Annotated in this window: 57 protein-coding genes and 1 pseudogene (1 of these 58 running past the window's edge); 28 read left to right on the top strand and 30 right to left on the bottom strand. The window is 59.8% G+C overall.

Translation table 11 applies throughout. The annotated features are described in order from the left end of the window. Nucleotides 1–460 carry the 5' portion of a two-partner secretion domain-containing protein gene (locus tag LPA34_RS24010; protein WP_228983064.1) on the bottom strand. Its footprint begins 65 nt before the window's first position, so the window shows 460 of its 525 coding nt (coding positions 1–460); the start codon lies at nucleotides 458–460; its stop codon lies off the left edge, out of view. Nucleotides 461–875: 415 nt separating this feature from the next. On the opposite strand from LPA34_RS24010, the gene LPA34_RS24005 reads away from it, so the two are divergent. Together LPA34_RS24005 and LPA34_RS24000 are read left to right on the top strand one after the other, a co-directional pair. Beyond that, nucleotides 876–1130, top strand: a complete 255-nt coding sequence (locus tag LPA34_RS24005) for a type II toxin-antitoxin system HicA family toxin (protein WP_228983057.1) — start codon at nucleotides 876–878, stop codon at nucleotides 1128–1130. Next, nucleotides 1127–1468, top strand: coding sequence for a type II toxin-antitoxin system HicB family antitoxin (locus LPA34_RS24000; RefSeq protein WP_228983053.1), 342 nt, complete (start codon nucleotides 1127–1129; stop codon nucleotides 1466–1468). The genes LPA34_RS24005 and LPA34_RS24000 overlap by 4 nt, the downstream gene beginning before the upstream one ends. Nucleotides 1469–2243: 775 nt before the next feature. On the opposite strand, the gene LPA34_RS23995 is transcribed toward LPA34_RS24000, so the two are convergent. Then, entirely contained in the window at nucleotides 2244–3293 is a 1050-nt protein-coding gene (locus tag LPA34_RS23995) for a Fic family protein (protein WP_228983050.1), read from the bottom strand. Nucleotides 3294–3412: 119 nt separating this feature from the next. On the opposite strand from LPA34_RS23995, the gene LPA34_RS23990 reads away from it, so the two are divergent. Next, nucleotides 3413–4219, top strand: coding sequence for an IS5 family transposase (locus LPA34_RS23990; RefSeq protein ID WP_228983073.1), 807 nt, complete (start codon nucleotides 3413–3415; stop codon nucleotides 4217–4219). 185 nt (nucleotides 4220–4404) lie between these two features. On the opposite strand, the gene LPA34_RS23985 is transcribed toward LPA34_RS23990, so the two are convergent. The 5 genes from LPA34_RS23985 to LPA34_RS23970 form a co-directional block, all read right to left on the bottom strand. Next, nucleotides 4405–4545 (bottom strand): hypothetical protein, encoded by a 141-nt coding sequence (locus LPA34_RS23985; protein WP_228983049.1) that lies wholly within the window; start codon nucleotides 4543–4545, stop codon nucleotides 4405–4407. Then, the gene (locus LPA34_RS27110; RefSeq protein ID WP_411179030.1) at nucleotides 4535–4792 is read right to left on the bottom strand and encodes a helix-turn-helix transcriptional regulator; all 258 of its coding nucleotides are present in this window, start codon (nucleotides 4790–4792) and stop codon (nucleotides 4535–4537) included. Before LPA34_RS27110 ends, LPA34_RS23985 begins: the two co-directional genes overlap by 11 nt. Nucleotides 4793–4883: 91 nt before the next feature. Next, the gene (locus tag LPA34_RS23980; protein WP_228983046.1) at nucleotides 4884–5414 is read right to left on the bottom strand and encodes a hypothetical protein; all 531 of its coding nucleotides are present in this window, start codon (nucleotides 5412–5414) and stop codon (nucleotides 4884–4886) included. A gap of 46 nt (nucleotides 5415–5460) precedes the next feature. After that, on the bottom strand, nucleotides 5461–7275 hold the full coding sequence (gene traI, locus LPA34_RS23975; protein WP_228983042.1) for a TraI/MobA(P) family conjugative relaxase: 1815 nt from the start codon (nucleotides 7273–7275) through the stop codon (nucleotides 5461–5463). Beyond that, the gene (locus LPA34_RS23970) at nucleotides 7265–7612 is read right to left on the bottom strand and encodes a plasmid mobilization protein (RefSeq protein ID WP_228983038.1); all 348 of its coding nucleotides are present in this window, start codon (nucleotides 7610–7612) and stop codon (nucleotides 7265–7267) included. Before LPA34_RS23970 ends, traI begins: the two co-directional genes overlap by 11 nt. A 362-nt stretch (nucleotides 7613–7974) precedes the next feature. On the opposite strand from LPA34_RS23970, the gene LPA34_RS23965 reads away from it, so the two are divergent. The 3 genes from LPA34_RS23965 to LPA34_RS23955 are packed head-to-tail and all read left to right on the top strand — an operon-like array spanning nucleotide 7975 to nucleotide 9892. Beyond that, complete coding sequence (locus LPA34_RS23965) at nucleotides 7975–8469, top strand: helix-turn-helix domain-containing protein (protein ID WP_228983034.1); 495 nt, start codon at nucleotides 7975–7977, stop codon at nucleotides 8467–8469. A gap of 50 nt (nucleotides 8470–8519) precedes the next feature. Next, nucleotides 8520–9224, top strand: a complete 705-nt coding sequence (locus LPA34_RS23960; RefSeq protein WP_228983030.1) for a cobalamin biosynthesis protein CobQ — start codon at nucleotides 8520–8522, stop codon at nucleotides 9222–9224. After that, nucleotides 9221–9892, top strand: a complete 672-nt coding sequence (locus LPA34_RS23955; protein ID WP_228983028.1) for a hypothetical protein — start codon at nucleotides 9221–9223, stop codon at nucleotides 9890–9892. Before LPA34_RS23960 ends, LPA34_RS23955 begins: the two co-directional genes overlap by 4 nt. 191 nt (nucleotides 9893–10083) lie before the next feature. On the opposite strand, the gene LPA34_RS23950 is transcribed toward LPA34_RS23955, so the two are convergent. From LPA34_RS23950 to LPA34_RS23930, 5 genes are all read right to left on the bottom strand, one after another. After that, on the bottom strand, nucleotides 10084–10287 hold the full coding sequence (locus LPA34_RS23950) for a hypothetical protein (protein ID WP_228983024.1): 204 nt from the start codon (nucleotides 10285–10287) through the stop codon (nucleotides 10084–10086). Between the two features lie 85 nt (nucleotides 10288–10372). Beyond that, nucleotides 10373–10780, bottom strand: coding sequence for a relaxase/mobilization nuclease domain-containing protein (locus tag LPA34_RS23945; protein ID WP_228983020.1), 408 nt, complete (start codon nucleotides 10778–10780; stop codon nucleotides 10373–10375). Beyond that, the gene (locus tag LPA34_RS23940; RefSeq protein WP_228983018.1) at nucleotides 10753–10944 is read right to left on the bottom strand and encodes a transposase; all 192 of its coding nucleotides are present in this window, start codon (nucleotides 10942–10944) and stop codon (nucleotides 10753–10755) included. Before LPA34_RS23940 ends, LPA34_RS23945 begins: the two co-directional genes overlap by 28 nt. A 191-nt stretch (nucleotides 10945–11135) precedes the next feature. Further along, entirely contained in the window at nucleotides 11136–11444 is a 309-nt protein-coding gene (locus LPA34_RS23935; RefSeq protein ID WP_228983011.1) for a hypothetical protein, read from the bottom strand. A 267-nt stretch (nucleotides 11445–11711) separates the two neighbouring features. Continuing rightward, nucleotides 11712–12098, bottom strand: a complete 387-nt coding sequence (locus tag LPA34_RS23930; protein WP_411179029.1) for a helix-turn-helix domain-containing protein — start codon at nucleotides 12096–12098, stop codon at nucleotides 11712–11714. A 125-nt stretch (nucleotides 12099–12223) separates the two neighbouring features. Between LPA34_RS23930 and LPA34_RS23925 the strand changes: the two genes are divergently transcribed. The 3 genes from LPA34_RS23925 (at nucleotide 12224) to LPA34_RS23915 (ending at nucleotide 13707) form a co-directional block, all read left to right on the top strand. Beyond that, complete coding sequence (locus LPA34_RS23925; protein WP_228983007.1) at nucleotides 12224–12649, top strand: hypothetical protein; 426 nt, start codon at nucleotides 12224–12226, stop codon at nucleotides 12647–12649. Between the two features lie 30 nt (nucleotides 12650–12679). Further along, nucleotides 12680–13126, top strand: coding sequence for a hypothetical protein (locus LPA34_RS23920; RefSeq protein ID WP_228983004.1), 447 nt, complete (start codon nucleotides 12680–12682; stop codon nucleotides 13124–13126). 224 nt (nucleotides 13127–13350) lie between these two features. Continuing rightward, complete coding sequence (locus LPA34_RS23915) at nucleotides 13351–13707, top strand: hypothetical protein (RefSeq protein ID WP_228983002.1); 357 nt, start codon at nucleotides 13351–13353, stop codon at nucleotides 13705–13707. Between the two features lie 290 nt (nucleotides 13708–13997). Here LPA34_RS23915 and LPA34_RS23910 read toward each other — a convergent pair whose 3' ends face one another. Together LPA34_RS23910 and LPA34_RS23905 are read right to left on the bottom strand one after the other, a co-directional pair. Then, on the bottom strand, nucleotides 13998–14312 hold the full coding sequence (locus LPA34_RS23910; RefSeq protein ID WP_228982999.1) for a hypothetical protein: 315 nt from the start codon (nucleotides 14310–14312) through the stop codon (nucleotides 13998–14000). 273 nt (nucleotides 14313–14585) lie between these two features. Beyond that, a complete protein-coding gene (locus LPA34_RS23905; protein ID WP_228982997.1) occupies nucleotides 14586–15086 on the bottom strand; it encodes a hypothetical protein in 501 nt (166 codons plus the stop codon). Between the two features lie 1147 nt (nucleotides 15087–16233). Between LPA34_RS23905 and LPA34_RS23900 the strand changes: the two genes are divergently transcribed. The 3 genes from LPA34_RS23900 (at nucleotide 16234) to LPA34_RS23890 (ending at nucleotide 21217) form a co-directional block, all read left to right on the top strand. After that, a complete protein-coding gene (locus LPA34_RS23900) occupies nucleotides 16234–18588 on the top strand; it encodes a tetratricopeptide repeat protein (RefSeq protein WP_228982995.1) in 2355 nt (784 codons plus the stop codon). 61 nt (nucleotides 18589–18649) lie between these two features. Next, nucleotides 18650–19744 carry a 3-phosphoserine/phosphohydroxythreonine transaminase gene (gene serC, locus LPA34_RS23895; RefSeq protein ID WP_228982992.1) on the top strand — a complete coding sequence of 365 codons (1095 nt, stop codon included), beginning with the start codon at nucleotides 18650–18652 and terminating at the stop codon, nucleotides 19742–19744. Between the two features lie 45 nt (nucleotides 19745–19789). Then, complete coding sequence (locus LPA34_RS23890; RefSeq protein WP_228982987.1) at nucleotides 19790–21217, top strand: ATP-grasp domain-containing protein; 1428 nt, start codon at nucleotides 19790–19792, stop codon at nucleotides 21215–21217. Between the two features lie 71 nt (nucleotides 21218–21288). On the opposite strand, the gene LPA34_RS23885 is transcribed toward LPA34_RS23890, so the two are convergent. From LPA34_RS23885 to LPA34_RS23865, 5 genes are all read right to left on the bottom strand, one after another. After that, entirely contained in the window at nucleotides 21289–22083 is a 795-nt protein-coding gene (locus LPA34_RS23885) for an ABC transporter substrate-binding protein (RefSeq protein WP_228982985.1), read from the bottom strand. A 26-nt stretch (nucleotides 22084–22109) separates the two neighbouring features. Further along, a complete protein-coding gene (locus tag LPA34_RS23880; RefSeq protein WP_228982982.1) occupies nucleotides 22110–22961 on the bottom strand; it encodes a carbon-nitrogen hydrolase family protein in 852 nt (283 codons plus the stop codon). Between the two features lie 10 nt (nucleotides 22962–22971). After that, entirely contained in the window at nucleotides 22972–24126 is a 1155-nt protein-coding gene (locus tag LPA34_RS23875; protein ID WP_228982977.1) for a pyridoxal phosphate-dependent aminotransferase, read from the bottom strand. Between the two features lie 162 nt (nucleotides 24127–24288). Further along, nucleotides 24289–25686 (bottom strand): ATP-dependent RNA helicase DbpA, encoded by a 1398-nt coding sequence (dbpA, locus tag LPA34_RS23870; protein WP_228982974.1) that lies wholly within the window; start codon nucleotides 25684–25686, stop codon nucleotides 24289–24291. Between the two features lie 33 nt (nucleotides 25687–25719). Beyond that, a complete protein-coding gene (locus LPA34_RS23865) occupies nucleotides 25720–25905 on the bottom strand; it encodes a hypothetical protein (RefSeq protein ID WP_228875573.1) in 186 nt (61 codons plus the stop codon). Nucleotides 25906–26166: 261 nt separating this feature from the next. On the opposite strand from LPA34_RS23865, the gene LPA34_RS27150 reads away from it, so the two are divergent. The 3 genes from LPA34_RS27150 to LPA34_RS23850 all read left to right on the top strand — a co-directional run bounded on the left by LPA34_RS27150 (nucleotide 26167) and on the right by LPA34_RS23850 (nucleotide 29337). Beyond that, entirely contained in the window at nucleotides 26167–26964 is a 798-nt protein-coding gene (locus LPA34_RS27150) for an ArsR/SmtB family transcription factor (RefSeq protein ID WP_228982970.1), read from the top strand. A gap of 395 nt (nucleotides 26965–27359) precedes the next feature. After that, complete coding sequence (gene adh, locus LPA34_RS23855) at nucleotides 27360–28880, top strand: aldehyde dehydrogenase (protein WP_228982967.1); 1521 nt, start codon at nucleotides 27360–27362, stop codon at nucleotides 28878–28880. Nucleotides 28881–28944: 64 nt separating this feature from the next. Beyond that, the gene (locus LPA34_RS23850; RefSeq protein ID WP_228982965.1) at nucleotides 28945–29337 is read left to right on the top strand and encodes a DUF779 domain-containing protein; all 393 of its coding nucleotides are present in this window, start codon (nucleotides 28945–28947) and stop codon (nucleotides 29335–29337) included. Between the two features lie 26 nt (nucleotides 29338–29363). Here the strand turns inward: LPA34_RS23850 and eutC are convergent, their stop codons facing one another. The 5 genes from eutC to LPA34_RS23830 form a co-directional block, all read right to left on the bottom strand. Next, a complete protein-coding gene (gene eutC, locus LPA34_RS23845) occupies nucleotides 29364–30155 on the bottom strand; it encodes an ethanolamine ammonia-lyase subunit EutC (protein WP_228982962.1) in 792 nt (263 codons plus the stop codon). Further along, complete coding sequence (locus tag LPA34_RS23840; RefSeq protein ID WP_228982960.1) at nucleotides 30152–31552, bottom strand: ethanolamine ammonia-lyase subunit EutB; 1401 nt, start codon at nucleotides 31550–31552, stop codon at nucleotides 30152–30154. The genes eutC and LPA34_RS23840 overlap by 4 nt, the downstream gene beginning before the upstream one ends. Before the next feature lie 51 nt (nucleotides 31553–31603). Continuing rightward, nucleotides 31604–31729, bottom strand: a complete 126-nt coding sequence (locus tag LPA34_RS26920; protein WP_267478882.1) for a hypothetical protein — start codon at nucleotides 31727–31729, stop codon at nucleotides 31604–31606. A 163-nt stretch (nucleotides 31730–31892) separates the two neighbouring features. Then, on the bottom strand, nucleotides 31893–32162 hold the full coding sequence (grxC, locus tag LPA34_RS23835; protein WP_228982958.1) for a glutaredoxin 3: 270 nt from the start codon (nucleotides 32160–32162) through the stop codon (nucleotides 31893–31895). Between the two features lie 238 nt (nucleotides 32163–32400). Then, nucleotides 32401–33366 (bottom strand): AraC family transcriptional regulator, encoded by a 966-nt coding sequence (locus tag LPA34_RS23830; RefSeq protein WP_228982955.1) that lies wholly within the window; start codon nucleotides 33364–33366, stop codon nucleotides 32401–32403. Between the two features lie 191 nt (nucleotides 33367–33557). On the opposite strand from LPA34_RS23830, the gene LPA34_RS23825 reads away from it, so the two are divergent. Further along, nucleotides 33558–34976, top strand: coding sequence for a dihydrolipoyl dehydrogenase (locus LPA34_RS23825; protein WP_228982951.1), 1419 nt, complete (start codon nucleotides 33558–33560; stop codon nucleotides 34974–34976). Nucleotides 34977–35215: 239 nt separating this feature from the next. Further along, nucleotides 35216–35458 carry a SymE family type I addiction module toxin gene (locus LPA34_RS26915; RefSeq protein WP_267478881.1) on the top strand — a complete coding sequence of 81 codons (243 nt, stop codon included), beginning with the start codon at nucleotides 35216–35218 and terminating at the stop codon, nucleotides 35456–35458. A 105-nt stretch (nucleotides 35459–35563) separates the two neighbouring features. Here the strand turns inward: LPA34_RS26915 and dinD (LPA34_RS23820) are convergent, their stop codons facing one another. Both dinD (LPA34_RS23820) and LPA34_RS23815 read right to left on the bottom strand, forming a co-directional pair. Next, nucleotides 35564–36406, bottom strand: coding sequence for a DNA damage-inducible protein D (gene dinD, locus LPA34_RS23820; RefSeq protein ID WP_228982947.1), 843 nt, complete (start codon nucleotides 36404–36406; stop codon nucleotides 35564–35566). Between the two features lie 266 nt (nucleotides 36407–36672). Further along, nucleotides 36673–37788: a Fic family protein gene (locus tag LPA34_RS23815; protein WP_228982944.1), complete on the bottom strand. Its 1116-nt coding sequence runs from the start codon at nucleotides 37786–37788 to the stop codon at nucleotides 36673–36675. A gap of 109 nt (nucleotides 37789–37897) precedes the next feature. On the opposite strand from LPA34_RS23815, the pseudogene LPA34_RS23810 reads away from it, so the two are divergent. From LPA34_RS23810 to LPA34_RS23800, 3 genes and pseudogenes are all read left to right on the top strand, one after another. Beyond that, nucleotides 37898–38321: pseudogene (locus LPA34_RS23810) on the top strand (site-specific integrase); the annotation flags it as partial. Between the two features lie 297 nt (nucleotides 38322–38618). Further along, nucleotides 38619–39710: a DUF262 domain-containing protein gene (locus LPA34_RS23805; protein ID WP_228982941.1), complete on the top strand. Its 1092-nt coding sequence runs from the start codon at nucleotides 38619–38621 to the stop codon at nucleotides 39708–39710. Nucleotides 39711–39715: 5 nt separating this feature from the next. Continuing rightward, nucleotides 39716–40348, top strand: coding sequence for an MAE_28990/MAE_18760 family HEPN-like nuclease (locus tag LPA34_RS23800; protein ID WP_228982938.1), 633 nt, complete (start codon nucleotides 39716–39718; stop codon nucleotides 40346–40348). 352 nt (nucleotides 40349–40700) lie between these two features. On the opposite strand, the gene LPA34_RS23790 is transcribed toward LPA34_RS23800, so the two are convergent. From LPA34_RS23790 to dnaA, 4 genes are all read right to left on the bottom strand, one after another. Beyond that, nucleotides 40701–42023 carry an IS5 family transposase gene (locus LPA34_RS23790; protein WP_228982935.1) on the bottom strand — a complete coding sequence of 441 codons (1323 nt, stop codon included), beginning with the start codon at nucleotides 42021–42023 and terminating at the stop codon, nucleotides 40701–40703. A 713-nt stretch (nucleotides 42024–42736) separates the two neighbouring features. Next, a complete protein-coding gene (gene gyrB, locus LPA34_RS23785) occupies nucleotides 42737–45208 on the bottom strand; it encodes a DNA topoisomerase (ATP-hydrolyzing) subunit B (protein ID WP_228982931.1) in 2472 nt (823 codons plus the stop codon). Nucleotides 45209–45332: 124 nt separating this feature from the next. Then, the gene (dnaN, locus tag LPA34_RS23780) at nucleotides 45333–46436 is read right to left on the bottom strand and encodes a DNA polymerase III subunit beta (RefSeq protein ID WP_228982928.1); all 1104 of its coding nucleotides are present in this window, start codon (nucleotides 46434–46436) and stop codon (nucleotides 45333–45335) included. Between the two features lie 234 nt (nucleotides 46437–46670). After that, nucleotides 46671–48209, bottom strand: coding sequence for a chromosomal replication initiator protein DnaA (gene dnaA / locus LPA34_RS23775; protein ID WP_228982921.1), 1539 nt, complete (start codon nucleotides 48207–48209; stop codon nucleotides 46671–46673). A 383-nt stretch (nucleotides 48210–48592) separates the two neighbouring features. Between dnaA and rpmH the strand changes: the two genes are divergently transcribed. The 8 genes from rpmH (at nucleotide 48593) to sap1 (ending at nucleotide 55966) form a co-directional block, all read left to right on the top strand. After that, nucleotides 48593–48727 (top strand): 50S ribosomal protein L34, encoded by a 135-nt coding sequence (gene rpmH / locus LPA34_RS23770; RefSeq protein ID WP_004198824.1) that lies wholly within the window; start codon nucleotides 48593–48595, stop codon nucleotides 48725–48727. Between the two features lie 69 nt (nucleotides 48728–48796). Further along, nucleotides 48797–49267 (top strand): ribonuclease P protein component, encoded by a 471-nt coding sequence (rnpA, locus tag LPA34_RS23765; protein WP_228982916.1) that lies wholly within the window; start codon nucleotides 48797–48799, stop codon nucleotides 49265–49267. Between the two features lie 70 nt (nucleotides 49268–49337). Next, nucleotides 49338–49568, top strand: a complete 231-nt coding sequence (gene yidD / locus LPA34_RS23760; RefSeq protein WP_228982912.1) for a membrane protein insertion efficiency factor YidD — start codon at nucleotides 49338–49340, stop codon at nucleotides 49566–49568. Between the two features lie 30 nt (nucleotides 49569–49598). Further along, entirely contained in the window at nucleotides 49599–51269 is a 1671-nt protein-coding gene (gene yidC, locus LPA34_RS23755; protein WP_228982909.1) for a membrane protein insertase YidC, read from the top strand. 326 nt (nucleotides 51270–51595) lie between these two features. Beyond that, complete coding sequence (gene mnmE, locus LPA34_RS23750) at nucleotides 51596–52996, top strand: tRNA uridine-5-carboxymethylaminomethyl(34) synthesis GTPase MnmE (protein WP_228982904.1); 1401 nt, start codon at nucleotides 51596–51598, stop codon at nucleotides 52994–52996. Nucleotides 52997–53217: 221 nt separating this feature from the next. After that, nucleotides 53218–54060, top strand: coding sequence for a DNA damage-inducible protein D (gene dinD, locus LPA34_RS23745; RefSeq protein WP_228982901.1), 843 nt, complete (start codon nucleotides 53218–53220; stop codon nucleotides 54058–54060). Nucleotides 54061–54233: 173 nt separating this feature from the next. Further along, nucleotides 54234–54638, top strand: coding sequence for a hypothetical protein (locus LPA34_RS23740; protein ID WP_228982897.1), 405 nt, complete (start codon nucleotides 54234–54236; stop codon nucleotides 54636–54638). A 986-nt stretch (nucleotides 54639–55624) separates the two neighbouring features. Continuing rightward, nucleotides 55625–55966 carry a surface attachment protein Sap1 gene (gene sap1, locus LPA34_RS23735; protein WP_228982895.1) on the top strand — a complete coding sequence of 114 codons (342 nt, stop codon included), beginning with the start codon at nucleotides 55625–55627 and terminating at the stop codon, nucleotides 55964–55966. Nucleotides 55967–56306 lie beyond the last annotated feature (340 nt).

Raw genomic sequence — 56306 nt, 5'->3', positions numbered from 1 at the left:
CGTTCTTCGCAATCAGATCGAGCGCAACCAGCGCGCTCGCGAATCCTCGATGACCCGTGATCGTCGTCCCGATAGGGATGTGGGGCGCGAGGTCCCGCCAGGGAATCCCGGTGACTGGCAAGGTGTCTTTGAAACTGGCGCATCCGGCGGTCGGCGCCACGCGACAGGTACCGAGGAATGAACCGTCGTTTATCGCAATGCCGTTCGGATCGGCCACGTTTGCGCGCGGTCCGATTACGTCAACAGGTTCGCTAATAATGCTGGGATTCGCACTCGTGACCTGATTGACAATTTTCCCGATATTAACGTCGACTAAATTGAGTGAAGCACCGGCGGCGCCTACGTTAAAACTGCTATAGGTGTTGTTCGAAACACCAGCAACTGTCGGCGCGATATTGACGGTTTGATGCCCATTCGCGGCGGTTGAAACCAACGTTGCGGTGCCGCCATCAACAGCCATGCCAATTGCATATGTATTGCAAGGAACGACAACCAGTACGGCGGTGATCAGCCTGATTTGAAATCGATGCAGACACGGGCTTCCGTGGCTTGCGCTGCTTCCCCGTGCGCGGCCTGATATTCCTGTTTGCACGCAACTGTTCGTTGCGGTTTCTCCTGGTGGATTCGCTCAATACGCGCGACTTTTTCGGCCGCAGCTTTCGTACGATGATTAACGACCCTCACGAGACGTTTCTTTAGGAATGTCTGGAAAGATTTTAATTACGATTCGCCTTCAAAAAACAAACCTGCTTCTGAAACCCAAGCAGACGTCAGGCGGCCCCGATTGGGGAATCGAAAGCCACCAGGAAAATTCAGAGTCTCTCTCGGTAGAGAGGCCTTGATTGTGGTTCCATTTATTGGTACCATATTTTGCAATGAATGCTGCTCATCGAAAAACCTTGGCCGCCGTATTCACCGACCCCGTTTCCAGGTCGCTGGAGTGGCGACGCATTGAAGCGCTGCTAATGGCAGTGGGGTGCCAGGTAATCGAGGGGAATGGGTCGCGGGTGCGATTCGAGAAGAATGGGATCATCGCCTCGTTTCACCGGCCGCATCCCGCCAAGGAAGCCAAACCCTATCAGGTACGCGATGCGCGGCAGTTTCTGGAAAATCTGGGAGTCCATCCATGAGCAATACCATGATGCACAACGGCTATGCAGCCCGTGTGGAATATAGCGAGGAAGACGGTTGTTTCGTCGGGCATATCGCGGGTATCCGGGATGTCGTCGGTTTTCATGGCGAAAGCGTAGCCGAGTTGCGCGCTGCTTTCGAACAAGCCGTTGACGACTACCTGGAAACCTGCAAAAAACTGGACCGTGAGCCAAACCATCCCTATTCGGGGCAGTTCCGTCTGCGCCTGTCGCCCGAGTTACATGCCCGGGCCGCGATGCTGGCAGAAGCACGAGGCAAGAGCCTGAACGTATGGGTGGCAGAGGCCATCGAGCGCAGCGTGACGGCCCCTGTGTGACGACTTGTCCTGGCTCTCTGTGCCACGAATTACCTTGACCAAAGAAGGCAGAAATCGCCCAAAAGAGGACTGAAAGCTCAGTCGACCAATGGAAGGCTACCACCGCAAGTCTTTGATTTGACTGAATTTCTATTTCTGTCTGTTTATGGCGTATGGGACTCTTAATCCGTAGGTCGACAGTTCGAATCTGTCACACCCCACCAAAGATATCAAGCGCCTAGCCCGGTCATCGCGACTGGGCTTTTTGCTTTCTGAATTCCGTGTAGGCATCTTGGATGCGTATGCATCCATTCCGATCCACATGCTGCCGCGAACACCGAGCTGCAACGCCGGATTGCCTCTGAATACCTGCTGGTCGGCCAAGTGCCCGTGCTGCGCTATAAGGCACAGGGGCCAAGCGGCAACCGATTGTTCTTCCCAGAACGCAACAAGACCATGTCGGCGTTAGCTGAGGCCAGACGTGGGGAGATTTCATGTATCGTGGTTGCGGCGGGCGGGCGCCAGGAGGTCGAGCCGCCCTCGAATCGGCGGCTCTGGTTGATTAAAAACGGGCACACGATGCTTTAACTGCATAGTTAATTTGCGGTCGCACTAACTCTGGCTCGCTTGTAGCCCAGTCTCACTGAATTAGACACCGGTCGACGGGTCTCTGTGGCGCGGGAATTTGCAAGTGATTGATTCTCCGGGAGGTGCAGGTGCGCCTTTTGTGGCGCCCTACGACGGCTACATCGACGCAAATATGTCTGGTTCAACCCGAATCGCTAGCCACTTACCGTTATTTCATCCCGTACCACGCTCCGCGCCCACTGCCGTGGGGCTCCAGGTGCCCTCTGTCGACCAGATCACGGAAGTGCTGCTTCAAGGTATTGCGACTGCTACCGGTGAGCTTGATAGCCTCGGCCATCGTGATTCGTCCATGCTCGCGAGCGAACTCGACGATTTGCAAGGACAGCACAGGCAGAACCGCCAGCACGATTTTCTCGCGCTCAATTTTCTTCTCAAGCCGTCGAACCTGTTCGGCAAGCGAGCGAAGGTAAAACATCAGCCACGGCTGCCAGTTCGGCTCATCGCTGCGGATTGTCCCCTGTGTCTGGCGCAAGGCCAGATAGTAGCCTTCCTTGTTCGCCTCAATCACGCTTTCCAGCGAGCTATATGGCACGTAGGCATATCCGGCCTGAAGCAGCAGCAAAGTCGTCAGCACGCGACTGAGTCGCCCGTTTCCATCCTGGAAGGGATGGATTTCCAGAAACACGACGACAAAAATGGCAACGATCAGCAGCGGGTGCAAGCGCGATTTTTCGCGCTCGTCATTGACCCACGACACCAGTTCGATCATCAGGCGCGGCGTGTCGAAGGGCGTGGCCGTTTCAAAGACGACGCCGATTTGCCTGCCGTTTTCGTCGAAAGCAGAGACGTTGTTAGAGCTCGTCTTGTAGTGGCCTCGGTGCCGCTCGTCTTTCAGGCTGTGCCGGAGAAGGATCTGATGCAGTTGCTTAATGTGATTCTGATTGAATGGGATGTCCTGCCATGAACTGAACATCAAATCCATGAGCTCGGCATACCCCGCCACTTCCTGCTCGTCTCTCGTTTCGAACTTCTGGATGGCCAGATTCGAAAGCAATCGTTCGACTTCCCGGTCAGATAGCTTGCTGCCCTCGATGCGGGTTGACGAGCCGATGCTCTCGATGGTCGCCACCCGTCGCAAGGACGACAACCGATCCGGTGCAAGTGTGCTCAAGGCACGCCATGCGCCTTTGAATTCGTCGATCCGGGCAATCAGCCCCAAGACCTCTGGCGTAATCTGAAGAGTGTTAGCGTTGAGCATAAACCAATCATACACCCATTTACACCCATTTATGGACTATGAAAATGGGGGTAAATGGATGTGGGAATGGATGCTAGAGGGTGTTAGGCACTTTCAGTCGGACCTGGTATCCTGGTGTGATGACACCACGCAAGCCATACCCGACGGACGTGACGGACGAAGAATGGAGCTTCGCCGTTGCGTACCTGACCTTGATGAACGAAGACGCACCGCAACGCCGATATGAACTTCGCGAAATGTTCAACGCGCTGCGCTGGACGGCGCGAGCCGGTGCCTCGTGGCGTATGCTGCCGACCAACTTTCCGCCGTGGGAACTGGTCTATCAGCAAACACAACGGTGGCTGAACGCGGGTTGTTTCGAGGCGATGGTCAACGACTTGCGTTCGGTGCTGCGTGTGGCTCAAGAGCGTCAGGGGCAACCGAGCGCGGTTATCCTGGATGGACGCACGTTGCAGTCCACGTGCGAAAGCGGCCCGCGTGCGGGTTACGACGGTTATAAGCGCAAGCGTGGCAGCAAGGTTCACATGGCCGTCGATACGCTGGGCAATCTGCTGGCTGTGCACATTACGCCGGCCAACGAGCAGGAGCGCGCGCAGGTGGCCGAGCTTGCCCGTCAGGTTCAGCAGGTAACGGGCCAGACAGTGAAGCTGGCATTCGCTGACCAAGGCTATACAGGCGAGGATGCGGCGCAGGCCGCGCGTGACGAAGGCATCGAACTGCAGGTCATCAAGCTGCCCGAGGCGAAAAAGGGCTTCGTGCTGCTGCCGCGTCGCTGGGTAGTCGAGCGCAGTTTCGGTTGGCTCAACCGGTTCCGGCGACTGGCTCGCGACTACGAGCGCCTGCCCGAAACCTTGGCAGGTCTGCACTTCGTCGTCTTCGCTATGTTGATGCTCGTTCATGCTGCGCCGATTATCCAAAGTTCCTAACACCCTCTAGGCACGTCATCTTATGAAACGGCTCGTGCGCACTACTTCCGGCTAGACGCTGTTCTGGATACTCCCGGAAACGAAAAGGGGTAGGCATTTTGGGTCAGTGCCAGTCCATACCGATCCTTGAGAGCGCAGATCTCTTGCTGGCCCGGGAGATGGAGCGATTCGTGAGGAAGCTCTGGTTATGGTTTCCCCTTCACGGACTGATGCGCAGGCAGCACATCGACGATCGCATCGGCTGTTAAAGGACGAACGGACCGGCCAGCCAACTTCTCACGCCAGTACGCAACCTGCCGCAGCGTGAGGACACGGTCATCGTCCATGACGGCTCTCCAGTCGCGGCGACGCGCGGTAGTGTTCCGGGTCGTTCAGCCACTCGAGCACATCTGCCGAACGCCAGAGGGTGCAGCGTGGGCCAAACCGTACGGCGTGCGGGAAACGCCCGGCCTGCTCCAGTGTCAGGATGGTTTGCCGGGACAGGCGGACGTGGGGGCGAAGATCAGCGAAGCGCAGCAAGTAGCCGGGCGCGAGCGGCGCGGCCGGCCACGGGACAGAAGTTTTCCGGGCCATTGGACTGCCTCCAGGAAACGGGCAGCCTCTTCAGGGTCGACAGGAGGAACACGCCGCGAGCGCGGCAAGAGGCGGGAAAACCGCACAACGCTCAGGCGTGCGTGGCCTCCGGTGGAACACGGCGGAATGCGGTGAGGTTGAAATCGATCAAGCCCAGCCGGATGCGCAGGCAGGCCCGCAGACGGCCCAGGATAGCCGCGAGCATGATGACCACCGCCCGGATCTGCTGCTCAACGACGTGCCATACCGACAGCACGAACAGGCTGAGCATCGCGAGCCATGCGTTCATGCGCCCGGCCTGAAGCAGGCTCGCCGACCTGCTCCGCTTCCACTGCATCTTCCAGGACAGTCCGTAGAAGATCACGATCCACGCGACCATGCCAATGAAGCATTCCAGCATGGGGATCGTCTGGACTTCCAGGCTGAACAGCAATGTGAACATCGCGAGCGCCACGAACGATCCTAATACCGCGACGGGCGCCAGCCGACTCTGATGGCTGACCCTGTCCATCTGCAAGCGAAATCCCTCACAGCACATGCGGATGACATGGGCCGGCAGTGCGACTGCGTCGCCGCTTTGATGGCGCACGTGCAGTTCGATGGAGAAAGGAGTCGTGCTCATAGTAGAAAAACCTATGCCTCTTTATGCGAAAAATCAAGACCACGCGTCACCACCGCTCTGGCCCATCAGGCGATAGCCCCGGTTTGGGCTCCGGCGATCGACTGGCCGTTCGCTGCGGCTGCGTGGCCGAACGAGCTTTCTGCGCCTCACGCGCCCGCTCCCGCTGCTGCCGCATCTGAATCAGTTGCTGCCGTCTTGCCTCCAGTGCATCGTCACCGAACGTGATGTCGAGGCGGTATGCAACGACCAGCACGGCGGTCCGCTCGCGGAAATCCTCACTGCCACTCACGTCGATGTGTGGCCCGAACTTCTGGCGCGCGAGCAGCAGGCCCGTGAGCATGGTGTCCCACTGCGCATCATCTGAATCGAACACAATACCCCAGCCCTCGTCGGTAAACTGTCGCTCGCCCTGGCGCAGATAGTCGACGTTGCCGGTCGCCATATTGACGCGCCAGGTCCAGTTCTCCATGACATGTGCGCGCTTCGGCGGCAGAGGATCCGTGTCATCCCCGAACACGCCGGTGATCCGGTTGCGGCGCTCCGGCTCCTGGGGCGGCTTGCGTCTGCGCCGCTCCGTATAAGCCCAGCCCCGAAGCTGAACGATAGCTGCCTCGCCCCCCTGCTGCGCCATCATTTCGACCCATTCGCGGTACGTCTGAGGCCGCCTCAAGGCCTCACGCTCCATTGCCTGCTGCTCGCGCTGGGCTTCCAGTTCCCGCGCCCGCTCGAAGGCCGACACCGAATACGCGGCCTTGCGCTCAACTGCCGGCAGACCGCTGCTGCGGATGCGCTCGCGCACGTGCCGGTGCCGTTCCAGTAATGCGCGATATTCGCTCTGGTGCCGGGTTTGCATTTGCCGCCGCGCTGCGTCGTATTCGCGACGCTGACTGGCATGGTCGCCGTCATATCGTGCGCGTAGTTCGGCCCGCATCCGGGCACGCACCTCACGGCGGGCTGTGCGCGCCTCGTCAATCTCCCGTTCCAGATAGCGACGTTCGGCACCCGATACCCGGATCACGCGGATCGGCTCCTCCCACGGACCAAGACACTTTTCCAGCCTGCCCTTGCCCAGCTGTTCATGCACACTGCTGGCCTTCACGGGTGTCAGATCCTCCCTGTCTTTCGCGTAGATCGCCAGTCCCTGTCCCTTGATGCGCAATTCCAGTCCGTGTCTGGCCAGCGCTTCATGGACATCCTGCCACGTCGCATCAGCCTGTACCAGCGCAGCCAGCACGTCGTGTTTCGGGTCCCCGCTGGCGTACGTGGCCAGGCTTTCCATGCCGCGAAACGCTTCCATGTCGCGCGCCCGCGCCGGCCGCGATTGCCGTTCCTTCCGCTCGCGATCGCGCTCGATGACGGGCTGGCCGTCACGTTCGATGACGGCATACGGCCCGGGATCATGCTGCCAGCCCTGGCGTAACTCCAGCTCGCGCATGCAGCGATCCAGTTTCAGGTAGCTCAGACCCGGATGCACCGCGCGCCCCGTCTCCAGGTTCACGCGGTTCACGATGACGTGAAGATGCACATTGTCCGTGTCGCGGTGAATGGCAAATACGTGCTGGTGTTCGTCAGGGATCATGCCGAGCGCATCGAGCGCCGCGCGGCCGGCCTCGAACACCTGGGCCTGGTCGGGCTGCTCGCCGTCGCGCCACGAGACCACGAAGTGAAATACCGGGTCGTGCACGCGCGCGCTACGAGTCGCCACCGCGCGCATCTCCGCATGCGCGGTGTCCAGCGACAGGCAATTTGTGAATGTCTCGGTCTCGGGCGCGTGCACGTCATCGGTCCGCGTCACGTAGTCGATCAGAGAGCGGAAACTGCTTCGTCCGTCGCCGCACTTTTTGAACACCTTAGCCAGCATTGTCGACCCGCCGGATCGCCTCAATCACGGCACGCTGGGCGGCTTCAATCTGTCCCATCAGCGCGGCACGCTCACTGGCCGAGCGGAAATCCTCTCCACGCAGATGCTTGATCAGCCCACTGGTTCTGCGCTGCTCGTTGCCCAGTATCGTCAGCGCATCAAGCACGCGGCTGGTGGTGACACTGCGCGTCTTCCGGCCGAGCGCGCAGGCGCGGAAGTACGCCGAGAGCGTCAGGCCGCAGTCGCCGGCCTTCTGCATGATGGTGGCGTGCTCCTCGTCCGTCATGCGCACGCCGACGACGATGGTGTGCTGCCTTTTCTCCGTGTTGCTGGCCATGTGGGTGTCTCCTCTGGAGCTGATACGCGTCCGTGGCGCGCGGTGTCGTGAAACGCATCGGCACGAACGCCTTACAGCCGTCACCTGTACTGGCGCAGTGCGTTCGCACACGCGATCGCCCGGCCACCGGCAGGGCAGACGGCAACGTAACCCCGACCACGGCCAGTGTGCATCGCAAACCAGCGTGCGTAAGCAGAAATTTTGAAAGCGGAGATTCCAGGTCTGGACAACGGCGAACAACCCCGCATCAACCTGTGCGCATCCGTAACGGTAAGCGCCCGGACCTGTTACACCCGCGGGTCAGTTCCCTGTGTACCGTATGAGCCATACCCAAATGGAAGCTACCTCGACAGGACCACACGATGGCTACGAAACGGCAACGGCCTTCGCCCGATCAGTGGGCAACGCTAGACGCAGCACTGGAAGGGTTGCGTGAACGTACGCCGCCCGGCACGGCATCAACGCTGTCACGGGGAATCACCCGACGCGTCGACGCACTGCGCGCAGCGCTGGAATCGGGCTGGCGTATCCGCGATCTCGCGACGTTCTTCAAGGAATCGGCCGGCATCGACGTGTCGCCCAGCACGATCCAGACGGCGTTACGGCAGGCACTGATCGACACCAACCCGGATACCGGGCGTCCTCGCGCGAAGCGGCCACGCAAACGCAGTGCGGCCAGTAGCACGCCTGCCCCGAACAGCATGCAGGCAACGAACGAAGCGGGAGCACGCATCACGCCGTCACCAGATAAACCCGTTGCCACGACGGGAGTAAAGGCGGACATACCACGCGCCCGGATAATCGCGCCGCTGGGTTCAACCCTGACCCAGGGCGCAACGAAGCGAGGACAGCGATGAAGCGATTCGTGATGGTCTGCGGTGACCAGGGCGGAACAGGTAAAAGTCTCATGGCGAGAGCGCTGGCCGATCGTATCCGGTGCGAGCAGCGCGATGCGCTGATGATCGACGGCGACGGGGAAATCGGCAACCTGTACCAGTTCTACGCGAAGGGAGAGCCGGTTCCCGGCCAGATTGAGAACGGCGTTGCGCCGATTCACTTCACCGGTCCGGAACAGGAGCGCGACCAGCTGCTCGCGACCGTCGATCTCGGCCGCCCGGTGATCCTCGCCGACATGCCGGCGGCGCCACTCACGCAACTGAAACAGTTCGACGGTGATACCGGATTCTTCGCGGAACTGACGCGAAGTGGTTACCGGCCCACGTTCGTCAACGTGCTGTCGCCATTCAGCGCCAGTACCCGCACGGTGCGCGAGATGATCGAACTGGCCGGGAAACAGGCCGATTACGTGGTGACGCTCAACCAGTGGTTTGGCGACCATGAAGATTTCTTCATGTGGTATGGCCATGCGAACAGTCCGCCCAGCTCGGGCTACACGATGCGGCCAGATTACGGCGGCGTCGAGATCGCCTTCCCCAGGCTCCAGGCAGGGCTGCTTGTCGCCATTGACGAGCTTCTGCTGACGGTTTCGGATGCACGCGAGGATACCCGGCTCACGACACTTCAGCGCTCGCGCCTGCACCGCTGGATGCAGGCAGTCGATGCGGAGCCGGATGAGGTGACCGGGTATCTGGGGCTGACAAGGAGGCAATGATGGGTAGCGAAGCGTTCGACATGCTGCTTTCGCGGCTCGACAGCGAGGATCGGGAACGCATTCGTGAAATGGCGATGGCCTACGGGCTGACCTTCGATGATCCATCCTGGGTGCCGTTTGCAATCACGCAGGTAACACTGGATGAACTGAAGGCTCAGGTCGAAGATGCGGCCGATGAAATGGAGAAAGCGGCCGATCTCGCCTTGCGCAGGATCGGTAACAGCGCACGCGTGGTCAGCAATCAGGCTTATACCGTCATCGAAGCACAGTCCAGGGCTGTCCAGGGACTGCGGGACGCGATGCTGGACATCGAACGCGCATCCGCCGTCGAGTATCGGACATTGCTGGCCGAACTCGCGGCCGATCAGATCGGCAAGCTCATCGAACAAGGCACGAACGGCATCGTGCAGGATGTGACACGGCAACTGACCGGAAAAGACGGACTGCTTGCTCGCAGCGCGACCGAGTACACCGCAGCGCTGGAACAGGCTCGACAGCGGTTCGTGGCGTCCGTCGATGCGGCCGTGGCGAAGGTGGACGACGCAGCCACAAAGGCTGCCGCGTCGACACGTCGCGGCGTGCGCCGCACGGTATTTCTGGCGATGGGGACCATCGTGGTCTACGCGGTCGTGACCTTCGGGCTGGTGGCTTCCTGGAGCGGTCGCTAGCCAGCCGCCGATGTTCACGCGTCGGGAATATGCAGCGGCTCACAGCGCCCTGCCCGTCCTCCGGCATGGTGATGGTCGCCTGATCGTTGCCAGGGACGCGGCGAGTTGCACCCGGCCGGATGTCAATCCCAGTCTGGCGGCCCATGGCTTGCCGGGCGACAGCAGGCAGGTTGGCCGGCACGGCCGCGCATCTATTCTCGCGGCGGTTCGGCAAACACCTCAATGAGCGCCAGAAGCGCCTCGCGCTTGCGTACGTCGAGCTCCCGAAACCCCGCGACGAGCCGTTGCTCATCCCCGTTCTCAAGACGGGATGCCTTTTCTCCGGTGAGGAGGAAATAGACGTCCACACCCGCCGTCGCGATCGCGCTCAGGTAATCGGAGTTCGGTCGCCTCATGCCCTTCTCGTACTGAAACTGCGCATGCTGCTTCACGGCGCCCAAGGCTGCAAACTGCGTCTAATTCAGGCCCAAACGCGACCGCTCACGCTTCAGCCTCCATGTCGCGAGCCCGCGCCGGACGCGATTCGCGCTTTTTCCGGTACGAGCGGTCACGCTCAATAACAGGCTGGCCGTCGCGCTCAACGACGACATACGGCCCACGCTCATGCTGCCAGCCCTGGCGTAGCTCCAGCTCGCGCATGCAGCGGTCCAGCTTCAAGTAGCTCAGACCCTGATACACCGCACGTCCCGTTTCCGGGCTGACTCGATTCACGGCGACGTGCAGGTGCACGTTGCCCGTGTCGCGGTGGAGCGCGAAGACGTGCTGGTGTCCCTCCGGAGACATCCCGAGCGCGTCGAGTGCCGCGCGGCCCGCCTCGAATGCCCGGTTGCTGTCTGGCTGTTCGCCGTCGCGCCACGAGATCACGAAGTGGAATACCGGATCGCGCACACGCGCGCTGCGATGAACACCATGTTCGGATTCAGACCGTGCGACTGCGCGAGCTTCGCCACCGAGATGCCCGGCTCGCACGCAGCCATCGCAACGTCACGCCGGAGTTCAGGCCCGTAATTCGGCCGCCTCTTGCGGCTCCCAGCACGGTCGATCTCGGTCATCAAAGTGGTCCCCACTACTCGATGTGACGGGCATCACTTTGGACACTCTTAACGTCGATGTCGATACGACGAAGTAAACCTGACCCACCTGGGAGACGATGGCGGCTTTTGCCGCCGATGCTGACTCAGGAGCAAACATCAGGAGAAGCACGCCGCGAGCGCAGCAAGAGGCGAGGAAAACCGCGCAACGCTCAGGCGCGCGCGGCCTCCGATGGAACGAGACGAAATACGGTGAAACATGGATCGACCAGGCCGAGCCAGATTTTCAGGCATGTCCGCAGACGCCCAAGGATGACCGGCAGCATGTTGAGCACAATCTGCACGTGCACCTCAACGACATGTCGGAATGAAAGCGTGTGCCGACCCAGCATGGTGGCCCACGCGTTCATGCGCCCCGCCCGAAGCAGCTTCGCCGAGCGCATCCGTTCCCCGTGCATCTGCCCCGACAGTCCGTAGAAGATCACGATCCAGGCGACCATGCCGATGAAGCAATCCACCATGGGCCGAGCCAGGAGAGGTAGCCGAATGCGAGTGTGAGCAAAACGAGCAGGACAAACGGCCCGATCACAACAGCAGAGGCAAGGCGCCACCGGCGCGTTTCCCGGTCCATGTGCAGGCGAAATCCGTCGCAACACATGCGGATCGCATGGGCTGGCGATGCGCCTGCGTCGCTCGTGATGAAAAAATTAAGCCTCCACTGCCCGAAAATCAACAACCCATCGGCAGGGCCATCGCTGTTGATACCGTCAATGCTAGTAGCGTCGCCCTTACCCGGGTTCCGTCTCCGCGGCGTCCGCCTCACCCTCGGGCGCACCAGTGATTGCCGCTACCAGCGCCAGCACTCCCTTCTTCTCCCGGGGCTTGAGTTCGCGATACCCGGCAAGCAGCCGTTCTTCATCGCCATCGAGTGCGAGGGTTGCAGGGTCAGACGTACGCCCGGTCAGCAGATACAGGACATCGACACCGACCACCGCGATCCCGGCCAGATAGCTTGCATCCGGGAACCTCAAGCCTTTTTCGTAATTGAGCTGCGCATGTTTCTGCACGCCACCAGCATTCGCCAATTCCGCCTGGTTCAGGCCCAGCCGACGCCGCTCCTGCTTCAGGCGAGCTGAAAAAGCATCCGTTTGTGAAACTATTGTTGATATATTCACTTTTGAATACTAAAATAGGTAGCGTATCCGGTTGACTACTTTTGTGATGGTATCGCGCCCGGCGCGATACGAACCTGTTTTGTGCCTCGGCAGAAGGTTTACTTCTTCCCGAAAGGAGAGATGCCATGTCATTCAACTACGAAATCCGCGGTGCCCTGCAGGTCCGATCCGGCTTCAGACATGCTCACGCGCAGCAACTCGCAGAGAGCCTCGCCAGGCCAGCCGATGTCTACTTCGCAACCGATGCCGTGACCCATTCGTTCGTGATACGTGTGCGTGGCGGCCTGTCGCCGGACGAACAGCGATCGGTCGAAGAGACTCTCGCACGCTTCTCCCAGAAATGGGCTGCGGCCGGTGCAATCTTTAGCCGGCAACGCTACGGCGAGCCATCGTTCGTTGCGCTCGGACCTGCATCCCACATCGAACTGCTCGACGAACTCGCCGATCTTCACCTCCAGCTGAACGCGCTGCTGGACCGCCACGCCTTCATTCTCGGGCATCTCGGCGCAACGGGCACCGAAACAGTAATGGAACCGGTCGCCGACGACTGAAACGACTTCTAGCGTACAAGGATGACTGCTATGGACAAGGGAACGTACGTTCTCTCGGGCTCGCTGCCTGTGCATGACGACCTGGAAGCGGAGCAGATCGAACGGATCAGGCAACACCTCGGTGGCATCGCCACGGTGTATCTCGCGCATGACCAGACCGCGCATGCCGTATCGCTGCGTATCTCCGGCACGATGCTTCGGGATGACGCCCGCATCATCGAGCGACGGATCGAGAAATTCGCGGAAGAGAACGGCACCGCGGGCGCCATCCTCCTGAGCGAATGGAACGGTCTGTCGGACTGGCTCATGGTCGGGTTGAACTGGCATGTGCAGTGTCTCCTCAAGCTCGATGCCGTGCAGGAACAGTTCGCAAGGCTCGTGGAACGAGACTTCGATTTCCTCGTGCGACTTCAGCCACCCGGTGGGAACGCGGGCAGCGAGCGGCAGCCCTTGATGTGCGTTTCGGTGGCGACCTGAAAATCCAAGCCGTCACCCAAGGTTCCCGAATCATAAATGGCGACCCTCCTGAAGTTGGCAGTATCTTGCCCCGGTGACCCAAGGCGGAATCTCCCTGGCGGGCAACGTCCGGCGCATGCGGTATGCACCTTCGCAGCAACCCGTGCACGAACTCCGACAGAAACCGGACGCGCCGCTAACAACCGAAAGCGCGCTGCCAGTGAACCGGAGACAAGGAAGGCGCCATGCATCCGGTTCTTGTGAGATCGTTCGGCAGCCTGCCGCCGCGATACTACGTCCGCCAGTTCCTTTTCAGCCTCTTCTTTCCCGGGTTTCTGCTCCTGGCCTCGACACACGGCAAAGGGTTGCTTTCGCTACCACTCCACCTGCAGGTGATCATTGCACTGAATACGCTTCTCTATCCGTATTCACGGTTCGTCTACGAAAGCGTGATCGGTTACATCGTCGGCGATACCGTTCTTGTCTTTCCCGCCATTCTCTATGGCACAGCAAAGTTGTTCACGATGCTGTTCTGCTGGGCCTTCGCGATCTACGTCGCCTCCATCGGTCTCATCTGGCTGTATTTCCGCAGCGACCGATAGTGCCTGCCCAACGGTGGCCGTCATGCGGACGAAGCTGGCTCGCGGTAGCACGGTCTACCCGTCCCGCAGCATTCCAATCACCTTGGTTCGAAAGATGCTCCAGTGCTGCGCGCCCATAAGCCGGCACTTGGGCAGCCGATATCACTGACGGCTCCCGGCGCTCACCGCCGCCATCGCAAATGCGACACCCAGACCGACATGGGCCACAGCCCGCGCCAGGAATTTTCCGATAGCCCTCGCGACGCAGAGAGAAGGGGAGTGCGCGAGAAAAGCGCCAAACCCGGTCATCGTCACCCCTCCTGCAAGCCCTGATCGACAGCAGACAGTTGCCGTCCGGTCATTGCTACGTTGAAGAGCACCAAGTTTGATTTGGGCGGCACCATTTCGCCGTTCGAAATCTTGGACGGTGTAGTGCTTACCCTTCTCGCCCTCGTCTCGGTCACGGCAGCCTTTGTCGCGGATTCCGTGCGCGCCAAGAATTGCTCCCGTTCGCCGGCGCGGACGCTGTTCTGCTGCTTATTCTCTTCGTCGGCAAAGGACTGCCCTCTGTTGATAGCGCGGACGAGCGTGAGAGGAAACGTATTACCTTTGAGGAACTTGTCCAACTCGCCGACCTCGCAGTATCACACCAGAGCTACGAGCGAGCGTTAACGTTGCTGGATGAAGCGAAATCTCGGCTTCCCGCGAACGACGACTGCAAAGGAAATTTGGAAGAGCGTGAATCTGACATAAGGCGCAAACAGTTAGGACCGTGGCGTTACGTACGCGCGCAGCTCTCTCGCAAACCCAGGGCGTAGCCGCAAAAGCGCATTCAGCAGCTCCATAATCGCGCTCTTCTTCCAGACCATTCCAATGTCGGACTCGGAGTTGATACGTCCTTAATAGATACCTAAAAATGTAGTTGCCGCTCCGCCCATGCGACTGGCGCCGCTTTTCAGTTTGATTGTTCCTCCGTTACTGTGCTTAATAACCGGCGAACCCGACTGACCTTGCCTCGTTCGGCTATCGATCAAAAAAGTCGGCAGTTCGTTACAGTCCACGTTTGGTTCCGTTGCGACGAAGCCCGTCGCCCAGACCGGATAAAAGCCACCGTAAGCCAACCCAAAGGGAAACCCGACCACGCTAACAACGTCGGCAGGACCGACCGCGTGTTCTTCGTCGCCAGCGTCTTCCTTCCATGAAAACGTTGTAGTGCCTCCCAAATTATCCAGCGGCAACGCTACAAAATCGGCAAGAGGGCCGAGCGGCGGATGTTCAATCCAACGCGGTTCATCGCCCGCGCATAACTGCTCCTCCCGTTCAACCCACGCACCGTAGCCTGATTTGGCATGGTGATGAATTAGGATTTGGCCGGGATACCACCCGTACTGCTCAGGCACTTGCCGTTGTCTTGTCACCGCCCTGTACCGTTGTGACGGTTGGTGACGAGAACGAAGCGCCCGGCTGGCGACTGCATGACGAAGCCGGTACCGGTGGACAAAGCTTGTTCGCCGAATTTCATGCGGATGAACAGTGCGCCTAAACTCGCCCTCGCCAGTCCCGGCGGAGTCGAAGACTCGTCAATGGCAACGCTTGCGTATGACACTGTATGGATTCCGTCGGTGGTCCCGTGCTAAACGATGCGCGGTATTAGCTTTCATCTAGTCAATGTGACCAGCAAAACCAATCGGGGAGTCATCCGGCACGGATGAACACGGGAGAGGAAGGGACGATTTCATTGAAACCGGTTGCAAATTGCGTGCACTTTGAAGACCAGTTCTCCCTGATTCCCGTTGTTTTTTCTATTCCAATATGCGTTAGCTGGCCTCAAGGTCCTTCCGCAGCAAACGCTCCGCGCCGGGGATGCACGCATCATTCGACCATTTTCCCGTTTATTTCGAAATCAGCGCATTTGTCCCGAACCTCGGCGTCGTATGATGCACGCTCGGTCCGGTGATATTCGCGCTCGAACACCACGTGAGCGCATTCTTGCTTTTTCGTTTTCAGTTCCCCACTGTCTTCCTTCGACGGCGCGGCCGCTTCCACACTCGCGTCATTATGACGATTGTGCCCGACTACATAGTTAGCTAGGAAGCCAATTGCAACTGTCGTCACCAACGCGCAGACAAGCAAATGAGGGGCTTCTCACTGCCAGCCATGAATGGCTTTTCACTGGCCTCTTGGCGCGTTATCAGCGTAGTAACCGGCGCCACGCCAATCCTCTCCTCCTTTGACTCACTAGGCGGCGCACTATCAGCGCGGGCAACAGAGAAATCTCCGGCGACCCAACAAAAGCATCCTCCGCTGCATTGCCCAGTGCTTTCCTGCTCGTGCATTTTCATCACAGTAGCGCATAAGCGACCATCAAAAAAACCACCACCCAAACCCAGCCTCCCGCGCTCATCGCCCCGCAATCCGACGGCCAACTGAAAGTAATTTACGGTAACGCCACGGTAAACGTCCAGAAAGGGGCGCTCGATATGCTGCTCGTTCAAGCGGACAGGGACATGCCCGTCGCTACTCCCTTCCGAACGAGACAAAACATCCATGCTGACCCATCAGCATCTGGCGTTGGCAAAAGAGCGACATCTTGCAGGCGACCTCGCGGGCGCACGCAACCTCTATGAAACTGTCCTCGCCGAGCACCCCGCCGAAGCCGACGTCATGTTCCGTCTTGGCGTGCTCGCGCTGCAACGCGGCGCGTACGACGACGCACTCGCATGGCTCGACCGCGCGCTGTCCCACGCCCCGCAGGAAGCCCGCTACCATTTCGCCCGCGCGCAGGTACTGGCGACGCTGCAGCGTTTCAACGAAGCGGTCTCAACTTACCGCACGTTACTTGCGTCAGACGCCGCCTCCACGGATCTGTGGTTTGCGCTCGCCAGCACGCTTCAACTGAGTGGCGACACGCACGCGGCAAGAGCAGCCTTTGAATCGGTGGTCGCTCTCGATCCTGCCCACGTCGATGCGCTGAACAACCTGGGCAACTGTCAACGGCAACTCGGCGATACCGCACGGGCGGAGGCCAGCTACCGGCATGCCCTCACCGTGCAGCCCGACTACGTGAGCGCCCTGACGAACCTCGGCACGCTACTCCAGATGCGCCGCCAGATCGATGACGCAATCGCACTCCTGAACAAAGCGGTGCAGCTTATGCCGGACTCTCCGGCAAGCCTGCTCAATCTGGGTGTGGCGCTGCTCGAACAACGTCGGTTCGACGAAGCCGCAACCCTGCTTAAGCGCACGCTCGCACTCGACCCGCAATTTCCGGAAGCCGCCTACAACCTTGGCAACGCGCTGCACGCGCTTGGAAAGCGTCGCGAAGCGCAGGCGCAATACCGTTCCGCGATCGCGCTAGACCCACATCACGCGGATGCGTACAACAACCTCGGAAACGTGTGCAGGGACTTAGGCGAATTCGAGTCCGCGCTCGATGCGTTCGATGCGGCGCTGCGGGCGCGCCCTGCCTTCGTGGCGGCCTGCAACAACGCGGGCAACCTGATGCGCACATTGCACAGAACGGCCGATGCAGAGACGCTTTTCAGAGCCGCATTGTCGATCGATCCAGATCATTCGGTGTCGCACAACAACCTCGGCAATGTCCTGAAAGACAGCGGCGCGCTCGACGAAGGCATCGTCCACTATCGCCGCGCGGTGCAGAGCGATCCCGACAACGTGGTCGCGCACAGCAACCTTGCCTACGCGTTGACGTTTCAGGCGGAAAACGGCGAGGCCGCGTTTGACGAATGCCGCCGCTGGTCAGCCCGTCACGAAGCGCCGCTGCGCACGACGCGTGAGCCGCATGCGAACGATCGCAACGCTCACCGTCGGCTGCGTATCGGTTACGTCTCGCCGGACTTTCGTGACCACTGCCAGTCTCTGTTCACGGTGCCGCTGCTTTCTCATCACGACCACGATCAGTTCGAGATCTACTGCTATGCGAGCGTCGAGCGGACCGACACGCTGACGCAACGAATCGCCGCTTACGCCGACGTATGGCGCGATGTTCACGGACTCGACGACAACCGCCTCGCGCAACAGATCCGCGCGGACGGCATCGACATCCTCGTCGATCTGGCGATGCACATGGCCGACGGCAGGCCTTTGCTGTTCGCCCGCAAGCCCGCCCCGGTGCAGGTCGCATGGCTCGCGTATCCCGGCACGACGGGTCTGGACGCGATCGACTATCGCCTGACTGATCCACGCCTCGACCCGTCCTCCAACGACCATCTCTACAGCGAACGCTCGCTGCGCCTGCCGGACTCGTTCTGGTGCTACGACCCGTTGACGGATCAACCCGTCGTCAATGCGCTGCCCGCGCTGACGGCCGGCCATCTGACGTTCGGCTGCCTGAACAACCCCTGCAAGCTGACCGACCGCACGCTCGGGATGTGGGCGGCGGTGCTGCGCGAGGTGCCACACGCGCAATTGCTGCTCATGGCACCCGCCGGCAAGGCCCGCGAGAATCTTGCGGCACGCATGGAACGACAGGGCATCGACGTTCAGCGTGTCCGTTTCGTCCCGTTTCGCCCGCGCGCTGAATACCTGCGCACGTATCACGAGATCGACATCGGGCTCGACACGTTCCCCTACAACGGCCACACGACAAGTCTCGACTCGTTGTGGATGGGCGTGCCGGTGATTACGCGCGTCGGAGAGACCGCTGTCGGTCGCGCTGGCATGAGCCAGCTCTTCAATCTCGGCCTGAGCGAACTGGCGACGCATTCGGATGACGCGTTTGTCCGTCTTGCCGTCGAACTGGGCGCGAACCTGCCGCGTCTCGCTGGCTTGCGACAAACGCTACGTTCGCGCATGGAGCAATCGCCGCTGATGGACGGCGCGCGCTTCGCCGGCCACGTCGAGTCCGTTTGCCGGCAAATCTGGCAATCGTGGTGTGCCTGAACGCCTGCGCCCTGGCAAACCTCCCGACACACGACACACACTGAATGCCGACTGACAAAACATGACACCGAATTCACTGAATTTTTCCGGCGGCCCTGGCGCGTTGCCGGAAGCCGTCCTCGCGCAAACACGGGAGGCAATCGCGTCACTCCCGAAGACCGGCCTGTCCGTGCTCGGAATGAGTCACCGGTCAGACTGGTTCAACGCGATCCTGCACGAAGCCGAATCGAATCTTCGTCACCTGCTCGGCATCTCCGACGACTACGCGGTGACCTTTCTCCAGGGCGGCAGCAGTCTGCAGTTCGCGATGATCCCGATGAACTTCGCCGCAGCCGCCAGCGCGCCGCCCGAATACGTGAACGCCGGCTACTGGAGCGCGAAAGCAGCGGCCGAAGCTGCGCGCGTGTGCCCAACGACGATCGCATGGGACGGCCGTCCCGGCGGTTACCGGCAACTGCCCGATCTGCATAAGCTGGATGTGTCCCGTTCGTCCGCCTACCTGCATTACGTATCGAACGAAACAGTGGAAGGGCTGCAATTCCCTGTCTGCGAAGAAACGCTCGACGTGCCGCTCGTCGCGGACATGTCGTCGGATTTTCTGTCGAAGCCAATCCGGCCCGAGATGTTTTCGATGATCTACGCGCATGCGCAGAAGAATCTCGGTCCAGCCGGCGTCACAGTCGCGATCATCGACCGCTCGCTGCTCGAACGCATCCCGGACGGCCTGCCGTCGATTCTCGACTTTCGCACCCATATTTCGCATCGCTCGAACTACAACACGCCCCCGGTATTCGCGATCTACGTCCTGACGCTGGTTACGCGCTGGCTGCGCTTCGATATCGGTGGTTTGGGGGCCATGCAGGACATCAACGAAAGAAAGTCACGTTGCCTGTACGCGGCGCTGGATTCACTCGACGATTGCGTCGCCGTTCACGCAGACCGCCGATGGCGCTCGCAGATGAACGTCGCCTTCACGTTCGGCGACAAGCGTCTTGACGATGCGTTTCTTGTCTCCGCGCGGGAGCGGGGCATGGTGGGACTGGAAGGGCACCGGTCGCTTGGCGGCCTGCGCGCCTCGCTATACAACGCCGTCACTCCTCAGGCCGTGGAGACGCTGGCTCAAGCCTTGACGGCGTTTTCCGACGAGCGCGTCTGAAGTAACGCTCACGCGAAACCCTGCACGATCTACCTGAAGAACAACATGGCGAATTCCACGCAAGCAGGCGATGACAAAACGGAATCTCAGGACGACGTGTCCGGCGCGACCCGGCTCACGGGTCATGACAAGACCGGACAGACGATCGCGGACCTGACGCGTCTGCTGGATGCCGACCCGCTGAACGTCGGGTTACATCATTCGATGTCCGACGCGATGTGCGACGCCGGCAACGAGACCGGTTATCTCGCTCACGGAGTCGGCATCGAAACCTTCGAGTTGATGAAGACGCTGCCGCAGCCCTGGGCGATTCCGCTCTTCAACGTCGCGACCGTCTTCTTCATGAACGGTGACCATGAATCCGCGAGGCGATGGTATGAAATCGCGCTGGACGTCGATCCGGATCTCGCGATCGCCCATCAGAATCTCGCTGCCGTCCATGACGCGACGGGCAACGCCACCGAAGCGCGGGTGCATCGCGCGCACGCCTACCGGTTGCAGCGGATCTATGTGGAGCCCGCCGACAACGCGCCACGCAAGGTGTTGATCCTGTGTACCGGCAACGCGGCAGGAAACGTACCGTTCGAGACGCTGCTTCCACCCGCCACGAGCTATCGCATCAAGTATGCGATCGACCATGCGAGCGACGCGGAAGATGATCAGTTGCCGCCGTTCGATCTGGTCTTCAACGCAGTCGGTGAGCCGGACATTGCGGAACCGCTCGCGCCACGTCTCGAACGCTTCGTGCAGCGATGCAATCGCCCGCTGCTCAACCCGCCGGCGGCAGTCGCGCAGACAAGACGGGACAGGCTGCCCAGGCTCCTTGCAGATCTGGACGACGTGGTGGTCGCGCCATGCATCCTGCTGGAAACGATGCCCGGGTCAATCGATGCCCTCGCAAACCGGCTCGTCGACGAAGGCATCGACTTTCCGGTTCTGACACGTCCGCTCGCGAAGCATGGCGGTGAGGGGCTGACGATGCACACGTCGATCGACGCACTGTGGTCCGCGCTGGCGACCGTCGACGCTCCGCATTACCTGACGGCATTCCACGACTTCCGCAGCGCGGACGGGTATTTTCGCAAGTACCGGACCGTGTTTGTCGACAGGGTGCCGTTCCCCTACCACCTCGCGATTTCATCGCACTGGATCGTGCATTACTTTTCCGCGGACATGATCACGGCGGACTGGAAGGTCGACGAGGAACGCCGCTTCCTGCAGGACAGCGGCGCGGTGCTGGGAGAACGGGCGATGAATGCGATCGCCGCAATCGGCAGGCGTCTCGATCTCGACTACGGCGGTATCGACTTTACGCTGCTGCCCGACGGCCGCGTGCTGGTGTTCGAAGGCAACGCGACCATGCTGGTTCATCGTGAGGCGAACAACGGTGTGCTCGCTCACAAGAACATGTTTGTCGAGCGGATTGTCGACGCTTTCGAACAGTTGCAGGCCCGGAGAACCTGCATCGGCTGAGCCGCTCTCGCCGGCTCGCGCGAGGAAACCTGAGTGCTTCCGCGCGGCCGGCCCGCAGACAAACTACTTCATTACTTCGGCGAAACGTCGATGCTGCCGAAGTACTTGTGCGCCAGCGTCTTCACCGTACCGTCGGCCTGCACCTTCGCGATCGCGGCGTCGAGCTGCTTCTTCAGCGAATCGTCGCCCTTGCGCAGACCAAATGCGATACCGCTGCCAAGAATCCTGTCGTCACGCACCGGCTGGCCGACGAACGAAAAATCCTTGCCGTCCGGACGCGACAGGAAGCCCGTCTGTCCCGCGGGCGCGAGCACCAGCGTGGCATCGAGACGGCCGGACACGAGATCCGCGTACACCTGATTCTGGTCCTGATACGACACGACGTTCACGCCTGCCGGTTCCCAATGCGCCTTCGCGTACGTTTCCTGAATCGAAGCCTGCAGCACACCGACGCGCTTGCCCTTCAACGATTCCGGCGTCGGTACGAGGCCGCTGCCGTTGCGCGCGATCAGTTGCGTCGGAACACGGTAGATGATGTTCGTGAACTCGATTGCCTGACGACGTTTCTCGGTTGCGTTCATCGCCGAATTGATCGCATCGAACTTGCGGCCCTGCAGCGCGGGAATCAGCCCGTCAAACGACGTCTCGACCCACGAGCACTTCAGATGCGCGGTCGCGCAGACGGCATTGCCGATGTCGATATCGAAGCCCTGCAGTTCGCCATTCGCGCCCTTCGATTCGAACGGCGGATATTGCGCTTCGAGACCGAAGCGCATCGTTGTCGCGTCGGCGGCGATGGCCGACATCGAGGCCGAGGTCGCGGCGAATGCACAGGCAATCGCCAGCAGGTTCCTGAGCAGCTTCATGGATGATCTCCTTCCCTTTGATCCGGTTAATCTGTCGTGACGTCGGACGGCGTTGCGATGCGTTTGTGCTTCAGCACCGGCAGACGCTCGCGCACCGCGTCGAGCACCGAGGAACCGAGCGTCGCGATAGCGAAGCCTGGCTCGTCGTCGTGTCGCGCGAGCACTTCACCCCATGGTCCGATGATCATACTGTGACCAAAAGTCCGCCAGCCATTGGGATGCGTGCCGCACTGGCCTGAAGCCAGCACGTACGCCTGATTCTCGACGGCACGCGCACGCAGCAACAACTCCCAATGCGCGAGGCCCGTCGTATGTGTGAACGCCGCGGGCACGGCGATGACATCCGCCGCCGGCCCCGCGCGGTACAACTCGGGAAAACGCAGGTCGTAGCAGACGGAAAGCCGCAGCGTGCCGAACGGCCCGTGCGCCGTGCCGACGCTGTCGCCACCCACCATCGTATCGCCTTCGGCGTGCTGCTCCGTGCCCTGGCTGAAGCTGAAGAGGTGAATCTTGTCGTAGCGCGCGCGGCATTCGCCGCTCGGGTCGAACAGCAGCGACGTGTTGTACGCATGCGTGCCGGCCTGCGATCCCGCCGGACGGATCGGCACCGTGCCGCCGATCAGCCACGTGCCGGTTTCGCGCGCGAGTTGCGCAAGCGCCTGCTGGATCGGCCCATCGCCTGGCGTCTCGGCCAGCGCGACGCGCTCTGCTTCGTCGTTGCCGATCCAGCAGAAGTACTCAGGCAGGCTCACGAGCGTCGCGCCCGCGCGCGCCGCTTCGGTGACCCAGTGACGCGCCTGCTCCAGGTTATACGCAACGTCACCGGTGCTGCTCATCTGCACGACGGCGGCGGTCAGCGTCTTTTCCATCTGACTCATGACGTACTCCTCAGATCGAACAGAGACGGCGTGCGCCTTCGATCAGCGTCGCGTCGTCCTTCGAGAAGCTCAGGCGGATCAGGCCGGAATCAGTGCCGTCGGTGTAAAACGCAGAGAGCGGAATAGTCGCGACCTGCGCATCGCGAATCAGGCGCAGCACGAAATCGCTATCGCGTTCATCGGAGAATCCACGGAAGCGCGCGAGCATGAAGAAGCTGCCTTCGCTCGGCAGCAGTTCGAAGCGCGATTCGCGCAGCGCTTTTGTCAGCAGATCGCGTTTCTTCTGATAAAACGCGGACAGGCCAAGATAACTTTCCCGGTTCGCAAGCGCATCGGCGAACGCGTACTGCATCGGCGTATCGGCGGAAAACACCATGAACTGATGCACCTTGCGGATCTCGTCCATCAACGTGGCAGGCGCGAGACAGTAGCCGACGCGCCAGCCGGTCACGTGATACGACTTGCCGAACGAAGACACGATCACGCTGCGTTCGGCGAGATCCCGATAGCACGCCATGCTCTGATGCTTCGCGCCGTCGAATACGACGTGTTCGTACACTTCGTCGGAGAGAATCACGATATCGGTGTTGCGCGTGACCGCGCGCAGGCGCTCGATGTCGGCGTCGCTGAAAATGGTCGCGGTGGGATTGTGCGGCGTGTTGATGATGATCATGCGCGTCTTCGGCGTGATCGCGGCCGACACCTCGTCCCAGTCCACGCGAAAGTGTTCGAGCGAGAGCTTGATCGGCACCGGCGTTGCGCCCTGCAGACGAACGATCGGCGCGTAGCTGTCGAACGAAGGCTCGAAGTAGATCACCTCGTCGCCCGGATGCACGAGCGCGCTGATCGTCGAATAGAGGCCTTCGCTCGCGCTCGCGATGACGGTCACTTCCGTCGACGGGTCGTAGCGCACGCCATACAGCTGCTCGACCTTGTTCGACAGCGCCTCGCGCAGCGCGCCGATACCGGCCATGGGTGCGTACTGGTTATGACCGGCACGCATGGCCTCTGCGACGCCATCAACGAGCTTCGGGTCCGGCGCGAAATTCGGCGCGCCCTGCGAGAGGTTCAGCGCGTTGTGTTCGGCGGCCAGCTGGCCGATGACGGTAAAGATCGTCGTGCCCACGTCGGGCAGTTTCGAGCGGGCTTGCAAGGCGCTCTGCATGAGGGTTCCTCCATCGGACAGCGTATCGACGGGACGCCACTCGTGCGGCAATCCCATCCTGTTGCTGCCGATTAGGCATCAACCAATACGCAGCCACAATCGAAAGTTTGTCATGCACGGCATGCGTTTACGTCATGGCGTCGCCTGGCGCCGTGGTGGGCCTCAGTCTTCGTCCATCAGACGGACCTTGACCTTCTTGCCCTTCACCTTGCCCGCGTTGAGCTTGCGAAGCGCATCCTTCGCCACGCCGCGCTCGATCGCCACGTAGGTAGAAAATTCCGTTACGTTGATCTTGCCGATCTGCGAGCCGGCAAAACCCGCGTCGCCGGTCAGCGCGCCGAGCACGTCGCCGGGACGGATCTTTTCCTTGCGGCCGCCGAGAATCTGCAGCGTTTCCATCGGCGGCAAAAGCGGCGCGTTGCTCGCCGGCTTCAGTTCCGACACGGGATGCCATTCGACTTCGCGCCCCTTCGCCTGCTCGATGCTGCCGACACGTCCCATCTCGTTCATGCTCGCGAGGCTGAGCGCCCAGCCTTCCTGATCCGCGCGGCCCGTGCGGCCGATGCGGTGTACATGCACTTCGGGATCAGGCGTGACGTCGACGTTGATCACCGCTTCGAGTTGCGCGATATCGAGGCCGCGCGCCGCGACATCGGTTGCGACGAGCACGGAACAGCTGCGGTTCGCGAACTGGATCAGCACCTGATCGCGTTCGCGTTGATCGAGTTCGCCATGCAACGCGAGCGCATGAAAACCCTGCGCGCGCAGCACGTCGAGCAGATCGCGACATTGCTGCTTCGTATTGCAGAACGCGATCGTGCTGACCGGACGGTAATGATTCAGCAGCAGACCGACGGTATGCAGGCGGTCGTTCTCCGTCACTTCATAGAAGCGCTGGCGGATCTTGCTGTCGTCGTGACGCTCCTCGAGCTTCACGTCCTTCGGATTGCGCAGGAACTGCTGACTCAGCTTGCCGATGCCTTCGGGATACGTCGCGGAAAACAGCAGCGTCTGGCGTTCTTTCGGGCATTGACGCACGACCGTGGCGATGTCGTCGAAGAAGCCCATGTCGAGCATGCGATCAGCTTCGTCGAGGACGAGCGTGTTGAGCGCTTTCAGATCGAGGCTGCCGCGCTCAAGGTGATCCATGATGCGGCCCGGTGTGCCGACGACGATGTGCGCGCCGTGTTCGAGGCTCGCGGTTTGCGGACGCATCGGCGTGCCGCCGCAGAGCGTCAGCACCTTGACGTTTTCCTCGGCGCGCGCGAGGCGGCGGATTTCCTGCGTGACCTGGTCGGCGAGTTCGCGCGTCGGGCAGAGCACCATCGACTGCACTGCGTAATTACGCACGTCGAGGCGCGCGAGCAGCGCGAGGGCGAAGGCGGCTGTCTTGCCGCTGCCGGTCTTCGCCTGTGCGATCAGATCCTGGCCGGCGAGCGCGACCGGCAGGCTGGCGGCCTGGATCGGTGTCATCTCCAGATAGCCGAGCTGCGTGAGGTTGGCCAGCATCGCGGGCGGCAGCGGCAACTGGCTGAAAGGGGCGGGAGTGGGTTTGATCATGTGTTTTGCCTGAGGGTCTGCGTATGCGTCGACTTACGAAAGCGGACGGCCTTCGATCTGCTCGTAGACGATCGTTCCATCGTCCGCGTCGAAGCGCTCGACGTAATTGCGCGCCCCACACATCGGGCAGCGGAACATCAGTCCTTGCCCTTCATTCTTGATGACGACGTCGGACGTTTCCCACTGGGCGTCGCATGACTGGTTTCTGCACGTAAACATCGTTGATTCTCCCGCCTGATCCGGCTGTCTGTTGAGGCTTGCCACGTGTGCGAAGCCAGGGCAGCGCGGATTTCGTGGTGCGTTATATCGAAAGCCCGGCAGTGTCGCACGAAACGGATTCCGCTCGACCGGTTTCGCCCGTCGCGGCGCCGCGTTCTCCGTAATAGACCACAAATAGCACCCGGATCGCGGGAAGAATCGTATGTCGCTGGATACGATGCATCTTGACAGGTGACCATACGGTCACCTATTGTGAGAAACATGGATGACGTATTTAGAGCTTTGGCCGATCCGACGCGCCGCAGCCTGCTCGACGAACTGTTCAAGGAAGACGGACAGACGTTGAGCGCGCTGGAAGCCCGGCTGCCGATGACGCGCTTCGGCGTGATGAAGCACCTGAAGCTGCTGGAAGAGGCAGGGCTTGTTGTCGCCCGTCGACAGGGGCGCGAGAAGCGGCACTTTCTGAACGCCGTCCCGATCCAGCTGATCTACGACCGCTGGGTGAGCAAGTACGCCGCACCGTGGGCCGCCACGCTGAGCGGGCTGAAACTTCAACTGGAGGAGAGGACGATGGAAAAAGTGTTCGAGATTTACATCAAGACGACGCCGGAACGCCTGTGGGAAGCGATCACCAACAAGGAGATGCGGGCGAAATATACATTCGGAATTCAGCTGAGTTCGGACTGGACGCCGGGCTCGCGCTACGAGGCCCTGGGCGGCGGTCACGCGACGTCGGGTCTGGCGGCTGGCAGCGTGGTTGTCGAAGGCGAGAACCTGGAGGTCGATCCACCGAAACGGCTCGTGCAGAGCTTCCGCGCGCTGTGGAGCGACAACGTGAAGAGCGAAGGCACGACGCGCGTGACGTGGGAAATCGAGCAGATCGCGGATTCGTGCCGCCTGACGGTGACGCACGATGAGCTGCGCGAGAACGCGAATCCCGAGTTGTACGGCGGATGGCCGATGATTCTTTCCGGGCTCAAGACGTTGCTTGAGACGGGGGAGATGCTGACGACGCCTGGGTCGCTGATGTACGCGACGGATCCGGCGTCCGGGGCTTGAACGGGGCCCGCAAGGTCGCTTGCGCAGCAGAGTGGATCATCGGTGATGAGCGGGCACGCGCGGTGGCGCGTGTCCGTTTGTTCGTTGAGCGCCGGTGCATCGATGTTCCGACGCACGCAGCGCTTCGTCGGCGTGCCCGGCTGGTTTGAACAGGTGTCACAAAAGCAGCTTCCCATGTGCTCAAGTCCTGAACAGGCGTCCCACTGCATGTTCAGGACTGGCGCATCGATCTGAACCGCAAAGCATCGGTTCAACGACGCGCATCGCCGCAGTGCCTCTTTGCACACGCATGAATCGCACCGGATACGTCATTGGCACGCTTCTGGCGTATCCGGTTCGCGGCTGGCAGAAGAGCGCACCGACGATAAACGATCACACATGTGAGGAGCACACTGATGAACCATGCAGAGATGCAGTTTCTGACCACCGAATTCCCGTACAAGAAGCAGTATGCGAACTTCATCGGCGGCGAGTGGGTAAAGCCCGTTGGCGGCGAGTATTTCGATAACATCTCGCCGATCACCGGCGAGCCGTTCACATCGATTCCCCGCTCTCGCGAAGCCGACATCGAACTCGCGCTCGACGCCGCGCATCGCGCAAAAGTCGCGTGGGGCAAAACGTCGACGACCGAGCGCGCGAACATCCTGAACCGCATCGCCGATCGCATGGAAGCGAACCTGCAGCGCATCGCCGTCGCGGAAACGATCGACAACGGCAAGCCGCTGCGCGAAACCATGGCGGCCGACATTCCGCTCGCGATCGATCACTTCCGCTATTTCGCGGGCTGCGCGCGCGCACAGGAAGGCTCGATCTCGCAGGTCGACGAAGACACCGTCGCGTATCACTTTCATGAGCCGCTAGGCGTTGTCGGCCAGATCATTCCGTGGAATTTCCCGATCCTGATGGCGGTGTGGAAACTCGCGCCGGCGCTCGCCGCGGGCAACTGTGTCGTGCTTAAGCCCGCGGAACAGACGCCCGCCTCCATCCTTGTGCTGCTCGAACTGATTCACGATCTGCTGCCGCCTGGCGTGCTGAACGTCGTCAACGGCTTCGGCCTGGAAGCGGGCAAACCGCTGGCGTCGAACAAACGCATCGCCAAGATCGCGTTCACGGGTGAGACGACGACGGGCCGTCTGATCATGCAGTACGCGAGCCAGAACATCATTCCCGTGACGCTTGAACTCGGCGGCAAGAGCCCGAATATTTTCTTCGCCGATGTGATGGATCACGACGACAGCTACTTCGACAAGGCGCTCGAAGGCTTCACGATGTTCGCGCTGAACCAGGGCGAAGTGTGTACGTGTCCGTCGCGCGTGCTCGTCGACGAAAAGATCTACGACAAATTCATGGAGCGCGCGCTCAAGCGTGTAGCGGCGATTACGCAAGGCCACCCGCTCGATACGAAAACGATGATCGGTGCGCAGGCTTCGCAGGAGCAGCTTGAGAAGATCCTGTCGTATGTCGATCTCGGCAAGCAGGAAGGCGCCGAGTGTCTGATTGGCGGCGAGCGCAACACGTTGAGCGGTGAATTGAGCAAAGGCTATTACGTGAAGCCGACCGTGTTCAAAGGCCACAACAAGATGCGCATCTTCCAGGAAGAGATCTTTGGGCCGGTCGTCTCCGTCACGACCTTCAAAAACGAAGACGAAGCGCTGGAGATCGCCAACGACACGCTCTACGGCCTCGGCGCAGGCGTCTGGACTCGCGACGGCACGCGTGCCTACCGCTTTGGCCGCGGAATCCAGGCTGGACGCGTATGGACGAACTGCTATCACGCGTATCCGGCCCATGCGGCATTTGGCGGATACAAGCAGTCCGGCATCGGACGCGAGAATCACAAGATGATGCTCGATCACTACCAGCAAACGAAGAATCTCCTCGTCAGCTACAGCGAGAAGCCGCTGGGCTTCTTCTGAGCTCGACGCTCCCGTGGGCGAGCCGCACGTTGCGGTTCGCCCTTTTTTTCACTGGAGTGACGTCATGGCAGACGATGGAGTAGCACGCGTGATCGCAACCCCCGCCGCGGAGGCGTTGATCCACGAACTCGGCGCCGAACACGGATCGATTCTGTTTCATCAGTCGGGCGGATGTTGCGATGGCAGCGCGCCGATGTGTTTTCCTGCGTCGGAGTTCATGGTGGGCAGCTCGGACGTGCGGCTCGGCGAGATTGCCGGTGTGCCGTTCTTCATGAGCGAATCGCAATTCGAATACTGGCAGCACACGCAGTTGATCATCGATGTCGTACCCGGCAACGGCGGTATGTTTTCGCTTGAACGTCCTACCGGGATGCGCTTTCTTACGCGTTCGCGTCTCTTCGAAGATGCGGAAAACGCGTGGCTCGAAAAGCATCCGGTTGCGCGCGCGGATGCGTGATCAAGCGTGATTAAAGGCGTTTTCTCTCAGGCAGACGGCGGCGCAGGGACCGCTGCCGTCGCTGCGGCTGTTTCTTCCAGCGAGGCATCGCTTTCATCTTTAAGGCCGACGCCAGTCAACCCGAGGCGACGCGCATGCGTCAGCAGATAATGCAGCCGATGTGCTGCGGCCTCATATGAAAGCCCTTCAGGACGCACGTTCGAAATGCAGTTGCGCTGCGCATCGCTGCAACCGGTTTTCGGCGCCCATGTCAGGTAGATGCCAAGGCTGTCCGGCGAACTGAGGCCGGGCCGCTCGCCGATCAGCATCACCACCAGCTTTGTTTTCAACATCTCACCGATTTCGTCGCCGAGCGCGACACGGCTCTGGCGCGCCACGACAACGGGACCGATTTTCCAGTCCGAAAGTCGCGCACAGACGGCCTGCAATAAAGGCAACGACTGTCGCGACGCGGCGAACGCAGAAAGACCATCGGCGATGACGAACACGACGTCGGGCGAATCTATCGTAATGCGCGCGAGCGCTTCACGGCTCTCGTCGGACAAACGCCGCCCAAGATCCGGACGACGCAGATAATGCTCGCGATCGGGCGCCGCGCTATGCACATCGATCGATGTAAAACCATGCGCGCGCAGCTGTTCATGCAAGGCATCGGCGTCGAGCGGATGATGCACGGCGTCGCGCGCCTGCGCGTGCGAGAGATCGAATGCCAGTAGCGGCACGGTCGGCAAGCTGTTTCCCGCGCGACCTAATGCGATACGCGCGTTCGTAAATTCACGCAGCGCGTTCCATGGATTCTTTTCGAGGAAGTCGCTCATGCGAGGTCGGCTCCCATCCAGTCTTTAGCGCCTTGCAGTAGCGGCTGGCGCGGAGATGCGCTCAAAAGCGCGCCGCGCGTGTCGGTGATCTGCATCGCCTCAAGCCACGCTTCGAATTCCGGCGCGCGACGCAGGCCTAAAACATCGCGCACGTACAACGCATCGTGAAACGACGTGCTTTGATAGTTGAGCATCACGTCGTCGGCGCCCGGAACGCCCATGATGAAATTGACGCCCGCAACGCCCAGCAGCGTGAGCAGGTTATCCATGTCGTCCTGATCGGCTTCCGCGTGATTCGTGTAGCAGATGTCGCAGCCCATCGGCACGCCAAGCAGCTTGCCGCAGAAGTGGTCTTCGAGACCGGCACGCGTGATCTGCTTGCCGTCGTACAGATACTCCGGCCCGATAAATCCCACCACCGTGTTCACCAGAAACGGATTGAACTTGCGCGCGACGGCATACGCGCGCGCTTCACACGTCTGCTGGTCGACGCCATGATGCGCGTTCGCGGAAAGCGCGCTGCCCTGCCCGGTTTCGAAATACATCAGGTTGTCGCCGACCGTTCCGCGTTTGAGCGACAACCCCGCTTCGTAACCTTCCTGCAAAAGCGCAAGCGTGATGCCGAAGCCCGCGTTTGCCTTCTCCGTGCCCGCGATCGACTGGAACACGAGATCGACTGGCGCGCCCTTCTCTATCGCGGCAATCGTGTTCGTGACGTGCGTGAGCACGCATGACTGCGTCGGCACCTGATAGCGTTGACGGAAGCCGTCGACCATGTGCAGCAGCGTGGTGATGGCGGCGAGGCTGTCGGTGGCGGGATTGATGCCGATCATCGCATCGCCGCAACCATACATCAGGCCATCGAGCATCGACGCCGCGATGCCCTTGACGTCATCGGTTGCGTGATTCGGTTGCAGGCGCACGGACATGTGTCCGGGCAAGCCGACGGTATTGCGAAAGCGCGTCACCACCGGACGCTTGCGCGCCGCCACGATCAGATCCTGATTGCGCATCAGTTTCGACACCGCCGCGACCATCTCCGGTGTCAGGCCCGCCGTGATTCGTGTGAGCGCCGCGGTATCCGTCGTGCTGGAAAGCAACCAGTTGCGGAAATCGCCGACCGTCAGATGTGAGATTTCGGCGAACGCTTCAGGCGAGTGGTCATCGACGACGAGGCGTGTGACTTCGTCGCTTTCGTACGGCACGACCGCTTCATTCAGAAACGTGCGTAGCGGCACCGATGCGAGCGCGATCTTCGCGGCGACGCGTTCTTCCTCGCTTGCCGCCGCGATGCCGGCGAGCTGGTCGCCGGAGCGCAGCGGGCTCGCCTTCGCCAGCAGGGTTTTCAGATCGGCGAACCGGTACGTACGGCTGCCGATAGTCTCCGTATAGTTCATCTTCCGTTGCTCCATCGCCGTTGCCCGGAAGCAGCGGTTTTGCCTGGCGCGTCAGTCTTCGAGCAGGGCGTTCGCCGGTGCGACTTCATGCTGACGAGACGTCGACACGAAGTACAGGTAGCCGGGCACGAGAGCGATCGCGAACACAATCGCCACCCGAAAGTTGAAGTACACCATGCGCTTGTGTGGGCCGCAAGCAGACGCCCATCGGCCAATGGTAGAGCGCCATTAATCGAAGTGTTATCGGAAATCGGCAAAGATCAGGCGATTTGACGGCATTAAGCGTCTGCCGCATCGCGCGGCCGGTCAGGCGAGCTTGCCTGACCGCCTGTTCCACGCATTACGAAAGTGCTTCGTCGCGACGGAGCAGTGCATCGAGACGGCCGTCCTGATCCAGCGCTGACAGATCGTCGAATCCACCGACATGCGTCGCGCCGATGTAAATCTGCGGGACAGTGCGACGCCCTGTTTTCTTCGCCAGCGCGACGGCCGCGTCGCGGTCGCCTTCGATACTGATTTCGTTGTACGCCACCCCTTTGCCGCGCAGTAGCGCCTTCGCTGCGAGACAGTACGGGCACGTCGGTGTTGAGTAGATCGTGACTGAAGACATGATGATTACCTTTGAAAGAGTTTCCGTCGACGACGGTGTGACTGAACTATAAAAGTCATCCCCTCGATCGTTAATAGCGTGGCGGCTCATCAAAATGCTCATTCGGCTCATCGCCGTTTTGAGCGATCAGACAATAGAAACAACGCGATGCGATTTGACAGACGTGCGAACGCATCGCATGCGTCACGCCGTTTGGGAGATGGAGGATGAAGAACAACGGCCCTTGCCGGGCCGTCGTTTATTCCGCGCGGATGTTGCCGCCGGAGGAACGCCAGCGCGCCGGCGTCACACCGATCTGACGTTTGAAGACCCGCTGGAACGCGGCTTCCGACTGATAGCCCACTGCTTCGCCGATCCCGGCGACCGGCGTGGTGGACTGCAACAGGGCACGGCCGGCGATCGTCATGCGCACTTCGGTGAGCACGTCGGTGGCCGAGCGGCCGATGGCTTCCTGGAACTGCCGCACGAACGTCGCGCGCGACATGTTGCAGAGCGACGCGAGCTGATCGAGCGTCCACGGCTCGCCGGGCGTCTCGAACATCGCCGAGACCGCCGCCTGCAGGCGCGGCCGGCCCGCGAGCGCGAGCAGCCCGTGTGGCGGCGCCGACAGTTCGCTCGCGAAGCGCAGCGTCAGCGCGAACAACGCCGCCGAGAGATGGCTCACGAGCGTCTCGCTGCCGGGACCGTCGTCGGTGGCTTCCTCTCTCATCAATTCGATCAGGCGTGTGAGGCGCGAGTTCGCCGTCGACTGGGTGGATTCGCCTGCCTCGCCGCGCGCGTTGCCCGCGTTCGCGCTGCGGACGATCAGGCGCCCCGGCAGGTGATCGCGCAGCAACCGGTCGGGGACCGCGCCGAGCAGGAAGCGGCCGCAGAGGATGTCCGCCGATGCGCCCTCGCCGCCGTTCTCGAGGACCACCGAAGAGATCGCCTGACGCGGCGTTGGCTGGCTGGGCGTCGCACCGCTGCCGTCGTGGATGCGATGGGCGTCGCCGGCTGGAAACACGATGATGTCGCCCGGGAAGAGCCGCTCGAGCGGGCCGGTGCCGTCCTCGACAACCGCGCTGCCGGAGAGCAGCACGTGGTACGGAATTTCGCGGACACCCGACTTTTCCTGGTTGATGGCCCACGGGGCGCCGAAGTGACAGCGCACATCGAGGCGTCCGGTGACGGGCATCAGGGAAAGGAGTCGACTTAACAGATCCATATGAGCCGCTTGAGCATGTTTATGCGTCGTTTGAGGATTAGCGCCGGACAAGCGCCGACATATAGTGACGTCATGCAATGCCAGTCGATTCTACTTGAGGAGGGCGCAGGCCGTTGGGGGCCGGTGTCCAGGCCTTGTGGACCGGAGCTGTGACCGGTTGTCGGCCATGTGCGATCCCCATTGAGGATGTCATGAAAACAGTTCAAACCGATGTTGCGATTATTGGCGCCGGCAGTGCCGGGCTGCCGGCGTACCGCGCGGCGAAGGCGGCGGGCGTGTCCGCGATTCTCATCGAAGGCGGGCCTTATGGGACGACCTGTGCGCGTGTGGGATGTATGCCGTCGAAGCTGCTTATCGCGGCTGCTGAGGCCGCGCATGCTGCGGCGCGGACGGCGCCGTTTGGCGTGCACGTCGATGGGACGATTCGTATCGACGGCCGTGAGGTGATGGCGCGGGTGAAGGGCGAACGCGACCGCTTCGTGGGTTTCGTGGTCGAGAGCACCGAGGGGATTCCGGAAGCGGACCGGTTGATCGGTTACGCGCGGTTTATCGATGACGGGTTGTTGCAGGTCGGCGACCACACGCAGGTGCGCGCGCGCAGTGTGGTGATTGCGACCGGGTCGTCGCCGTATGTGCCGGAGATGTATCGGAAGCTGGGCGACCGGGCGATTGTGAATGACGATGTTTTTGCCTGGGATGATCTGCCGCGGAAGGTGGCTGTGGTGGGTGCTGGGGTGATCGGGCTGGAGTTGGGGCAGGCTTTGTCGCGGCTCGGGGTGGATGTGACCGTTCTCGGCGCGCGTGGGCGGGTTGGGCCTTTGACGGATCCTGAGGTTAAAGCCTATGCCGAGAAGGTGTTTGCTGATGGGTTCCGGTTTTTCGCGCGGACTGAGGTGGAGGCGGTTTCGCGTGAAGGTGACAGCGTGCGGATGCGGTATCGGACTGCGGTTGGTTCTGCTTCTGGTTCTGGGCAGGTGGTTGAGGATACGTTTGACTACGTGCTGGTTGCGGCTGGTCGGCGGGCTAATGTGGCTGGGCTGGCGCTGGGGAATACATCCCTTGAGGTCGGTAAGGACGGCGTGCCTGTTTATGATCCGCTGACTTTGCAGGCCGGTGCTTCCCCTGTGTTTATCGCCGGGGATGTGAACGGCGTGTTGCCATTGCTGCATGAGGCCGCCGATGAAGGTAAGGCCGCTGGGACCAATGCCGCGCGGTTTCCGGATGTTGTGCCGCTGGTACGGCGGGCTCCGATTTCGGTGGTGTTTTCAGACCCGGGTGTGGCGATGGTGGGTGCGCGGTTTGTTGATCTGGCGCCGGGTTCGTTTGTGGTCGGTGAGGTCAGTTTCGAAGACCTGGGGCGTAGCCGGATCATGTTGCGCAATCGTGGTTTGATGCATGTTTATGTCGACAAGACTACACGGCAGTTCGTCGGCGCGGAATGGATCGGGCCGGATGCTGAACATATCGCTCACTTGCTGGCGTGGGCGCTGCAGATGAAGCTCACCGCCGATGCGATGTTGGAGATGCCTTTTTATCACCCTGTGGTTGAGGAAGGGGTGAGGACGGCTTTGAGGACGGCGGCGGTGGCGCTGGACGAGGTTGGGGCGTGAGAGGTGTTTCCTGTTGATCCAGCTCAAGATGCTGTCTGATCTCGCGGCCGAATGGCCGTTCGACATATTGTTTGAGAATTTTCACTGCGTGAAAATAGATCGGATGACTCACTAAACATCATCGACCGAGCCGATTGATAGAACGGCGGAGAACACCTGGAAGGAAAAGAAGCGCGGGCCGTAAGGGCGGCAACCCATACGGCCCGCTGACCACAACCAACTCAATACAGGAGTTGACTATGGCTGACGCCAATCATAAAGCAGTTGCACCCGTTACCGAACGCTTCGCGACGATTTCGTCACAAAGACGGCCGAGACCGATTAGAAGCGTTCACGATTACTACCGCCCACGTAAGGATTTGCCACCGGCGCCCTGGATTCGTCTCGCGGGGCGATGGCTCGAAAAGGCCGGGTTTCAAATTAACAGCCGCATTCGGGTCGAGGTTCAGCGCGGGAGACTTGTGATTACGCTTGTGGGCTGATTTGTGTCCGTACGAACAATGAACCCGGTGGCGCCGGGTTCATTGTTCGGGTCGAATGGTGAATCAGCGTGGGTTTCGAGCCCAATGACTGATGATCCGCTTGGTCTAAGTATCTAAAACGTCAGGCTTTTCGAGTGACTTCTTGCCGGTGCTGCTTAGGCGCCGTTCAACTTTCTTCACATCCTCAGCTGCGAGCAGATTTTCTGGCGTAATACCGCGTTCGAGCATCGTATTGCGGACCGCATAGTTGTTTGTGATGTGTTCTTCTGAAATCGCGCGCTCAGTGCTCATCTGATGCTGACGGGCGTTGAAGATGGTGATCTCAGTGGCGAAGTCTTTTGCCTTAAGAATGAGCGTAGGCGCGAAGTCGGCTAGCGGGCGACTCTCGGGTACGTTCCAGCGCGCCTTCATAACTTGCGTGCTGCGACCGAACAATGCCTGATCGCCCTTGCTGCGGATCAAGCCGAAATTCTGCTCCTCCCCTGTTTGCTCATAGATAACTTGCGACAATTCCTTCTCGGTCTGCGCCAATTTTCTACGCGCCTGGACGCGCTCGGCTTCCTGCAACCGCTGCGCTATCAGCTCAGCTCGGCGCGTTTGCAGGGCAAAATAGGTCTGGGCGAAAGCGATCTGTTGCTTCCTGGGATCACCGTTCTGCGCAATCAGATAGCAGGCATAGCGGGTGAGCATCAGATCGTCCACTTCGCGCTGGCTGCCAGAACCGAGATCGACCATTTTCCCGACGTCGGCAAAATGGTCAGTTACGTTGTGACCAGAGACCTCACAGGCCGTTTTTGCCTTGGAAAGTATGTTCAGGAAGTTGTCCCACTTGCTGTAGCCTAGCAGGTGCTGAAGATCGCGTGCCAACCAGAACTCAATGCCACTCCTGGTCAACCGGGCGTGTGCTTCAAAATTTGAGGTGAGTGAATCAACCACGTCCGTTTTCATGAGCCTCCCAAGCCTAACATTCTATCGGCAGCGCTACGGCAGTATCCAGAGCGCCCCAACATAATCTCTATTTTGCCACGCAAAGACGTTGCTTTGACATCCTAATAACACGCTGACTCAACGAGGTAAGAAGAGGCGCCATAGATATGGTAGAAGATACCTGCTAGTTGATGCTCGGGTCTTGGCACGATTCGCGGAACAGATCGAGCGCCCGGTCTGCAATTTCGCGTCGACAGAATAGCCATCGTCGCGTTGCGAAGCAGGTATCAATTGATAAGCTCGTAGGCTGTACTCCGACCACTCGCAGCGGATTTACGCAATGCCCCAAGCGCGACAAGCTCTCCGATATCGCGCAACGCAGTATCTTGAGAGCAGTCCGCGATCGCTGCCCACTTACTACTTGTCAATTTCCCTTCGAAACCGTCGAACAATTGATTAAGCAGTTTCACCTGTCGTTCGTTCAAAGGGGTTCCAGCCCACCGCTGCCAGAAGCGCGTTTTGGCGAGAATCGCATCGACTGTTTGCTGCGCGTTTCCGACCGCGCGGTTCAGGGTCTCCAAAAACCACAACAACCACTCAGTGATATCGAGCGAGCCTTTCTGCGTGCGTTCGAGAACGTCGTAGTAGGCGCTGCGCTCTCGCTGGATTTGCGCTGAGAGACTGTAAAAACGTTGCGGGCTGCCGTCGGCGCGGGCAAGCAACAAGTCTCCGATCGCTCGTGCGATGCGGCCGTTGCCGTCGTCGAAGGGATGCAGCGTCGCGAACCAGAGGTGTGCGAGTCCCGCCTTGATGAGCGCGGGCTGATCTGAATCGTTGTTGATCCAGTTGAGGAAGCGAGCCATCTCGTCGTTCAGGCGACTGGCCGGAGGCGCCTCGAAATGGACGCGTTGGCGGCCTATTGGCCCCGATACGACCTGCATGGGGCCATTGGCATCGTCGCGCCATACGCCGACCTCGATCCGGGACGTGCCGCTGTAACCGGTCGGAAACAACGCTGCGTGCCATGCGAATAGTCGGTCGGCTGTTATTAGACCGGCGCAGTTGATTGTGGCGTCCAGCACCATTTCGACCACGCCTTCCACGTGGCGGTCGACAGGAGCTAGTGCTCCTATGTTCACGCCCAGGCGACGCGCGATTGAGGACCGTACTGATTGCGCATTGAGCTGTTCGCCCTCGATCTCGCTCGTTTTCAGTACGTCTTCGGTGAGAGCAGCAAGACTGGCCTGGTCGCGCAGAGCCACGCCGACGTCGGCCAGACGGCCTAGCAGTAGCCCTTGCGCCTGCGCTACGTCCGTCAGGGCCGACGTAACCCGCGACAGGTCGTACCGCCATTCCGGCCAAGCAGGGTCCTGCCAGATATAGGTCCAATCTCCGCTTTCCATGCGGAGATTATGTGGTTCAATCGCCGCGTTCGCAAGCTATTCGCCGCAAAATTTGCGATGAATTTGGCGATGATTCGCCGCGGCGATTTTCGGACCGACGCACTTCGCTTATGTGCAGGAGCGCCAGCTGTGATGCGCTTGCGCGAAAAAGGCGGTAAGGCGCACGCGATGCCTTGCCACCGCACGCTTGAGGCGTACCTGCCACGCCTACCTTGACGGCGCCGGGATAGCAGCCGAGCCGAAGGGCGCTCTTTCGAACGATTGCACGCGGCACCGAGCATTTGAGCGAAAGGCTCCTGCTGCAGGCGAACGCATACGTGATGGTCCAGCACCGAGCTGCAGCAGTTAGCATCGCGACGAAGATCGGTAACCATACATTCCGCGCAACTGATATCACCGCGCACCTGAAGAACGGCGGTACGCTCGAGAACGCGGCGGCGATGGCCAACCACGCGTCAACGCGCACGACGCAGTTCTATGACCGGCGTCACGACGACATCAGCGTGGACGAGGTAGAGCGTATCCATGTATAAACCCATCGACCGGTTCTTTTTTTATGAGCTATGAGATCAAGCAGCGTCGTATGTGGCTTCTAGGTGGAATCAGCCGTGGGGATTTTTTGCCAAAGGCAAACTATTTTCGTGCAAATGAATGAATACACGGCAACTACCAAGTTAAAGCCTACGATATATAACATCGACATAGATCAGTTGATGTCCCCCAAGGACTGGATAAGGAAATGGCATGATGCGGTATCGTCAAGTAGTGTCCCGGACCGATGCACAAAGTAGGCATCTTCAGTGAATTAGAGCTTTTGCAAGGAAAAGGCTATGGATTTGCAAAACCAAGTAGAACTGGCGAGAAGGAAAATCGTCAAAGATGGGTTCGATATGTCGCTCGGCGAGATCATGCGAATCTATGAGCGGGGGGAGTTGATAATCAATCCAGAATATCAGAGATTGTTCCGATGGGATTCTACTCGAAAGACTAATTTTATTGAGTCCATTTTATTGAATATCCCTATTCCTCCCATCTTTGTTTTTACTGACGAAACCGGAAAATGGGAGCTTATAGATGGGCTTCAGCGTCTTTCGACAGTGTTTCAGTTTGCGGGAATACTTCGCGATGCTGAGGGGGAGCTTGTAGACAAATTTGTCCCAAATGGGACAAGATTGCTTCCGGATCTCGATAATTCGGAGTGGAGTAGCGACGACGAAAATACGAAGATCTTGCCTTTGGCAATTCGCCTTGACATGGAGCGCGTGAGATTACGAGTAGAGATCCTTAAGCGAGAAAGCGACGCCAAGGCAAAATATGAGTTGTTCCAGCGTTTGAATACAGGTGGGGCGAGCCTGTCACCGCAAGAGGTACGGAATTGCGTTGCGGTAATGTTGAATAAGGGATTTTACAGTGCGCTTTCCTCGATGGCTGAGGATGCGAATTTTGTAAAAACCACGGACATGACGGAGCGCGCCCGAGAGGAGCAGAAGCATAATGAGTTGGTGCTGCGTTACTTGGCGTATAGATATAAGACCTATGATCAGGCAATTGATGTGCATGACTGGCTTGACGATATACTCATTGATATCGCCAACAATGAAAAGTATCCCGTACAGGAGGAGTCGATTATTTTTGCGAGAACCTTCAATATCATCAATGATGCGCTCGGTGTTGACGCGTTCAAGCGTTATGAAAGTGGAAATTTTTCGGGTGGATTTCTAATTTCGCCGTATGAGACCATAACAAACGGCGTCTCTCGAAATATCGACTTTGTTGAGAAGTGTGGTGTCGAATATTTGAGAAATGCGGTTATTAGAATGTGGACGGATGAGCGTTTTCGTGCGAATGCTCGTGCCGGCGTGCGCGGCTCTACTCGACTTGGAAAAGTATTGCCGCTGGTCGACGAGTGGTTCTCGAAATGAAAGAGATGAAAACCGTCAACATGTTCCTGTCGCATCTAAAGGACGAATTTGTTTGGCGGCAGATGGAGATCATCGATACTAGGTTGGACGTTAAAACGATAGCGGAAACAAAAACCCATCGAACTCGAGCTGGAGTTATTTTGGCTTATGCTCATTGGGAAGGTTTCGTAAAAACTTCAACCGAATTTCTGCTTAATTTCATTTCGAATAAACGTCTAGCCAATAGGGGGCTTCGGGATATTTTTTTGCTTTACTCACTTAAGACGCATGTTTCTCGCTTGGTGGAAACGGATAAGACGCAGCCCGCACTTGAAGCGCTTCGATTTGTTCTTGGAGAATTAGACAAGCCGTGCAAAATGTCTTATAAAAATAGCGTTGATACGGGTTCGAATTTAAGCTCACTGATTTTTGATAACATCGCGAAATCGGTCGGCATTGATGTTGGGCCATATTTGCATCTCTATCCGTACATTGATGAATCGATCGTGGACAGACGTAATACCATCGCGCACGGTCAACGTCTTTTAATTGAGCGAGACGATTTTCAGGCGATGACAGATCGAGTATTGCAATTGATGGAAATGTATAAAACCGACCTCGAGAACCTCGTCGTGACTGAGTCGTATCGGACACAATAGCGTTACGGCGCCCTCTTGCCGTTGCAGTCGATGTATCGAAAGAGGGCGCTGTCGAAATGGCTCACTGCACGTTTTAATCGCGTAACGGGTTCACGGGCAGTCAACGAAGACGAAACTTGGCCGAATGGTCCGCTGCGGCGGCTCTTATGGGGCCGCCATTCGGATTGCGCGCAACTTGGTTGTCTCAATCGAGACGTTTTGCCTGCTCCTCAGCACGAGAATGGTAATACCGCATCAGTATTCGCGGGTCTTTGTGCCAGTAATTTTGGTCAAGTCATGCATCAGAAAGATTGACGCCAAGCGCGAGGTCACTTAGTCGGCCCTGAACAATTCGTTTTAAAAAGCGCTAGCGTCAAGCCAGCGCTTGTACAGCCATACTGCGATTCAACAAGACAGCAAGAATCAAGGCATAAAAAAGCCGCAGCTTTCTCAGGATCATGCGCAGGTTGTGACCGGCGCCGCACAGCACGGCATTCATCGCATCGCCCAGCGCACCCTTGAGCCAGTTCCGGTCGAGCTTGCCGTCGGCCTTCATATGCCCGATGGCCGGTTCAATCGCGCTGCGCCGTCGGATCGTCTTGCGCAATCCGCGCGTGATGCCACGCCGCAGGCCCGGGTGGTAAATCTTCACGCCCTCAATCGCTACGCCCCGATACCCCCGATCCACAACTGCAACCTCCGGTATCACGTCACTGAGGATCGCCGCCTGCTCCAGCGCTTCATCCAGCGTATGTCCATCGTACGGATTGCCCGGCATCGAACGCATCCCCACCACCAGCCCTTCCTTGTGCGTCGTCGTGATCGACACCTTCACACCAAACTCGTACGGCTGACGCGCCTTGCCCTTGCTGATGCACTCGACTTCCGGTGCGTGCAAGGCGTACAGCTTGTTCTTGTCCTTCATCTTCTGCGACAGAATTCGCTTCGTGCGGTCAAGCAGGTCCTGCAATGCAGCCCGACTGTTCTCGGCCACCGAATCCATCTGCCGCTCAACATCGCGCATCACTCGACCTACACGCGAACGCAACGTGCGCAGCGCTTTCCTCATCCGCTTGTACTGCTTCGCGTGCGCGTAGCGGCCAATCTGTCCTGCCAGGCGCGGGGCCTCGCGGTTGTAGTTCTGCCGCAGCTTCAGGCCATTACGTGCAGCAGCCTTTACCAGATGCTCACGACACCGCTCCAGCAGGCGCGAATCGGTCGGGTGCGCAATCGCTTTCTCCATCACCGTCGTGTCGACGATCACCCGCTTCACGCTCGACGCCTTGATCACGCCTGCGCGTCTTGCCGCTTCAATCGTCTCGGCCAGCAGCTCTTCAACTCCGGCTTCGCCCAGCCGCTTGCGCCAGCGTGTCAGGCTCGACGGGTCAATCGGTGGCTCAGTCTGCAAATACGTTTCGCCGGTAAAAACCTGCCAGTACGGGTTCTCCACCCATTGCCACACAACTTCTTCGTCGGACAGGTCGAACGCATGCTGCAAGTACAACAGCCCGGCTATCAGGCGCGGTGACGTCGCCGGCCGACCTCGGCCAGACACGAAGCTCTCGCTCATCGCCATGCCCAGTCGATCCCAGTTGATCAACCCGGCCAGACCGACCAGCGGATGCTTCAGATTGATCTGCTCGCGCAGCGGATGCCCGAACAAATCGCCCTCCGTTACAGCCTCCTTCGGACCCATCCAAACCTCGCCAGAAATTGCAGGATTCAGCCTTCAATTTGCCAGGTTCCTGCAATTCCTACAACCCCATTTCCATATCAACGCCTTACCGCTCAAGGCTCGCCCGATTGTTCAGGGCCGACCACTTAGTGGCGCAAGTCGTGAAACCGGAGATCGGTAAGAAACTTGTTATCGGCCCGACGACCGGCCTCCTTGCATGCGTTTAGATGGGCTCCGTGCGCGAGCTACGCCATAGGTGTAGGCTTGAGGTTCGACTCGTCCCGAAGAATCATCCCGTTGGTCGGAAGTGGACGATATCTCTTCTGACATTGTCTGACCGGTCGAGTACCGGCTAATACAGTTAAGCCGAGCAATGCCAACGTTTCCTCAACGACTCAAACCGTTGTCGTATTCAGGAGGCGCAGTGGGGCAGAGCCGTGGCTAGATCTACGGAACCAGATTTAGAAGTTCGAGACTCCTCCATAGCGACGCCCCGCATCCAAACGCGACAAAGGGTTACAGGCTGTTCACCTGTAACCCTTCGAGTTGCTCAATCGGGCAATTCGAGCCAACCGCACTGGAGCTGGAGCGCGTCCTCAAAACATGCAACGTGGACCTAACGTTGAGTGCGGTCTGATGATAAGCGCGAAAATCCAGTCATTTCCGTGCACTCCAGTCCAGCTAACCCCGCGCTAGTCTGATGATTTCAGTTTCCCTGCACGACAACAACAAGATCAAACATCAATATTCCCCGCCCTAAGCGCATTCGACTCGATGAAAGCCCGCCGCGGCTCAACATCATCGCCCATCAAGGTGGTGAAGATCCCATCCGCAGCTATAGCATCCTCAATCTGCACGCGCAGCAGCCGACGCACAGCCGGATCCATCGTCGTCTCCCAAAGCTGCCCAGGATTCATCTCACCGAGACCCTTATAGCGCTGCTTGGAAACATTCCGCTCAGCATCAGCAATCAACCACTTCATAGCGCTCTTGAAGTCGGTGACAGCCATACTCCGCTCACCACGCTTGATAACAGCACCGCTGCCAATCAACCCCTTGAACGTATTAGCGGTGTTAACAAGCTGCTGATAATCAGCAGTCAGCTGAAACTCTTCATCGAGAACCGAAACCTTCTGATTCCCGTGATGCGTCCGTGACACCTTAAGCGAGCGCAACTCACGAACAGGGTCATACATCGACGACACCCTTACCTCAGGCTTCAACGGATCATCCCGCAACTTCGCCTCAAGCGCCTTAGCCGACGCCTCAGTAGAAGCCTCACTAGAGAGATCAATCAAAACCCCATCCATGACGGCCTCAAGCGCCCCAGCGTCATACAAACGGCTCAACCGATCCACAACAGCCTGCGCCAGCAAATAAGACCGAGCCAGCTCACCCAACGCATCGCCAGCAATCGGCGTAGCCCCTTCCGAAGGCAGCAGCTCAGACCCATTCAAAGCCAGCTTCAACATATGCGCATTCAGATCAGCGGCATCCTTCAGATACCGTTCATCCTTCCCGGCCTTCACCTTATACAAAGGCGGCTGCGCGATATAGATATACCCGCGCTCGATCATCTCCGGCATCTGCCGATAGAAGAACGTGAGCAATAGCGTCCGGATGTGCGCGCCGTCCACGTCAGCATCGGTCATGATGATGATGCGGTGATAGCGCAGCTTGTCGAGGTTGTAGTCTTCCTTGCCGATACCGCATCCCAAAGCAGTAATCAGCGTCACGAGCTGCTCCGAAGAAAGCAGCTTGTCATACCGCGCCTTTTCGACGTTCAGCACTTTGCCGCGCAGCGGCAAGATCGCCTGAAACTTCCGGTCACGCCCCTGCTTCGCCGAGCCGCCTGCCGAGTCACCCTCGACGATATAAATCTCCGACTTCGCCGGATCCTTCTCCTGGCAATCCGCGAGCTTGCCCGGCAGACCGACGCCATCCAGCACGCCCTTGCGTCGCGTCATCTCACGCGCCTTGCGCGCCGCATCGCGCGCACGCGCCGCGTCGACGATCTTGCCGCAGATAATCTTCGCGTCGTTCGGCGTTTCCAGCAGGAATTCTTCAAGCGCCTTCGCGACCACATCCTCAACCGGCGCACGCACTTCGGAAGAAACCAGCTTGTCCTTCGTCTGCGCGCTGAACTTCGGCTCCGGCACCTTCACCGAAAGCACGCACGAAAGCCCTTCGCGCATGTCGTCGCCCGACGTCTCGACCTTCGCCCTCTTCGCGACTTCGTGATCGGCGATGTACTTGTTCAACACGCGCGTCATCGCCGCGCGCAAGCCGGTCAGGTGAGTGCCGCCGTCGCGCTGCGGAATGTTGTTCGTGAAGCACAGCACGTTCTCGTTGTAGCTGTCGTTCCACTGCATCGCCACTTCGACGCCCACGCCGTCCTTCTCGCCGCTCACGTGGAAAATCGTCGGGTGCAGCACGGACTTCGTCTTGTTGATGTACTCGACGAAACCCTTCACGCCGCCCACAAACGCGAAATCGTCTTCCTTGCCCGTGCGCTGGTCGGTCAAACGGATACGCACGCCGTTATTCAGGAACGACAGCTCACGAATACGCTTCGCGAGAATGTCGTAGTGGTATTCGACGTTGCCGAAAATCGTCTCGTCGGCCATGAAGTGCACTTCGGTGCCGCGATTTTCCGTATCACCCACCACCAGGATCGGCGACACAGCCACGCCATTGACCTCTTCGATCACGCGGTTCTGCGGCACGCCACGATGGAACTCCATGAAGTGCTTCTTGCCGTCACGGCGAATCGTGAGGCGCAGCCACGCCGACAGCGCATTCACGCACGACACGCCCACGCCGTGCAGCCCGCCCGACACCTTGTAGCTGTTCTGGTCGAACTTGCCGCCCGCGTGCAGCTCGGTCATCACGATTTCAGCGGCACTGCGCTTCGGATCGTGCTTGTCGTCCATCTTGAGGCCGGTCGGCACGCCGCGGCCGTTGTCGGTGATCGAGATCGAGTTATCCGCGTGGATGATCACCTTGATGTCGTTACAGTGGCCGGCGAGGGCTTCGTCGATCGAGTTGTCCAGCACTTCGAATACGAGGTGATGCAGACCGGTGCCGTCCGACGTATCGCCGATGTACATCCCAGGCCGCTTGCGCACCGCCTCCAGACCTTCGAGGATCTGAATGGACGAGGCGCCGTAGCTGTTATCGGGTTGCGAATTGTTCAGTTCAGTCATGGATTTTTTCCGGTTCTGCGTTACTGCTGCATTGCTGCTTCGTTACTGCTCGGGACTTTTCAAAACACCATAAAAACGCCAAAGGGGCACTGCGCCCCTTGGTGTCATCTGGTTGTCGAACGCTTTAAATGCGCATCGGCATTACGACATACTTGAATTCCTCGTTCTCGGGAATCGTGATCAGCGCGCTGGAACTTGCGTCGCCAAGGCTCACTTCCAGCATGTCGACCTTCAGGTTCGCGAGCACGTCGAGCAGATACGTGACGTTGAACCCGATATCGACGCTATCGCCGGTGTAAGCGATTTCCAGTTCTTCCTGCGCCTCTTCCTGATCGGCGTTGGTGGACATGATCTTCAACTGGCCCGGCTCGATGATGCAGCGCACGCCCTTGAATTTGTCCGACGTCAGAATTGCCGCACGCTGGAGCGAGCGCTGCAGCTCTTCACGGCCGATCACAAACTTGTTCTTGTGCGTCTTCGGAATCACGCGCTGGAAGTCGGGGAACTTGCCTTCCACCAGCTTCGACACCAGTTCGACCTGACCGAACGTGAACTTCACCTGCGTCGGCGCGATGTCGATCTTCAGCGTGTCGTCGATGTCTTCGAGCAGACGCTGCAGTTCGAGAATCGTCTTGCGCGGGATGATCACTTCCTGACGCGCAAACGAACCCTCGATCTTCATCGACGAAAACGCCAGACGGTGGCCGTCGGTCGCAACCGCCATCAACTGGTCGCCATCAACTACGAGCAGCATGCCGTTCAGGTAATAGCGGATGTCCTGCTGCGCCATCGAAAAATGGACCATGCCAAGCAACTGGCGGAACGTCTTCTGGGGAACCACGAGGTTCGCGCCGAAGTCTTTAGCCTGTGCGACGGTCGGGAATTCGTCGGCAGCCAGCGTTTGCAGCGCGAAGCGGCTCTTGCCGGACTGCACCGTGAGACGCTTGTCGTTCAGGGTGAGCGTGACCTGGCCATCGGGCATCGCGCGCAGGATGTCGAGCAGCTTGCGCGCGGCGACGGTCGTGGCAACCGATTCGCCGCCGACGCCGAAATCGGCGTGCGTGGTGATCTGAAGCTCAAGGTCCGTCGACAGGAACGATACGTCGGAGCCGTTCTTGGTAATCAGCAAGTTGGCGAGGATCGGCAACGTATGGCGGCGTTCTACGATGCCGCTCACGGTTTGCAGCGGCCTGAGGAGGTTATCGCGTTCGGTCTTGACCAGTTGCATAGAGTTCCTTCGTTATGTGACGGCCTGCGCGCCTCGTCCGGCAGCTTTGATGCGCGTGGGCCCCGCCCCCCGCTGGCTGGCGCCACGCTGCGCCAGTCACGGCGTGAAATCCGCCCGCGGCCGCCGGGCGGTTAAACCTGTATTGTGCCTTAAAACGGAACCGCTCCACTAAAATGGGGGCGAGTTCCGCAATAAACAGAGCGGATTGCGCCGCTCACGCACTCAATTCCGCGCTTAACCCTTGAGCGTCTGCTCCAGAACGTGCAATTCGTGATTCAGCTGCGCATCCTTGCTGCGCTCATCGGCAATCTTGCGCACCGCGTGAAGCACGGTGGTGTGATCGCGTCCGCCAAACAACTCGCCGATTTCTGGCAGGCTTTTCTGCGTGAGTTCCTTCGCCAGATACATCGCGATCTGCCGCGGCCGCGCGATATTCGCCGGACGCTTCTTCGAATACATGTCCGCGACCTTGATGTTGTAAAAGTCGGCGGCGGTTTTCTGGATGTTTTCCACTGAAATCTGGCGGTTCTGCACCGTCAGCAAGTCCTTGAGCGCCTCTTTCGTGACTTCGATCGAGATTTCGCGCCCGTGGAATTTCGAATACGCGAGGATCTTGCGCAGCGCTCCTTCGAGTTCGCGCACGTTGGAGCGCAAATGCTTCGCGACGAAGAACGCGACGTCCTCATTCAGGCTCACGCCTTCGGATTGCGCCTTGCGCATCAAAATCGCGACGCGCATTTCCAGCTCGGGCGGCTCGATCGCGACGGTCAGGCCCGAATCGAAGCGCGAGATCAAGCGGTCGTCGATACCCGAGATTTCCTTCGGATACGTATCGCTCGTGATGATCACCTGCGCCTTGTTCGCGACGAGCGCCTCGAACGCGTAGAAAAATTCTTCCTGCGTGCGCGATTTGCCGGAGAAGAACTGGATATCGTCGATCAGCAGCAGGTCGAGCGAGTGGTAATAGCGCTTGAAGTCGTCGAACGCCTTGCGCTGGTACGCCTTCACGACGTCGGACACATATTGTTCCGCGTGGATGTAGCGGATGCGCGCGCCGGCCTTGTCCATCAGCAACTGGTTGCCGATCGCGTGGATCAGATGGGTCTTGCCGAGGCCGACGCCGCCGTACAGGAACAGCGGGTTATACGAGATGCCCGGATTGTCGGCGACCTGAATCGCCGCGGCGCGCGCCAGCTGGTTCGCCTTGCCGGTGACGAAGTTGTCGAACGTGAGCACGGGGTTCAGCTTCGAGCGCTCGTACATCGAGTCGTTTTCGCCATTGCCAGTGCCGGCGCCCGAACCCGGGCGCCACGTGCGGCGCGCGGCGGCGGCTTCGTTGGCGTCGAGGCTTGGAAGGTCGAGATCGGCGTGATCATCGGCCATATGCATGGCGTTGCCATTGCCGGCACGCGCGGCGTGCGCAGCCTGAACGGCGCCCACGGCGGCATCGACGGCGGCGGCTCCGGAATTCATCTGCGACGACATGGGACGCGACGGCGGCGGCGCGGCGGGTGCACGCAAACCCGCCTTCGGATCGAGGACAAACTGGACGTCGACCGGTGCCTGCCAGAAATCGCGTGCCAGATCGGAGATCCGGCCCGAGAACTGGCTCTTGACCCAGTCGAGCTTGAAACGGTTGGGCGCAGCGATGCGCAAGGTATTTGCAGCGGCGTCGAAGGCGACCGGGGCCAACGGTTTGATCCACGTCACGTACTGCTGGGGCGTCAGCTCGCGCTCCAGCAATGCCGAACAGTGTTGCCAGAAATCATTCATCGAGTTGCTGTAATTTTAAGCACAGCGGCCCGCGGCCGCCCTCGCCGCGAATTTCGCGACAAGGCCCGGTACAGCCGAGCGGGCAGGCTCCAGATGCTTGTGCCATAAGGGTTTGGGCAGGGCAAGCGGGCCGGAGCGGCGTGCATGATTTTTGGGAAGTAAGGCGAGATTCTACCGCCAAAAACGTCCGCAAAGGGAGTTATCCACAGGGCCCGATCAAGCGGTGAGCACCCGTCCAGACTGTGGATCACCGCTCTAAACTATTGACGACCAAGAGAAAACCGGTTTAAATAGCGGGTTCCGCGAAAACCAATTTTTGAACCACCGGCCATTGCACTTTCCGCGATGCTCGCGCGGTTATTTCTCTGTCAAGTGAGAGCAACATGAAACGTACTTACCAACCTTCCGTTACCCGTCGCAAGCGTACCCATGGCTTTCGCGTCCGCATGAAGACGGCCGGTGGCCGCAAGGTGATCAACGCACGCCGCGCGAAGGGCCGCAAGCGCCTCGCCATCTAAGGCTGAAGCGCAGGTTTGCGACCATTGCGCGCTGTGTCCGAAGCCCGTGACGCCAGCCGCGCTGCGGGAATGGCAGGAGCGCCGCATCAGGGCCCGGTTCCGTTGCGAGCGCAAGCCGCCTTTCCCAAAGCCGCAAGGCTACTGAAAACGGATGAATTTTCATCCGTTTTTCGTTTGCGCCCGTGGCGCCGGACGGCTCATTTCGTCGTCTACGGCAGGCCGACAGGCAACGAAGCGCGCCTCGGTCTCGTGATCGGCAAGAAGTATGCACCGCGCGCGGTCACCCGCAATCTGGTGCGCCGCATCGCGCGCGAAGCTTTCCGGCTGCGTCGCGTAGAGTTTGGCGGTTGGGACGTGCTGCTGCGGCTTCACACGAAGTTCGACCGGAAGGCGATGCCCGCTGCGTCGTCGCCACCGTTGAAAACGCTGTGCCGCAGCGAAATCGAAGCGTTGCTCGACAAGGCCGCTCGCGAAATCACCCGTCGCCAGACACCGCCGGCCGAATCGCCCGCAGCGCCCGACGCCCCCGCGACGGAATGACGCCCGCGCACGTAAGCGCTGGCGCCGGTTGCCTCTCCACACAGCGCGGCGCACTCTGACCGCACTTGCCATGCAAACGGTACTTTTCGCTTTACTGCGTTTCTACAAGGTTGCCGTGAGTCCCCTGCTCGGCAGCCGGTGCCGTTTTTACCCTTCCTGTTCGGATTACGCGCGCGAAGCAATCCAGTATCATGGCGCCGCGCGTGGTAGTTACCTCGCCGCCAGGCGCCTGTGCCGCTGTCATCCGTTTTCCGCGGGCGGCATCGATCTCGTCCCGCCTCCCACTTCTGAAAAGCGCTGACGCGCCGTTCCATCGACACTGAGACAACGCATGGATATTAAACGCACCGTCCTATGGGTCATCTTCTTCATGTCAGCGGTCATGCTGTTCGACAACTGGCAACGCGACCACGGACGTCCGTCGATGTTCTTCCCGAACACGTCGACCACGAAGACCGCTCCGGGCACAGCACCGGGCACGACCACGCCGGGCACGCAGGCCGCTGATCTGCCGCAGGCCGCAACCGGCGCCGCGCCGGGCGGCGCGACCGCGCCCGCCGAACAGGCAGCCGCCCAGCTGATCCACTTCCGCACCGACGTCTATGACGGCGAAATCGACACGCGTGGCGGCACGCTATCGAAGCTTTCGCTCCTGAAGGAGGGCGAAGGCAAGCAGCCCGACATGTACATCACGCTGTTCGACCACACCGCGACGCATACGTATCTGGCGCGCACGGGGCTGCTCGGCGGCGATTTCCCGAACCATAACGACATCTTCACGCCGGTGGCCGGCCTGCCGCACGAACTGACCGGCGACGCGAAATCGTTCCAGGTCAGCTTCGAATCGCCGGTGAAGGGTGGCGTGAAGGTCGTGAAGACATACACGTTCACGCGCGGCAGCTACGTGATCGGCGTCGATACGAAGATCGTCAACGTCGGCACCGCGCCGGTTACACCCACGCTGTACATGGAACTCGTGCGCGACAGCCAGCCAGTCGACACGCCGCGCTTCTCGCACACGTTCATGGGGCCGGCGGTCTACACGGAACAGCATCACTTCCAGAAGATCGACTTCAGCGACATCGACAAGAACAAGGCGACATTCGCATCCTCCGCCGACAACGGCTGGATCGCGATGGTGCAGCATTACTTCGCATCCGCGTGGATTCCCACGCAGGGCGCGAAGCGCGACATCTACGTCGAGAAGATCGATCCGACGCTCTATCGCGTTGGCGTGAAGGAGCCGGTTGCGACGATCGCGCCGGGACAGTCAGTCGACGTGCAATCGCGTCTCTTCGCCGGTCCGGAAGAAGAGCGCATGCTCGAAGGCGTCGCGCCGGGCCTGGAACTCGTGAAGGACTATGGCTACGTCACGATCATCGCGAAGCCGCTCTTCTGGCTGCTGCAGAAGATCCACAGCTTTGTCGGCAACTGGGGCTGGTCGATCATCCTGCTGACGCTCCTGATCAAGGCGGTGTTCTTCCCACTGTCGGCCGCGAGCTACAAGTCGATGGCGCGCATGAAGGCGATCACGCCGCGCATGCAGGCGTTGCGCGAGCGCTTCAAGGGCGAGCCGCAGAAGATGAACTCGGCGCTGATGGAGCTGTACAAGACCGAGAAAGTGAATCCGTTCGGCGGCTGTCTGCCGGTCGTGATCCAGATTCCGGTGTTCATCTCGCTGTACTGGGTGCTGCTGTCGTCAGTGGAAATGCGCGGTGCGCCGTGGATTCTCTGGATTCACGATCTGTCGCAACAGGATCCGTTCTTCATCCTGCCGGTGCTGATGGCCGTCTCGATGTTCATGCAAACGCGTCTGAACCCGACGCCGCCGGATCCGGTTCAAGCCAAGATGATGATGTTCATGCCGATCGCGTTCTCGGTCATGTTCTTCTTCTTCCCGGCTGGCCTCGTGCTGTACTACGTGGTGAACAACGTGCTGTCGATCGCGCAGCAGTACTACATCACGCGCATGATGGGCAAGGGCGCGAAGAAAGCCGCCTGACGCCCTGTCTCGTGAACGGCGGGTAAGCCAGCCGTTCACGACGAAGTTGACGAAGAAAGCCGCCCGGTTTTGCGCCGGGCGGCTTTTTTTACGCGATTCTGGCGTCTGGGTTAGCGCGATTTCCTCTTCGATAGTGGGCATGCCCGAGATTGTGCCGTTACGCCCTCCGCCCTTAAGATAAATCGAGAATCGTCTTAGGCCTTTTGGCCGAGACCCGATTTCGTGCGACGGGCGAAGGTGCACGGGACGCACACGTTACAATGCCTGGCGCCGTGCGATCCTCGTCACGTCACGTGTTTTCTCCGGTTTTCTCCTCGTTCGCCACCATGCTCACTACCGATTCCGATCCGATTGTCGCCATCGCCACCGCGCCCGGTCGCGGCGGGATCGGTGTCGTGCGGATCTCGTTCGGCCGCGCCGGTGAAGCCGCTGCCGCGCCGCTGATGCTGGCGCTGACCGGTCAGTCGCTGGCGCCGCGCCATGCGAGCTACGTGCCGTTTCTCGATGACGGCGGCAATGCGCTCGACCGCGGTATCGCGCTGTACTTTCCGGCGCCGCATTCGTACACGGGCGAGCATGTCCTCGAACTGCAGGGCCACGGCGGCCCGATCGTGTTGCAGCTCGTGCTGCAGCGGTGTATCGATGCGGGTCGCGCCGCTGGGCTGCGGCTCGCGGAGCCTGGCGAATTCACGCGCCGCGCGTTTCTCAACGACAAGCTGGATCTGGCGCAGGCCGAGGCCGTCGCCGACCTGATCGAGGCGAGCACCGAGGCCGCCGCACGCTCGGCCGGCCGCTCACTCGAAGGCGCGTTTTCGCGCGACATTCACGCGCTGGTCGACGAGGTCATCACGCTACGCATGCTCGTCGAGGCGACGCTCGATTTCCCCGAGGAGGAGATCGACTTTCTGGAGGCGGCCGACGCCCGCGGCAAGCTCTCGCGTATCCGCGAGCGGCTCGCGGATGTGCTGGGCGAGGCGCGTCAGGGCGCGTTGCTGCGCGAAGGGTTGTCGGTGGTGCTGGCGGGCCAGCCGAACGTCGGCAAGTCGTCGTTGCTGAATGCGCTCGCGGGGGCGGAACTGGCGATTGTCACGCCGATCGCCGGCACGACACGCGACAAGGTCACGCAGACAATCCAGATCGAGGGCATTCCACTGCACGTGATCGACACCGCCGGCCTGCGCGAAACGGAAGACGAAGTCGAAAAGATCGGCATCGCGCGTACCTGGAGCGAGATCGAACGTGCGGATGTCGTGCTGCACCTGCTCGACGCACGCGAGGGCATGACACCGGGAGACGGCCCGATCGCGGCGCGTTTTCCGTCGGGCGTACCGGTCGTGCGCGTGATGAACAAGACCGATCTCACCGGCCTCGCGCCGTCGGTTACGAAGCTCGACGACACCGGCGGCACCGATCTGCGCGAGGTGCGGCTGTCGGCGAAAAAGGCGGATGGTATCTCGCTGCTGCGCGCGGAACTGTTGCGCATCGCGGGATGGCAGGCGGGCGCGGAGAGCGTGTATCTGGCCCGGGAGCGGCACCTGATCGCGCTGCGCGCGGCGCAGGAACATCTCGGCACGGCCGCCCAGCATGCGGACCAGAACGCGCAGGCACTCGATCTGTTCGCCGAGGAACTGCGGCTCGCGCAGGAACAGTTGAATTCGATTACCGGCGAGTTCACTTCCGATGATCTGCTCGGTGTTATTTTCAGCCGCTTTTGTATTGGGAAGTGACCTGCCGCCGGGCAATGTCCAGGGTTCACGACACCGTCGGGTGATGTGAAAAAGAAGCCCGGTTCGGTGATGCGCAGATCGACGAAGGACGCAAGCTGGCCCTCGGCAAATTCGGCCTGCGGCCTGACCTCTACCACCTGTACAAAAAAACAGTGTTCCGATCTACAATTATCGACAATTGTTGCCAAACGGCGGCAACCATCCCAGCAAGGGAGGTGTCAGTGATAAATAGCAACGCGATAGAAACGCTCCACCATAGAACCTTCGAAAGCATCAAGCAGATCAATGACGGCGGCTCGGAGTTCTGGTTTGCTCGTGACCTCGCGCCACTGCTTGACTACCCGCAATGGCGCAACTTCCTGCCGGTGCTGGATAAGGCTCGGGACGCCTGCCGTCAGAGCGGGCAACACGTGGAAGACCATTTTGCGGGCATGCGCAAAATGGTCGGGATCGGTTCCGGCGCGCAACGCCTGATCGACGACGTGTGCCTGTCTCGTTACGCCTGCTACCTGATCGTACAGAATGGCGACCCGTCGAAGCCGGTAATCGCTAACGGGCAAACCTATTTCGCGATGCAGACGCGCCGCCAGGAACTAGCCGACGATGCGAAGTTTGCCCAGGTCGGCGAGGACGAGCGCCGTCTTGCGATTCGCAACGAATTAGTGACGCACAACAAGCACCTGGCCGCGGCCGCGAAGGACGCCGGTATCGAAACGCCGATCGACTACACAATCTTTCAGGATCACGGCTACAAAGGTCTGTACGGCGGCCTTCGCAGCAAGGAAATCCATGCGAGGAAAGGTCTGAAAAAGAGCCAGAAGATCCTCGACCACATGGGCAGTACGGAACTCGCTGCCAATCTGTTCCGGGCGACTCAGACCGAGGAGAAGCTGCGGCGCGATGGAATCAAGGGCAAGCAGCGCGCGAACCAGACGCGCTTTGCGGTGGGCCATAAGGTGCGGGAGACGATTCAGGAATTGGGCGGTACGATGCCCGAAAAACTGCCGACGCCTGATACGAGTATTCAGCAGATCGAACGAGCGCAAAAGAAGCTGCCGAAATAATGTCTGTCTCGACGGCTGCACGATCAAACCACGCCACCGGCCACGCAGAAGAATCTGCGTGGCGCGCAACCTGTATCGCGACGAGGAGAACGAAAAGAGCGAGGAACTGTAGACGATTCGTCCGGCGACATGACCGCTACAATGCTGGCTCACCCTTCTGTCATCGCACTACCATGTCTGACTATCCGCGTTTCACAATCAACCGGGCGCTCGTTCTGATCCTCCCGAACCAGCCGTTCGCGGATTGGGCTGCCGCAGCCGACCCGGGTCCAGTCCCTCTTCGCCTGACGCTCGAGGAACTGCGCGAGGAAGCGGACGCGTTCCTCTTGCCCGAATCGGTGATGGAAGATGAAGGTGCGGCCGTGAAATGGATTGAGAAGCGCTGGCAGACTTTCTTCGAGCACTTCCTGAACGGTCAATACGTCGACGAGGTGCTATGGCCTCAGGACCGGTCGCTCAAGATGTTCCGGCAGTGGTTCACCATCCAGTTTCACTCGATGGTCTACGACATGGCGGACACGCCGATCGTGCATGAGGATTGGGAAGACGAGGGCGAAGAAGGGACAGCTCTTCAGTAACGGTGGATCCCTGTAACGACGCTATTTACTATCTCCCCATGCGCCGGAGCCGAAGCCGACAGGACTATGAGTTGCCCTCCGCTTCCGGGCTAACAACGGGGAACGCCCAAGCGACGCCACCGCATGACCGCCTCCTCAATGACGATGCCTCATACTGCGCAGCGGATGCCGCCAGTTCATGCGTTTCGACCGCGCGACACGAGTCTGCAAATGCCGCTCCTGCCAGAGTTCATCGGAAAACAGGAACGCGACAATCAATAACGGCACGACCAGAAACGCACCAAGGATGAAGTTCTCAATCACGATAGCCTCCAGGATCAGAGGAGCGGCTGTTCCATCATTCCATTGTAGGCGTCACATCCAGTGTTGTATTTTCCGCCGTACTGGCTCATCGCCGGATAATTCGCCGGCCGTCACTGAATCGCCCGTGAAAGGCCTGGCCCGCGTCGCTTCGCCATTCCAGCAGCGCGGTACGTCACCTGCTCCACGATCGTTGTAAAGCATCCTGCGTACCCGGTAATGGCATTTCCGACATACGAGGTACCGCTTTGCGCGCTGTAAATGCGTTCGCAAAGACGGTTAAATGCCATCAGGCATCGTTTTTATTCTGCATCTAACCCGATACTCCAGGCCTTTTTATTCATCAGGTTAATCAGTGTGTGTGCAACGCACAAAACCGGAATAAATCTTAGCAGTTCATTTAATTAATCCATCCGGCCGATTGACTCAACGCACGTAAAGCGCTTGATGGATAAAGCTTACAGCCAGAAATCCCTCATTTCATCGAATGGCCGCCAATCCCTGGGTTTACGCGCGCTTTTCAGCGGATTTCAGATGCGGCACCGCCTGCGACAATTCGCCACTGTTGCGAGCGCACACAAGATGTGCTTGTGTCCGTTTGCAGTTCTCCTAAAGTGCAAGGTGCGGGTGTCCACCGAAGTTAAATAGATAGCTAACCTGAGTAATGACCCGCACGGAGGCAGAACATGAAAAAGCACGTTGCTGTTCTTTTCGCGATCGCTGGCCTTGCCGCTGTTTCTGTCGCGCAGGCGCAGGATATCGTCATCAAGCCGCAGCAGACGATCCAGTTCCGGCCTAACTCGTATGGCTGTCTGTCGAAGGACAAGTTCGACGCCGCCGATCAACACGCACAAGCGGGCGAACAACAGAAGATGCAGGAGTTCTTCTCCGGCTATCAATGTCTTTCGACGCCGGAACATGCCGATTTCCGCGTGGTGCGCGTCGTGGGTCATGATCTCGAGTTCGTGAACGCCGGCAATGCCGACACGCAAGGGCTCTGGACCAACGACCGATTCATCAAGCAATAACGTCGCCGGTTCCTGCACAACGCAGAAACCGGACTTAGCCTGACATAACCGGTTTTCGTCACCGGGTGATCTGGCTTCGTATCTTCATCGACGCATTTGAAAAACGGCCTGGCATACGTGCCCGGCCATTTTGCATTTGGCGCGTTTGCGCGATGGCTTAAAAAAGCCGATGCGGCGGAACCGCATCGGCATGGCGCCTTCTCGCTAGCGCAGGTGACTCAACGACAAAATCAGTGCGAATCGCGCGGCACAGGGGCGCCGCTCGATCCGACCAGGAAGTCCAGATCCGCGCCCTGATCCGCCTGCAAGACATGTTCGACGTAGAGCCTGTAGTAACCGC

Source organism: Paraburkholderia gardini, from assembly GCF_907164575.1.
GTDB lineage: Bacteria > Pseudomonadota > Gammaproteobacteria > Burkholderiales > Burkholderiaceae > Paraburkholderia > Paraburkholderia gardini.
This window is presented reverse-complemented; position numbering and strand designations above follow the sequence as displayed.

Coding starts and splice junctions, on each gene's coding strand:
- LPA34_RS24005 (WP_228983057.1), top strand. CDS start 876: ATGAATGCTGCTCATCGAAAAACCTTGGCCGCCGTATTCACCGACCCC.
- LPA34_RS24000 (WP_228983053.1), top strand. CDS start 1,127: ATGAGCAATACCATGATGCACAACGGCTATGCAGCCCGTGTGGAATAT.
- LPA34_RS23995 (WP_228983050.1), bottom strand. CDS start 3,293: ATGCTCAACGCTAACACTCTTCAGATTACGCCAGAGGTCTTGGGGCTG.
- LPA34_RS23990 (WP_228983073.1), top strand. CDS start 3,413: ATGACACCACGCAAGCCATACCCGACGGACGTGACGGACGAAGAATGG.
- LPA34_RS23985 (WP_228983049.1), bottom strand. CDS start 4,545: ATGGACGATGACCGTGTCCTCACGCTGCGGCAGGTTGCGTACTGGCGT.
- LPA34_RS27110 (WP_411179030.1), bottom strand. CDS start 4,792: ATGGCCCGGAAAACTTCTGTCCCGTGGCCGGCCGCGCCGCTCGCGCCC.
- LPA34_RS23980 (WP_228983046.1), bottom strand. CDS start 5,414: ATGAGCACGACTCCTTTCTCCATCGAACTGCACGTGCGCCATCAAAGC.
- traI (WP_228983042.1), bottom strand. CDS start 7,275: ATGCTGGCTAAGGTGTTCAAAAAGTGCGGCGACGGACGAAGCAGTTTC.
- LPA34_RS23970 (WP_228983038.1), bottom strand. CDS start 7,612: ATGGCCAGCAACACGGAGAAAAGGCAGCACACCATCGTCGTCGGCGTG.
- LPA34_RS23965 (WP_228983034.1), top strand. CDS start 7,975: ATGGCTACGAAACGGCAACGGCCTTCGCCCGATCAGTGGGCAACGCTA.
- LPA34_RS23960 (WP_228983030.1), top strand. CDS start 8,520: ATGGCGAGAGCGCTGGCCGATCGTATCCGGTGCGAGCAGCGCGATGCG.
- LPA34_RS23955 (WP_228983028.1), top strand. CDS start 9,221: ATGATGGGTAGCGAAGCGTTCGACATGCTGCTTTCGCGGCTCGACAGC.
- LPA34_RS23950 (WP_228983024.1), bottom strand. CDS start 10,287: ATGAGGCGACCGAACTCCGATTACCTGAGCGCGATCGCGACGGCGGGT.
- LPA34_RS23940 (WP_228983018.1), bottom strand. CDS start 10,944: ATGACCGAGATCGACCGTGCTGGGAGCCGCAAGAGGCGGCCGAATTAC.
- LPA34_RS23935 (WP_228983011.1), bottom strand. CDS start 11,444: ATGGTGGATTGCTTCATCGGCATGGTCGCCTGGATCGTGATCTTCTAC.
- LPA34_RS23925 (WP_228983007.1), top strand. CDS start 12,224: ATGTCATTCAACTACGAAATCCGCGGTGCCCTGCAGGTCCGATCCGGC.
- LPA34_RS23920 (WP_228983004.1), top strand. CDS start 12,680: ATGGACAAGGGAACGTACGTTCTCTCGGGCTCGCTGCCTGTGCATGAC.
- LPA34_RS23915 (WP_228983002.1), top strand. CDS start 13,351: ATGCATCCGGTTCTTGTGAGATCGTTCGGCAGCCTGCCGCCGCGATAC.
- LPA34_RS23900 (WP_228982995.1), top strand. CDS start 16,234: ATGCTGACCCATCAGCATCTGGCGTTGGCAAAAGAGCGACATCTTGCA.
- serC (WP_228982992.1), top strand. CDS start 18,650: ATGACACCGAATTCACTGAATTTTTCCGGCGGCCCTGGCGCGTTGCCG.
- LPA34_RS23890 (WP_228982987.1), top strand. CDS start 19,790: ATGGCGAATTCCACGCAAGCAGGCGATGACAAAACGGAATCTCAGGAC.
- LPA34_RS23885 (WP_228982985.1), bottom strand. CDS start 22,083: ATGAAGCTGCTCAGGAACCTGCTGGCGATTGCCTGTGCATTCGCCGCG.
- LPA34_RS23880 (WP_228982982.1), bottom strand. CDS start 22,961: ATGAGTCAGATGGAAAAGACGCTGACCGCCGCCGTCGTGCAGATGAGC.
- LPA34_RS23875 (WP_228982977.1), bottom strand. CDS start 24,126: ATGCAGAGCGCCTTGCAAGCCCGCTCGAAACTGCCCGACGTGGGCACG.
- dbpA (WP_228982974.1), bottom strand. CDS start 25,686: ATGATCAAACCCACTCCCGCCCCTTTCAGCCAGTTGCCGCTGCCGCCC.
- LPA34_RS23865 (WP_228875573.1), bottom strand. CDS start 25,905: ATGTTTACGTGCAGAAACCAGTCATGCGACGCCCAGTGGGAAACGTCC.
- LPA34_RS27150 (WP_228982970.1), top strand. CDS start 26,167: ATGGATGACGTATTTAGAGCTTTGGCCGATCCGACGCGCCGCAGCCTG.
- adh (WP_228982967.1), top strand. CDS start 27,360: ATGAACCATGCAGAGATGCAGTTTCTGACCACCGAATTCCCGTACAAG.
- LPA34_RS23850 (WP_228982965.1), top strand. CDS start 28,945: ATGGCAGACGATGGAGTAGCACGCGTGATCGCAACCCCCGCCGCGGAG.
- eutC (WP_228982962.1), bottom strand. CDS start 30,155: ATGAGCGACTTCCTCGAAAAGAATCCATGGAACGCGCTGCGTGAATTT.
- LPA34_RS23840 (WP_228982960.1), bottom strand. CDS start 31,552: ATGAACTATACGGAGACTATCGGCAGCCGTACGTACCGGTTCGCCGAT.
- LPA34_RS26920 (WP_267478882.1), bottom strand. CDS start 31,729: ATGGTGTACTTCAACTTTCGGGTGGCGATTGTGTTCGCGATCGCTCTC.
- grxC (WP_228982958.1), bottom strand. CDS start 32,162: ATGTCTTCAGTCACGATCTACTCAACACCGACGTGCCCGTACTGTCTC.
- LPA34_RS23830 (WP_228982955.1), bottom strand. CDS start 33,366: ATGGATCTGTTAAGTCGACTCCTTTCCCTGATGCCCGTCACCGGACGC.
- LPA34_RS23825 (WP_228982951.1), top strand. CDS start 33,558: ATGAAAACAGTTCAAACCGATGTTGCGATTATTGGCGCCGGCAGTGCC.
- LPA34_RS26915 (WP_267478881.1), top strand. CDS start 35,216: ATGGCTGACGCCAATCATAAAGCAGTTGCACCCGTTACCGAACGCTTC.
- dinD (WP_228982947.1), bottom strand. CDS start 36,406: ATGAAAACGGACGTGGTTGATTCACTCACCTCAAATTTTGAAGCACAC.
- LPA34_RS23815 (WP_228982944.1), bottom strand. CDS start 37,788: ATGGAAAGCGGAGATTGGACCTATATCTGGCAGGACCCTGCTTGGCCG.
- LPA34_RS23805 (WP_228982941.1), top strand. CDS start 38,619: ATGGATTTGCAAAACCAAGTAGAACTGGCGAGAAGGAAAATCGTCAAA.
- LPA34_RS23800 (WP_228982938.1), top strand. CDS start 39,716: ATGAAAACCGTCAACATGTTCCTGTCGCATCTAAAGGACGAATTTGTT.
- LPA34_RS23790 (WP_228982935.1), bottom strand. CDS start 42,023: ATGGGTCCGAAGGAGGCTGTAACGGAGGGCGATTTGTTCGGGCATCCG.
- gyrB (WP_228982931.1), bottom strand. CDS start 45,208: ATGACTGAACTGAACAATTCGCAACCCGATAACAGCTACGGCGCCTCG.
- dnaN (WP_228982928.1), bottom strand. CDS start 46,436: ATGCAACTGGTCAAGACCGAACGCGATAACCTCCTCAGGCCGCTGCAA.
- dnaA (WP_228982921.1), bottom strand. CDS start 48,209: ATGAATGATTTCTGGCAACACTGTTCGGCATTGCTGGAGCGCGAGCTG.
- rpmH (WP_004198824.1), top strand. CDS start 48,593: ATGAAACGTACTTACCAACCTTCCGTTACCCGTCGCAAGCGTACCCAT.
- rnpA (WP_228982916.1), top strand. CDS start 48,797: ATGGCAGGAGCGCCGCATCAGGGCCCGGTTCCGTTGCGAGCGCAAGCC.
- yidD (WP_228982912.1), top strand. CDS start 49,338: ATGCAAACGGTACTTTTCGCTTTACTGCGTTTCTACAAGGTTGCCGTG.
- yidC (WP_228982909.1), top strand. CDS start 49,599: ATGGATATTAAACGCACCGTCCTATGGGTCATCTTCTTCATGTCAGCG.
- mnmE (WP_228982904.1), top strand. CDS start 51,596: ATGCTCACTACCGATTCCGATCCGATTGTCGCCATCGCCACCGCGCCC.
- LPA34_RS23740 (WP_228982897.1), top strand. CDS start 54,234: ATGTCTGACTATCCGCGTTTCACAATCAACCGGGCGCTCGTTCTGATC.
- sap1 (WP_228982895.1), top strand. CDS start 55,625: ATGAAAAAGCACGTTGCTGTTCTTTTCGCGATCGCTGGCCTTGCCGCT.